The 57,671-nt window shown below is 64.3% G+C and carries 52 protein-coding genes, 2 tRNA genes and 1 pseudogene (1 of these 55 running past the window's edge); 6 read left to right on the top strand and 49 right to left on the bottom strand.

What is annotated here, in order from left to right; all coding sequences use genetic code 11:
- Window positions 1-127: 127 nt before the first annotated feature.
- The 4 genes from F7R02_RS10975 to grxD form a co-directional block, all read right to left on the bottom strand.
- Window positions 128-3,346 carry a TonB-dependent receptor gene (locus tag F7R02_RS10975; RefSeq protein WP_078590165.1) on the bottom strand — a complete coding sequence of 1,073 codons (3,219 nt, stop codon included), beginning with the start codon at window positions 3,344-3,346 and terminating at the stop codon, window positions 128-130.
- A gap of 626 nt (window positions 3,347-3,972) precedes the next feature.
- Entirely contained in the window at window positions 3,973-4,572 is a 600-nt protein-coding gene (locus tag F7R02_RS10985) for a YhgN family NAAT transporter (protein WP_003485603.1), read from the bottom strand.
- Window positions 4,569-5,312, bottom strand: a complete 744-nt coding sequence (locus F7R02_RS10990) for an SDR family NAD(P)-dependent oxidoreductase (protein WP_078590166.1) — start codon at window positions 5,310-5,312, stop codon at window positions 4,569-4,571. Before F7R02_RS10990 ends, F7R02_RS10985 begins: the two co-directional genes overlap by 4 nt.
- On the bottom strand, window positions 5,309-5,629 hold the full coding sequence (gene grxD / locus F7R02_RS10995) for a Grx4 family monothiol glutaredoxin (protein WP_078590167.1): 321 nt from the start codon (window positions 5,627-5,629) through the stop codon (window positions 5,309-5,311). The genes F7R02_RS10990 and grxD overlap by 4 nt, the downstream gene beginning before the upstream one ends.
- Window positions 5,630-5,750: 121 nt before the next feature.
- Here grxD and F7R02_RS11000 point away from each other — a divergent pair, with 121 nt between their 5' ends.
- A complete protein-coding gene (locus F7R02_RS11000; protein WP_003485595.1) occupies window positions 5,751-6,329 on the top strand; it encodes a superoxide dismutase in 579 nt (192 codons plus the stop codon).
- A gap of 140 nt (window positions 6,330-6,469) precedes the next feature.
- On the opposite strand, the gene F7R02_RS11005 is transcribed toward F7R02_RS11000, so the two are convergent.
- Together F7R02_RS11005 and purE are read right to left on the bottom strand one after the other, a co-directional pair.
- Entirely contained in the window at window positions 6,470-7,615 is a 1,146-nt protein-coding gene (locus tag F7R02_RS11005; RefSeq protein WP_078590168.1) for a 5-(carboxyamino)imidazole ribonucleotide synthase, read from the bottom strand.
- Window positions 7,612-8,115 carry a 5-(carboxyamino)imidazole ribonucleotide mutase gene (gene purE, locus F7R02_RS11010; protein ID WP_003485592.1) on the bottom strand — a complete coding sequence of 168 codons (504 nt, stop codon included), beginning with the start codon at window positions 8,113-8,115 and terminating at the stop codon, window positions 7,612-7,614. The genes F7R02_RS11005 and purE overlap by 4 nt, the downstream gene beginning before the upstream one ends.
- A gap of 58 nt (window positions 8,116-8,173) precedes the next feature.
- On the opposite strand from purE, the gene F7R02_RS11015 reads away from it, so the two are divergent.
- From F7R02_RS11015 to F7R02_RS11025, 3 genes are all read left to right on the top strand, one after another.
- A complete protein-coding gene (locus tag F7R02_RS11015) occupies window positions 8,174-8,443 on the top strand; it encodes a Trm112 family protein (protein ID WP_078590169.1) in 270 nt (89 codons plus the stop codon).
- A complete protein-coding gene (nadC, locus tag F7R02_RS11020; protein WP_078590170.1) occupies window positions 8,440-9,327 on the top strand; it encodes a carboxylating nicotinate-nucleotide diphosphorylase in 888 nt (295 codons plus the stop codon). Before F7R02_RS11015 ends, nadC begins: the two co-directional genes overlap by 4 nt.
- Before the next feature lie 62 nt (window positions 9,328-9,389).
- Window positions 9,390-10,442, top strand: coding sequence for a DUF2272 domain-containing protein (locus F7R02_RS11025; protein WP_078590171.1), 1,053 nt, complete (start codon window positions 9,390-9,392; stop codon window positions 10,440-10,442).
- 221 nt (window positions 10,443-10,663) lie between these two features.
- Here the strand turns inward: F7R02_RS11025 and pnp are convergent, their stop codons facing one another.
- The 25 genes from pnp to tpiA form a co-directional block, all read right to left on the bottom strand.
- Entirely contained in the window at window positions 10,664-12,778 is a 2,115-nt protein-coding gene (gene pnp / locus F7R02_RS11030) for a polyribonucleotide nucleotidyltransferase (protein ID WP_003485585.1), read from the bottom strand.
- A 168-nt stretch (window positions 12,779-12,946) separates the two neighbouring features.
- Entirely contained in the window at window positions 12,947-13,207 is a 261-nt protein-coding gene (gene rpsO / locus F7R02_RS11035) for a 30S ribosomal protein S15 (RefSeq protein WP_003485583.1), read from the bottom strand.
- Window positions 13,208-13,363: 156 nt separating this feature from the next.
- On the bottom strand, window positions 13,364-14,290 hold the full coding sequence (gene truB, locus F7R02_RS11040; RefSeq protein ID WP_078590172.1) for a tRNA pseudouridine(55) synthase TruB: 927 nt from the start codon (window positions 14,288-14,290) through the stop codon (window positions 13,364-13,366).
- A 79-nt stretch (window positions 14,291-14,369) separates the two neighbouring features.
- Complete coding sequence (rbfA, locus tag F7R02_RS11045) at window positions 14,370-14,762, bottom strand: 30S ribosome-binding factor RbfA (protein WP_005914265.1); 393 nt, start codon at window positions 14,760-14,762, stop codon at window positions 14,370-14,372.
- Between the two features lie 140 nt (window positions 14,763-14,902).
- Window positions 14,903-17,617, bottom strand: a complete 2,715-nt coding sequence (gene infB, locus F7R02_RS11050; RefSeq protein ID WP_003485576.1) for a translation initiation factor IF-2 — start codon at window positions 17,615-17,617, stop codon at window positions 14,903-14,905.
- 95 nt (window positions 17,618-17,712) lie between these two features.
- A complete protein-coding gene (gene nusA / locus F7R02_RS11055) occupies window positions 17,713-19,224 on the bottom strand; it encodes a transcription termination factor NusA (RefSeq protein WP_005914268.1) in 1,512 nt (503 codons plus the stop codon).
- A 4-nt stretch (window positions 19,225-19,228) separates the two neighbouring features.
- Window positions 19,229-19,819, bottom strand: coding sequence for a ribosome maturation factor RimP (gene rimP / locus F7R02_RS11060; protein ID WP_033484490.1), 591 nt, complete (start codon window positions 19,817-19,819; stop codon window positions 19,229-19,231).
- Between the two features lie 197 nt (window positions 19,820-20,016).
- Window positions 20,017-20,093: transfer RNA gene (locus F7R02_RS11065), tRNA-Met, on the bottom strand.
- A gap of 199 nt (window positions 20,094-20,292) precedes the next feature.
- Window positions 20,293-21,753: an NADH-quinone oxidoreductase subunit NuoN gene (gene nuoN / locus F7R02_RS11070; RefSeq protein ID WP_003485567.1), complete on the bottom strand. Its 1,461-nt coding sequence runs from the start codon at window positions 21,751-21,753 to the stop codon at window positions 20,293-20,295.
- Between the two features lie 36 nt (window positions 21,754-21,789).
- Window positions 21,790-23,292, bottom strand: a complete 1,503-nt coding sequence (locus tag F7R02_RS11075) for an NADH-quinone oxidoreductase subunit M (protein WP_078590173.1) — start codon at window positions 23,290-23,292, stop codon at window positions 21,790-21,792.
- 20 nt (window positions 23,293-23,312) lie between these two features.
- The gene (nuoL, locus tag F7R02_RS11080) at window positions 23,313-25,457 is read right to left on the bottom strand and encodes an NADH-quinone oxidoreductase subunit L (RefSeq protein ID WP_078590174.1); all 2,145 of its coding nucleotides are present in this window, start codon (window positions 25,455-25,457) and stop codon (window positions 23,313-23,315) included.
- 7 nt (window positions 25,458-25,464) lie between these two features.
- A complete protein-coding gene (nuoK, locus tag F7R02_RS11085) occupies window positions 25,465-25,770 on the bottom strand; it encodes an NADH-quinone oxidoreductase subunit NuoK (RefSeq protein WP_005914274.1) in 306 nt (101 codons plus the stop codon).
- Window positions 25,767-26,429, bottom strand: coding sequence for an NADH-quinone oxidoreductase subunit J (locus F7R02_RS11090; RefSeq protein ID WP_172397252.1), 663 nt, complete (start codon window positions 26,427-26,429; stop codon window positions 25,767-25,769). The genes nuoK and F7R02_RS11090 overlap by 4 nt, the downstream gene beginning before the upstream one ends.
- Before the next feature lie 4 nt (window positions 26,430-26,433).
- The gene (gene nuoI, locus F7R02_RS11095) at window positions 26,434-26,922 is read right to left on the bottom strand and encodes an NADH-quinone oxidoreductase subunit NuoI (protein WP_078590175.1); all 489 of its coding nucleotides are present in this window, start codon (window positions 26,920-26,922) and stop codon (window positions 26,434-26,436) included.
- Window positions 26,923-26,925: 3 nt separating this feature from the next.
- Window positions 26,926-28,017, bottom strand: coding sequence for an NADH-quinone oxidoreductase subunit NuoH (gene nuoH / locus F7R02_RS11100; RefSeq protein ID WP_003485555.1), 1,092 nt, complete (start codon window positions 28,015-28,017; stop codon window positions 26,926-26,928).
- Window positions 28,014-30,248, bottom strand: coding sequence for an NADH-quinone oxidoreductase subunit NuoG (gene nuoG, locus F7R02_RS11105; RefSeq protein ID WP_078517896.1), 2,235 nt, complete (start codon window positions 30,246-30,248; stop codon window positions 28,014-28,016). Before nuoG ends, nuoH begins: the two co-directional genes overlap by 4 nt.
- Window positions 30,245-31,579 (bottom strand): NADH-quinone oxidoreductase subunit NuoF, encoded by a 1,335-nt coding sequence (gene nuoF, locus F7R02_RS11110; RefSeq protein ID WP_078590176.1) that lies wholly within the window; start codon window positions 31,577-31,579, stop codon window positions 30,245-30,247. The genes nuoG and nuoF overlap by 4 nt, the downstream gene beginning before the upstream one ends.
- Before the next feature lie 3 nt (window positions 31,580-31,582).
- Complete coding sequence (gene nuoE, locus F7R02_RS11115) at window positions 31,583-32,110, bottom strand: NADH-quinone oxidoreductase subunit NuoE (RefSeq protein ID WP_003485548.1); 528 nt, start codon at window positions 32,108-32,110, stop codon at window positions 31,583-31,585.
- Window positions 32,107-33,414 (bottom strand): NADH-quinone oxidoreductase subunit D, encoded by a 1,308-nt coding sequence (locus tag F7R02_RS11120; protein ID WP_003485545.1) that lies wholly within the window; start codon window positions 33,412-33,414, stop codon window positions 32,107-32,109. Before F7R02_RS11120 ends, nuoE begins: the two co-directional genes overlap by 4 nt.
- Window positions 33,411-34,163 (bottom strand): NADH-quinone oxidoreductase subunit C, encoded by a 753-nt coding sequence (locus tag F7R02_RS11125; RefSeq protein ID WP_003485543.1) that lies wholly within the window; start codon window positions 34,161-34,163, stop codon window positions 33,411-33,413. Before F7R02_RS11125 ends, F7R02_RS11120 begins: the two co-directional genes overlap by 4 nt.
- A 36-nt stretch (window positions 34,164-34,199) precedes the next feature.
- A complete protein-coding gene (locus F7R02_RS11130) occupies window positions 34,200-34,754 on the bottom strand; it encodes a NuoB/complex I 20 kDa subunit family protein (RefSeq protein ID WP_005914280.1) in 555 nt (184 codons plus the stop codon).
- The gene (locus F7R02_RS11135) at window positions 34,745-35,101 is read right to left on the bottom strand and encodes an NADH-quinone oxidoreductase subunit A (RefSeq protein ID WP_003485539.1); all 357 of its coding nucleotides are present in this window, start codon (window positions 35,099-35,101) and stop codon (window positions 34,745-34,747) included. Before F7R02_RS11135 ends, F7R02_RS11130 begins: the two co-directional genes overlap by 10 nt.
- 102 nt (window positions 35,102-35,203) lie before the next feature.
- Window positions 35,204-35,288: transfer RNA gene (locus tag F7R02_RS11140), tRNA-Leu, on the bottom strand.
- Window positions 35,289-35,337: 49 nt separating this feature from the next.
- Window positions 35,338-35,811, bottom strand: coding sequence for a preprotein translocase subunit SecG (secG, locus tag F7R02_RS11145; protein WP_005914281.1), 474 nt, complete (start codon window positions 35,809-35,811; stop codon window positions 35,338-35,340).
- 33 nt (window positions 35,812-35,844) lie between these two features.
- A complete protein-coding gene (gene tpiA / locus F7R02_RS11150; RefSeq protein WP_078590177.1) occupies window positions 35,845-36,600 on the bottom strand; it encodes a triose-phosphate isomerase in 756 nt (251 codons plus the stop codon).
- Between the two features lie 112 nt (window positions 36,601-36,712).
- Between tpiA and F7R02_RS11155 the strand changes: the two genes are divergently transcribed.
- On the top strand, window positions 36,713-37,513 hold the full coding sequence (locus F7R02_RS11155) for an SDR family NAD(P)-dependent oxidoreductase (RefSeq protein ID WP_078590178.1): 801 nt from the start codon (window positions 36,713-36,715) through the stop codon (window positions 37,511-37,513).
- Between the two features lie 203 nt (window positions 37,514-37,716).
- Here F7R02_RS11155 and F7R02_RS11160 read toward each other — a convergent pair whose 3' ends face one another.
- The 10 genes and pseudogenes from F7R02_RS11160 to trpB all read right to left on the bottom strand — a co-directional run bounded on the left by F7R02_RS11160 (window position 37,717) and on the right by trpB (window position 48,323).
- On the bottom strand, window positions 37,717-38,145 hold the full coding sequence (locus tag F7R02_RS11160; RefSeq protein WP_005914286.1) for a group I truncated hemoglobin: 429 nt from the start codon (window positions 38,143-38,145) through the stop codon (window positions 37,717-37,719).
- Window positions 38,145-39,017, bottom strand: coding sequence for a DUF3034 family protein (locus tag F7R02_RS11165; protein ID WP_078590179.1), 873 nt, complete (start codon window positions 39,015-39,017; stop codon window positions 38,145-38,147). Before F7R02_RS11165 ends, F7R02_RS11160 begins: the two co-directional genes overlap by 1 nt.
- Window positions 39,014-41,380 (bottom strand): putative bifunctional diguanylate cyclase/phosphodiesterase, encoded by a 2,367-nt coding sequence (locus F7R02_RS11170; protein ID WP_078590180.1) that lies wholly within the window; start codon window positions 41,378-41,380, stop codon window positions 39,014-39,016. Before F7R02_RS11170 ends, F7R02_RS11165 begins: the two co-directional genes overlap by 4 nt.
- A complete protein-coding gene (locus tag F7R02_RS11175; protein ID WP_078590181.1) occupies window positions 41,377-42,060 on the bottom strand; it encodes a methylamine utilization protein in 684 nt (227 codons plus the stop codon). Before F7R02_RS11175 ends, F7R02_RS11170 begins: the two co-directional genes overlap by 4 nt.
- Window positions 42,061-42,269: 209 nt before the next feature.
- Window positions 42,270-43,208, bottom strand: coding sequence for an isopenicillin N synthase family dioxygenase (locus tag F7R02_RS11180; protein ID WP_016849575.1), 939 nt, complete (start codon window positions 43,206-43,208; stop codon window positions 42,270-42,272).
- A gap of 123 nt (window positions 43,209-43,331) precedes the next feature.
- Window positions 43,332-44,681 carry a phosphoglucosamine mutase gene (glmM, locus tag F7R02_RS11185; protein WP_003485522.1) on the bottom strand — a complete coding sequence of 450 codons (1,350 nt, stop codon included), beginning with the start codon at window positions 44,679-44,681 and terminating at the stop codon, window positions 43,332-43,334.
- Window positions 44,678-45,565 carry an acetyl-CoA carboxylase, carboxyltransferase subunit beta gene (gene accD, locus F7R02_RS11190; RefSeq protein ID WP_003485520.1) on the bottom strand — a complete coding sequence of 296 codons (888 nt, stop codon included), beginning with the start codon at window positions 45,563-45,565 and terminating at the stop codon, window positions 44,678-44,680. Before accD ends, glmM begins: the two co-directional genes overlap by 4 nt.
- 272 nt (window positions 45,566-45,837) lie before the next feature.
- Complete coding sequence (gene trpA / locus F7R02_RS11195) at window positions 45,838-46,644, bottom strand: tryptophan synthase subunit alpha (protein ID WP_005914293.1); 807 nt, start codon at window positions 46,642-46,644, stop codon at window positions 45,838-45,840.
- Window positions 46,645-46,687: 43 nt separating this feature from the next.
- Window positions 46,688-47,061: pseudogene (locus F7R02_RS11200) on the bottom strand (hypothetical protein).
- Between the two features lie 44 nt (window positions 47,062-47,105).
- The gene (gene trpB / locus F7R02_RS11205; RefSeq protein ID WP_005914297.1) at window positions 47,106-48,323 is read right to left on the bottom strand and encodes a tryptophan synthase subunit beta; all 1,218 of its coding nucleotides are present in this window, start codon (window positions 48,321-48,323) and stop codon (window positions 47,106-47,108) included.
- A gap of 105 nt (window positions 48,324-48,428) precedes the next feature.
- On the opposite strand from trpB, the gene F7R02_RS11210 reads away from it, so the two are divergent.
- Entirely contained in the window at window positions 48,429-49,355 is a 927-nt protein-coding gene (locus F7R02_RS11210; protein ID WP_078517891.1) for a LysR family transcriptional regulator, read from the top strand.
- Window positions 49,356-49,534: 179 nt separating this feature from the next.
- Here F7R02_RS11210 and F7R02_RS11215 read toward each other — a convergent pair whose 3' ends face one another.
- The 8 genes from F7R02_RS11215 to prmB all read right to left on the bottom strand — a co-directional run.
- Window positions 49,535-50,203, bottom strand: a complete 669-nt coding sequence (locus F7R02_RS11215; RefSeq protein ID WP_078590182.1) for a phosphoribosylanthranilate isomerase — start codon at window positions 50,201-50,203, stop codon at window positions 49,535-49,537.
- A complete protein-coding gene (gene truA / locus F7R02_RS11220; protein ID WP_078590183.1) occupies window positions 50,200-50,973 on the bottom strand; it encodes a tRNA pseudouridine(38-40) synthase TruA in 774 nt (257 codons plus the stop codon). The genes F7R02_RS11215 and truA overlap by 4 nt, the downstream gene beginning before the upstream one ends.
- A gap of 174 nt (window positions 50,974-51,147) precedes the next feature.
- Entirely contained in the window at window positions 51,148-51,555 is a 408-nt protein-coding gene (locus F7R02_RS11225; RefSeq protein ID WP_033484505.1) for a VOC family protein, read from the bottom strand.
- Window positions 51,552-53,510 carry a motility hub landmark protein FimV gene (locus F7R02_RS11230; protein WP_484606935.1) on the bottom strand — a complete coding sequence of 653 codons (1,959 nt, stop codon included), beginning with the start codon at window positions 53,508-53,510 and terminating at the stop codon, window positions 51,552-51,554. Before F7R02_RS11230 ends, F7R02_RS11225 begins: the two co-directional genes overlap by 4 nt.
- Before the next feature lie 544 nt (window positions 53,511-54,054).
- Window positions 54,055-55,080 (bottom strand): aspartate-semialdehyde dehydrogenase, encoded by a 1,026-nt coding sequence (locus F7R02_RS11235; protein WP_033484507.1) that lies wholly within the window; start codon window positions 55,078-55,080, stop codon window positions 54,055-54,057.
- 83 nt (window positions 55,081-55,163) lie between these two features.
- A complete protein-coding gene (locus F7R02_RS11240) occupies window positions 55,164-56,237 on the bottom strand; it encodes a 2-hydroxyacid dehydrogenase (RefSeq protein WP_078590185.1) in 1,074 nt (357 codons plus the stop codon).
- On the bottom strand, window positions 56,230-57,333 hold the full coding sequence (gene aroC / locus F7R02_RS11245; RefSeq protein ID WP_005914304.1) for a chorismate synthase: 1,104 nt from the start codon (window positions 57,331-57,333) through the stop codon (window positions 56,230-56,232). The genes F7R02_RS11240 and aroC overlap by 8 nt, the downstream gene beginning before the upstream one ends.
- 10 nt (window positions 57,334-57,343) lie before the next feature.
- Window positions 57,344-57,671 carry the 3' portion of a 50S ribosomal protein L3 N(5)-glutamine methyltransferase gene (gene prmB / locus F7R02_RS11250; RefSeq protein ID WP_078590186.1) on the bottom strand. The gene runs 599 nt beyond the window's last position, so the window shows 328 of its 927 coding nt (coding positions 600-927); the start codon falls outside the window, past its right edge; its stop codon occupies window positions 57,344-57,346.

Consider the following 57,671-nt stretch of genomic DNA (forward strand, 5'->3'; position numbering starts at 1 on the left):
ATCTCGCGCCGGGTCTGCTTGCGCTTGCCCAGGCCCTCAGCGTCACCGAACGTCAGCTGCATAGATGATCCTCTACATGATGAGGCGGGTAGTGTCGCGTATCTGTGGTGCGTTGTTCAGAGCTTCCCTAGAACTGGTAGCGGAAGCCCAGCTGCAGCGCCCAGCGGGAGATGCCCTTGTCGTCGTAGATGGTCGCGGCATCCGGCTGATTGAATCGGTAGACGTACTTGCCGGTGCTGGCGTCGATACCACCGTATTCGACAACGCCGCGCATGCCGGGAAACGCGTATTCCTCAACGCGACCCCATTTCTTGTTCAACAGGTTGCCGACGTTCATAACGTCCAGCCAGATCTGCGCCTTGTTGCCATCGACAAAGCCCGGAAGCTCCTGCTCGATGTGCAAGTCGAACTGATTGACCCAGGTATTGCGCGCTGCATTGCGCTGTGCAACCTGCCCCTTGTGGGTGGACAGATATTGATCGCTGTTTACGAAGTTCCAGAACGCTGCTTCTTCGGCAGCCGAACCGAAGCGCACATCGCCAGGCCCCTCTGGGATGTAGAGCAGATCGTTCAAGCGGCCGTCGCCGTTGGCGTCGTTGTCAAAGGTATAGCTGTAAGGCCGACCGCTACGCCCCTGGTAGACCAGACCAACTTTGGTCGCATAGTCGCCGAAGAAGTTGTGCTTCCACTGCAGGGTGCCGAGGAAGCTATTACGAACTTCGTACGCAGATGTCGCATTCACCTCTTCATTGGCCTGGAACACGGCGGTATTGCCCAGCTGAGAACTGGAAGTGGAGCTGGTCAGTCCGCTAACTTCGTCAGCGTTGGCAAAGGTATAGGCCAGGCTCCAGGACCAGTCGCTATCGTTGAATGGCTTGTTCAAGCCGACAGTTAGGCTCTGGCTGCCACCCTTGTTGGTCGGACGCGCGATGATGGCATCGTTATAGGAGCGATAGCGATTGCCGCGTGCATCCACCGAAACACCTGACGGCTGCGCACCGTTGACGTTCCAGTTGGCCGGATTTAAGCCAGCCTGATTCCAATAGATCAAACGGCCGTCCTGACCGATTGCCGACGGGCCACGTGCATCGGCCAAATTGAGTTGCTGGTAGTAAATCGCTCCCTTGACCTTGGTGACGACACCTTCGATAGACGCGACCACACCATACCAGGGCAGCTCTGTATCGAAAGCGAGATTGGCTTTCCACACGGAAGGCTGACCCAGGTCTTTGTCGACGAAATCCACCGATTGCGTGGCACCGCTGACGGTGCCGTTGCCGCGCGGCTGATTGTCGACGTCAGGCGTGAACCGGATGTTGTTTTGGTTAACCAGAGCCACGCTCGAGAAGTTGTAATCGGTATAAGCCAGACCGGTATTGGAGTATGGGTTGGAGAGCCAAACCGATGCTGCAGCGCCTTGGAATAGGCCTACACCGCCGCGCAGCTGCGTCGGGCGATCAGCATCGAAGGTGTAGTTAAAGCCGAAGCGCGGTTGCAGCAGGCCATTGCCATCGATGGTCTGATCGTTGCGCACGCCGAAGGTCGCCGACGCTGCCGCGTTGTACTGCGGGCTGTTCTTGACCAGGGGTTCGTCGTAGCGGACACCGAAAGTCAAGGTCAGATTGTTGTTGACCGACCAGGTATCCTGCAAGAACAGGCCGACGTTTTTCATGCCCCACTTCGCGGCGATATCGTCAATATTCCCGCTATTGGATTGCGAGTAACGATAGTTCGCCGGACGATTGTTGCGGTAGTCATCGATCGAATTGAAGGTGTAAGAACCAAATACACGCTGCGCAAACAGGTTGAAGATGTCGTTGTCTTCGTAGTCGGCGCCGAACTTCACTGTGTGATCGTTTAGATACAGATTGGCCGCGAAAAACGCGTTCCAGGTCTTGGTCTGCAGTTCGTTGGCCTGGGTGCTCTGTTCGGTACCCAGGTTTACGAAGTTGTTACCCACACGCACGCCAACTGCCGGCAACCGCGACGCCGCATCACGAACCGCAGAGTAGTCGCGGTAAGACACCTTGGCTTCAGTGGAAAACTTTTCGTTCCAGTCGCTGAACAGCTGCGCGGTGTAAGTCTCGAGATTGAAGTTGCGCACGTAGTGGTAGGAGTTCAGCGCCAACGAAGTGTTGCTGAAACCATTGAGGTTGGCAGTTTCCTGCTCAGACTTGCCATAACGGAACGATGCGCGATGCTTGTCGCTGATATTCCAGTCGATCTTGATGCCCTTCTCTTCCGACTCGGAGTCGAGCGCCGGCAGAGTCAACGTGCCCGGATCGAAGCCGTAGACGTTACGGGAGATGTTGATGATGTCATCAACCTGAGCCTGGGAAACATTGACGATGTTGCTGGCACCGGAACCTTGCGGACCGTAGCCGGAGGCACCGGTGAACACGCCTTTGCCGTCGTACTTTTCATAATTGGCGAAGAAGAATAGCTTGTCCTTGACGATAGGCCCCCCGAAGGTCAGACCGTAGGTCTTCTCGTTGTCGAACAGCTGCGGGCGGATGCCGTTTTGATTCTTGCCTGACCAATCGTTGTCACGATAGGTGCCGTAGACCGACCCGTGAAACTCGTTGGTGCCGGACTTGGTGACCGCATTGATCACGCCGCCGGTGCCACCGGTAATGGTGACGTCGTAGTTGGCCACGTCCACCGAGATTTCATCGATGACGTCCATCGAGAACGGCTGGCGCGGGGTCGGCAGGCTGTTGGATTCCAGGCCGAAGGCGTCGTTGGTGCTGATGCCGTCGACGCGGATCGCGTTGTAGCGCGGGTTCTGGCCGGCGATGGAGATTTCGTTGCGCGCCTTGTCGGTTTGCGCGACGCGCGGATCCAGGCGCACATAGTCCTGCAGGTTACGGTTGATCGACGGCAGCGACTCGATTTCTTCGCGGGTCACGTTGGTACCGGTGCCCATCTTGTTGGCGCTGAAAATGGCCGAGCCGTAGTTGCCGGCGATCGCCTGCACGGTGCCAAGCGTCGCCAGATCGCCACCCAGGGCGGCATCGACCTGGTTGACCTTGTCCAGATTCAGATACACACCTTCGCGGGTGGTGTTGCCAGCGCCCGAGGCGGTGATGGTGATGGTGTACGGCCCGCCCACACGCAAGCCGCGCGCGTTATAGCGTCCGCTGGCATCGGTGGTGGCGCGGCTGACCGTTCCGGACTCCACGTGCGTAATGGTGACTTCGGCGTTCGGGACGGGCTGGCCGCCGCTGCCGGTCACCAGGCCGGCGACGCCAGCCGAGGTGCTTTGCGCAAACACAGGAGCGGCGGCGAGCGCGGCGACAAGGCCAAGCGTCAGCTTGGACATGCGGAGATAACGGGGGTGGGTCATTTCGGTAGCCTCGATACAGGTTGGGCAGTGACAAAAAGGCGCAGTCAGCCCAACCGTTCCCGGGGGTGGGCTGCCGATGATCTGGGATCCCTTGCCGCGCAACTGGTTGCTGCCGCAACGGTTAACAACAGATTAACACGCTAAGGCCTGATTGTGACGACGGCGTGACAAACTTCGCGCGCTGCTACATGAATTGCGAAGGTAAGGCGGAGTCGCCAAATCGTGCAAGATCGCAACCGGAGCGAGACGCACGTTGCGCCTTTGGAGCTGCCGAGTCGGCAGATACGATCAACAGGCCCAAACGCCTGCCTTCGGCCAATGCATGCGTGCTGCACATGGGGTTGCCACATGGCCATGCACTCCGCCGACTATGACACTCCACTTGCCGTCTTGCTTCACTGACCGATCGACCTCAAGACAGTCGCCAGCGGCCAAGGGCGACCCGTCCCCATCGTCCAGAAACCATCACGTGGCACCGCGACTGTCTGGGCGCCACGTTGCGCTAGTCAGTCGCTGGAACCATGGGCCGCGAGCACGTAAACCACGCCAGTGCGGGTTGAGACCTAGCCCATCGGCGCACATTGCGGCCATACCCCGAGGTAATCGGCAAGCCGCCGAGAGCTGCGCTAGATCGACACCGGCAACTTGAAGTACGTGCCCAGGCCGTCCAGGAACATCTGTACCGAGATGGCGACCAGCAGCATGCCCATCAGGCGCTCGATGGCCGTCAGGGCGCGGTGGCCGAGCAGTTTGTACAACAGCGGCGCGGCGGCCAGGATCGACGAGGCGCCGATCCAGGCGATCATCAGCGCAAGGCTCCAGTCCCACAGCCGCGTGGGCTCGTTGCTGCCCATCAGCATCACCGCGGCCATGCCGGACGGGCCGGCCACCAGCGGGATGGCCAGCGGCACGATGAAGGGCTCGCCGTCGGGGATTTCGCCCATCAGGCCCTCGGGCCGCGGGAAGATCATGCGGATGCCGATCACAAACAGCACGATGCCGCCGGCAATGGCCACCGATTCCTGCCGCAGGTGCATCAGCTCCAGCGCGTACTTGCCGCCCCACAGGAACGCCATCAACACGCACAGCGCGATCAGCAGTTCACGCGCAAGCACGAAGCGCTGGCGCTTGGGCGGCAGCGGCTTGAGCACGCTGAGAAACACTGGAATGTTGCCCAGCGGGTCGAGAATCAGGAACAGCAGCAGCGCCGCGGAAAGAATGGTCATACCGGCGGACTCCAGATCGCACCGCGATGCGTCGCCCCCGCGGCTGACAGCACGCCGACGCACGCAGGGGCGTAACGTGCGGCATCGACCGCGTCGTTGTCTTCGTGATGGGTGAAAGCGCGTGCGCGCAATGCGGTGCGCATCGGGCCGGGCTGCAGGCCGCTGACGCGCACCGGGCCGGCGGCGGTTTCATGATGCAAGGTTGCGATCAAGCCGCGCTGCGCATGCTGGGCGGCGCCATACGCTCCCCAATAAGCCTGACCCACACGCGCGGGGTCGTCCACCACGAAGACGACTGCCGCATCGTCCTGCTGCCGCAACAGCGGCAGGCATGCCTGGGTCAGCCAGGCGCGCGCGGTCAGGTCGACGTGCAAGGTCCGTGCGAAATCTGCAGGTGAGACGAGTTCGGTTGGCGTCAGGCCGGAAAAGTCGGCGGCGCAGTGCAGCAGGCCATGCAGGCCACCAAGCTCGGTCTGCAACCGTTGCGCAAGCGTGGCGTAGTCGTCCGGCGTGGCGCCGGCCAGATCCAGCGGATATAGCAGCGGCTCGTCACCCAGCGCTGCAACCGCGTCGTAGATGCGCTCCAGCGGGCGCACCTTGCGACCAAGCAGGACCACCGTGGCGCCTGCCGCCGCGCATGCCTGCGCCGCAGCGGCGCCGAGGCCACCAGCGGCGCCGGTGATCAGCACGACACGTCCCGACAAGGCAGCCGACTGCGACTGGGCCTGCACCGAACTCACGGCTGGTACGCCTCGCTGACGATGCGCTTGAGCTCGCCGGCTTCGAACAGCTCCAGCGTGATGTCGCAGCCGCCGATCAGCTCGCCATGGATGAACAGCTGCGGAAACGTGGGCCAGTTGGAGTAGCGCGGCAGATTGGCGCGCACTTCGGGTTCTTCCAACACGTTGACCGTGCGCAGTTGGTCGGCACCGGCGGCGACCAGGGCCTGCACGGCGCGACTGGAAAACTCGCACATCGGAAATTGCGGGGTGCCTTTCATGAACAGCACGATCGGGTGTTTTTCGACTTCGGCCTGGATCCGTTCCATCACCGGCATTGGACTCTCCTGACTGGGAGCGGCAGGCCCGACCGCCGGGTCGGATAGACTTCCGCAAAGGCGCGCATTGTAAGCCTTCAGCGCGACCTATCGCCGCACTCCCTTCGCTGCCACTGACATCATGCCGATCGAACACGTTGCACTGCCCTACTCCCGCGCTGCCCTGGAACCGCATCTGTCGTCTGCGACACTGGAAGCGCATCACGGCGTCTGTCACCGCAGCGAGGTCGAACAGCTCAACGCGCGCCTGGAAGGCAGCGAATTGGCCGAGCTGACGCTGGAAGAAATCATCGCCCAGGCGCAGGGCACGTTGTTTCATCTTGCCGCGCAGGTGTGGAACCACAATTTCTATTGGCAGTGCCTGCGTCCGCGCGCTGGCGGGGAGCCGCTTGGGCGGCTGGGCGAGGGCATCGCCAAATCGTTCGGCGACTTCGTGCATTTCAAGCAGGAGTTCAATCGTGTGGCCTTGACCAGCTTCGGCTCGGGCTGGGTGTGGCTGGTGCAGCGCCCGGACGGCGCGTTGGCGGTGGTCGCCACACCCAATGCCTCCACCCCGCTCACCGGGCCGGACGTTCCGCTGCTCGCCTGCGACATCTGGGAGCATGCGTATTACCTTGACTACCAGCAGGATCGCGCGCGCTACCTGGAGGCTTTCTGGAAGCTGGTGAACTGGGATTTTGTCGCAAGCCGACTGGGCTGACCTGCCCGCTCAGCTTTCAGTCGCAGATGCAGACTGGCTCATCTGCTGAAACATTGCAGGACGGGTCCGCGTCCGACACCGACTTGCCTCGCAGACAGCGCGCGACGTCGCACGTCATGGCCACCGACATGCTGCGCGCATCACCCTTCGTTCAAACGCGCAACCACCGGCTGGGCTTGCGCATCGCGCTGCAGCGCCGCGCCGGCATCGCTCACTGCCAGCGCAAGCGCCTGCGCCGTCTCCGCGCGCAGCGTTGCGTGCCCCACCTTGCGTCCATCGCGCGCTTGCTTGCCATAGTCGTGCCAATGCCCACCGGGCACCGCCAGAAACGCCCTGGCGTCTGGCATCGCACCCAGCCAGTTGAGCATGCAGGCGTGGCCACGCATCGCAGTACTGCCCAGTGGCAAGCCAAGGACCGCCCGCACATGATTTTCGAATTGCGAGGTCTCGGCGCCTTCGATGGTCCAATGCCCTGAGTTATGCACGCGCGGCGCCATTTCGTTGGCAAGCAACTCACCGTCGCGCACGAATAGCTCCAGCGCAAATACGCCGACGTAGTCGAGCTTTTCCGCCACGGCACGCGCGTGCGATTCGGCCGAGGCTTGGAGTGCCGCCTCCACGCTGGCCGGTGCCAGGCTGGCCGACAGCACACCGTCCACATGCCAGTTTTCGGTCAATGGCCAGGCGCGGAATTCGCCATCGCGCCCACGCACTGCAACCACGCTGACCTCGCGCTGGAACGGCACGAACGCTTCCACGATCAATCCGACGTGCGCCGCCTGTGCGCCCAGCGCGTCCCACGCTGCATCGGCATCGGCGAGCGACTTGATACGGAACTGGCCCTTGCCGTCGTAGCCGAAGCGGCGCGTCTTCAGCACGCAGGGCGTGCCGATCCGTGCGAGCGCTGCATCCAGGCCGGCGCGGTCGTCGATCGCGGCAAACTCCGGCACCGGAATGCCGAGCTCGCGGAACAAGGTTTTTTCGCTGAGCCGGTCCTGCGCAACCGCAAGCGCAGCCGGACTGGGAAACACCGGCACCTGGGCGGCAAGTTGCTGCGCGCTGGTGGCCGGCACGTTTTCGAAATCGAAAGTGATCACATCCACCTGCTCGGCGAATGCGGCAAGGGTCGCCACGTCATCGAACGCGCCAACCTGCAGCGGTGCCACCTGGCCAGCGCAGGCATCGGCTGCCGGATCGAAGACCGCAAAGCGTATGCCGAGCGGCGCACCGGCAAGTACAAGCATGCGCGCCAGCTGGCCGCCACCCAGAATACCGAGCGTGCTCATTGGCGCGGGTCGTCGCTGGCCATGACATCGTCGGTCTGCTTGGCGCGGAACTGCGCCAGCGCCTGACCGATCTGCGTCTGCTCCGGCGCCAGCATGGCCGCCGCAAACAACGCCGCATTGGCCGCACCCGCATTGCCGATGGCGAAGGTGGCCACCGGAATACCGGCCGGCATCTGCACGATCGACAGCAGCGAATCCATGCCGTTAAGCGCCTTGGACTGCACCGGCACACCAAGCACCGGCACTGCAGTCTTGGCAGCCAGCATGCCCGGCAGATGCGCCGCGCCGCCGGCGCCGGCGATGATCGCGCGCAGTCCACGGGCGCCCGCCTGTTCGGCGTAGGCGAACAAGACGTCCGGGGTGCGGTGCGCCGAGACCACCTTGACTTCGTACGGCACGCCCAGCGCGTCGAGCTTCTGAGCTGCGTGTTGCATGGTCTCCCAATCCGAACGGGAACCCATCACGATGCCGACCAGCGGCGCGGAGTGGTTGGAGGTCATGGCCCTGCCCTGCGGTAAAGACGTATTCTAGCCAATCTTCACGCAAGACAAGACTTCGATGGATCGCAAATTGCTCGACCTGCTGTGCTCGCCCGACACCCGCCAGCCGCTTTCGCTGCTCGACAGCAAGGGCCTGGAAGCACTCAATGCCGCCATCGCAGGCGGAGCCCTTCAGCGCGCCGACGGCGCCGCACAAACCCAGCCGCTGCGTGAAGCGCTGATCACCCGCGACCGCAAGCAGATCTTCCGCGTCGACGACGGCATTCCGGTGCTGCTGGCCGAAGAAGCCATCGCCACTGCACAAATCGCCGACTTCCCCGAGAAGTGAGCCTGCCCGTGCGCACGAACGTGCCGGACGCGCCACCCGTCGAATCGATCGAAGCGGATGTGGCGCGCGCCCTGGCCGAAGACATGGGCAGCGGCGATGTCACCGCCGCGCTGCTGCCCGACCAGGCCGACAGTGCCTACCTGCTGTGCAAGCAGGATGCGGTCATCGCCGGCCGTCCCTGGTTCGATGCCACCCACCGCGCACTGGACCCGCAGGTACGCATCGACTGGCAGGTGCACGAAGGCCAGCACGTCGGGGCCGGCACGGTGCTTGCGCTGTTGCAGGGGCGCAGCCGTAGCCTGGTCAGTGCCGAACGCACCTCGCTCAATTTCATGCAGACGCTGTCTGCCACGGCGACCACCACCGCGGCGTATGTGGCTGCGGTGGCCGGAACGCAAGCGCGCATTCTGGACACACGCAAGACGCTGCCGGGCCTGCGCGCCGCGCAGAAATACGCTGTGCGCTGCGGTGGTGGCGACAATCACCGCATCGGCCTGTTCGACACGGTGATGCTGAAGGAAAATCACATTCGCGCCGCCGGTTCGTTGAGCGCGGCCGTGCATGCCGCACGCGCGCAGCAACCGCAGTTGCCGCTGGTGGTCGAAGTGGAAACGCTGGAGCAGCTACGCGAAGCATTGCAGGTTGGTTGCACGCGCATCCTGATCGACGACTTCGACCAGGCCATGCGCCGAGAAGCGGTGCGTATCGTTGGCGCATTACCGCCAGAACGGCGCATTCCGCTGGAAGTTTCCGGCAGCGTGGATCTGGCCGGCATTCGTACGATTGCCGAAGCCGGGGTGGACTGCATTTCCATCGGCGGGCTCACCAAGCATGTGCAGGCAGTGGATCTGTCGCTCAAACTCGGCCCGCCGCCAGCGCGCTGATTTCACGCGTGCGCCCAGCCGGCTCTGGCAGCCTGCTGCGATGTTTCCGTGCAGGACCTGCAATGACCGTCAAACCTTGGCCGTGGATCTGCCTCTTGCTGGCAGGTATCGGAAGTAGCGCTGCGGCTGCTGAGGTGTGCGATATCCCGCCACGGTTCGGAACGAGTCCCGCCGCGATCGCCATCGTGCGCAGCGCCTGCAATGAGCACCGGTTATGGCAACGTCCGTTTATCGACGCCAAGGGTCGCCTGGCCAGCCTGGGCGTCACCGAAGCCGAATCGGGCTATCTGGCCGATCACGGCGTGGTCGCCTGGCAACGCGTTGCAGGCTACTGGCGCGACAGCGGCACGCTTGCGTCGATGGGCGGCAGGCCTGGCGCATCGAGCTGCGCGGCATTGGATGGCACGCGCTACACCGCCAGCGACTGCCGTGCATTTCTGATCGACAACCCATGGTCGGCCGCTTTCATTTCCTGGGTGATGACGCAGTCGGGGCTGAGCGGTTTTCATCGCTCCGCGCGGCATCTGGATTACATCCGCAGCGCCTACAACGACGGCGCTACCGGGCCGTACCGGTTCACCGATCCGGCAGCCGAGAAGCCGGCGCCCGGCGATCTGCTGTGTCTGCTGCGCGGCCGCAGCACCGCGATGGGCTATGCCGGCCTGAAGGCCGCGTTGGGCGGCAGCACACCGATGCCATGGCAGTCGCATTGCGATGTGGTGGTGGCTGCCAATGTCGGCGGCGATCGCACGCTATACCTGATCGGCGGCAACGTGTTCAACACGGTGATGATGCGCAAGATGCCGTTGGATCGTGCCGGCCGCGTCGTGTTACCGACACCGCAGTCGGACAGCACCCAGGACCAGAACGAAGACAGCCTGGGCATCGCCAGCGAATGCACGCCGGCGCACGAAGAATTGTGCGACTTCAATCGCCGCGACTGGGCCGCACTGTTGAAACTGCGTCCCGATGCGGCAGTGGCTGCGCCGCCGCCGACGGCGCCGCTGCCGACACCCGACACCGCGCCTGCAGAACAAACGATGCCGCCGGGCTTCCCGCGGGTCGTACCGCCGCGCCCGGAAGCACAGCCTTCGCCGACACAACAACCTGAGTAAGGTGATAGCCCCTCTCCTGTGGGAGAGGGGTTGGGGTGAGGGTACGTGACGGAGGCTTCGTTCAGCTCACAGCACGAGGCTCCGCCCGTACCCTCATCCAGCGCTGCGCGCCACCTTCTCCCGATGGGAGAAGGAATTAATACCAATCCCACACAACAAAAAAGCGGGCCGAAGCCCGCTCTTTCGTCATGCATCACGCGTGATGCATCAGCACGCAGCGATTACTCGGCCGACGCCTGCACGCCTTCGCCTTCTTCCACTGCCTTGATCGACAGGCGGATGCGGCCCTGCTTGTCCACTTCCAGCACCTTGACGCGGACCAGATCGCCTTCCTTCAACTTGTCGCCGACCTTCTCCACGCGCTCGCTGGAAATCTGCGAGACGTGGACCAGGCCGTCCTTGCCGGGCAGGATGGTGACGAACGCACCGAAGTCCATGATCTTGGCGACCTTGCCTTCGTAGATGCGGCCCGGCTCCACGTCCGAGGTGATCTGTTCGATGCGCGACTTCGCAGCCTGCGCAGCGATGGCATTGACCGAGGCGATAATGATCGTGCCATCGTCCTGGATGTCGATCTGCGTGCCGGTTTCCTTGGTGATGGCCTGGATGGTCGAGCCACCCTTGCCGATCACTTCGCGGATCTTGTCCGGGTGGATCTTGATGGTGAGCAGGCGCGGCGCGTAGTCGCTCAGCTCCTGACGCGGGGTGGTCAGCGCATGCGCCATCTCGCCCAGGATGTGCAGACGGCCAGCCTTGGCCTGCTGCAATGCCTGCTTCATGATCTCTTCGGTGATGCCTTCGATCTTGATGTCCATCTGCAGGGCGGACACGCCTTCGGCAGTACCGGCCACCTTGAAGTCCATGTCGCCGAGGTGATCTTCGTCGCCCAGGATGTCGGAGAGCACGACGAAGTCGTTGCCTTCCTTGACCAGGCCCATTGCGATACCCGCGACCGGCGCCTTGATCGGCACGCCAGCATCCATCAGCGCCAGCGAGCTGCCGCAGACCGATGCCATCGAGGACGAACCGTTGGATTCGGTGATTTCCGAGACCACGCGGATGGTGTACGGGAATTCTTCCAGGGTCGGCATCACTGCCAGCACGCCGCGCTTGGCCAGGCGGCCGTGGCCGATTTCGCGACGCTTCGGCGCACCGAAACGACCGCACTCGCCCACCGAGTACGGAGGGAAGTTGTAATGGAACAGGAAATTTTCCTTGTACTCGCCCGACACCGCGTCGATGACCTGACCGTCGCGCGCGGTGCCCAGCGTGGTGATCACGATCGCCTGCGTCTCGCCGCGGGTGAACAGCGCCGAGCCATGGGTACGCGGCAACACACCGGCCGTGGCGCTGATCGGACGCACGGTATCCAGTGCACGACCGTCGATACGCACCTTAGTGCTCAACACCGAGCCACGCATGGTCTGGTATTCCAGCTCGCCGAATTCCTTGGCCAGATCACCGGCAGCCCAGCCTTCGATGGTGGCGCGCGGCGCCAGTGCGCCCAGCACGTCCTTCTTGATCGCGGAAATCGCATCGCGGCGCTGCAGCTTGTCGCGCACCTGGAACGCCGACGCCAGCTGGTCGCCCACCGCTTCCTTCAGGGCAGTGATCATGCCGTCGTTCTTCGCCGGGGCCACCCAGTCGGACGGCTTGGTGCCGGCCTCGACGGTCAGCTCGTTGATGACGTTGATGACCTTCTGCATCTCGCGATGGCCGAACGTCACTGCGCCCAGCATGACTTCTTCGGACAGCAACTCGGCTTCGGACTCGACCATCAGCACCGCGTTGGCGGTACCGGCCACGACCAGCTCCAGCTGCGAATCCTTCAGCTCGGTCACGGTCGGGTTGAGGATGTATTCGCCGTTCTTGTAGCCGACCTTGGCGGCGCCGATCGGGCCCTTGAAGGGAGTGCCGGCCAGCGACAGTGCAGCCGAGGCGCCGATCAGCGCGGCGATATCGCCGTCGATGTCCGGGTTCATCGACATCACGGTGGCGATGATCTGCACTTCGTTCTTGTAGTCCTCCGGGAACAGCGGACGGATCGGACGATCGATCAGGCGCGAGATCAACGTTTCCTTCTCGGTCGCGCGTCCTTCGCGCTTGAAGAAGCCGCCCGGGATGCGGCCGCCAGCGTAGAACTTCTCCTGATAATCGACCGTCAGAGGAAAGAAGTCCTGCCCTTCGCGCGCGCTCTTGGCGGCGACGGCGGTGACCAGCAGTACGGTGTCGTCGACCTTGACGATCACGGCGCCGCCTGCCTGGCGAGCGATTTCGCCCGTCTCAAGAGTGACGGTGTGCTTGCCGTACTGGAAGGTTTTGGTGATTTTTGCCACGGAGGTTTTTTCCCTTAGGTATTGCTGTCTGCGTTGGACCGTCGTCGACCCATGCCGAGAACGGGCGGCCGGGAGGCTCCGGCCCAAGAGTGCGTATTGCTTGAAACGTCGTGCGATTGAACAAAACAAAACCGCGGCGCATCGCTGCGCCGCGGCGGTAGGACTCGATTAGCGGCGCAGGCCGAGCTTCTCGATCAAGGACTTGTAACGCTCGTTGTCCTTCTTCTTCAGGTAATCGAGCAGGCTGCGGCGACGGTTGACCATCTGCAGCAGACCACGACGGCTGTGGTGATCCTTCTTGTGGGTCTTGAAGTGGCCGGTCAGCAGCTCGATGCGCGCGGTCAGCAGAGCCACCTGCACTTCCGGCGAACCGGTGTCCTGGGCACTGCGCTTGTTGTCTTCAATAACTTTCTGGGTGTCGACGGACATGATGTTTTCTCGATAGATGCGTGGTCGACAGGAACGTGCATGACGCACCGTCGGACTCGCCGTTTGCTTAGGATGAGCGCGCTTGGCGCTAAGGTGCCCCGATCGGGGCCGCGAAATTGTAACGTCGCCCGGCCCAGGGAACAAGTTGACAAAATCTTAACAGGCCGGAATTTCGTTCAGTCCATTGAATAATCGTTGTGGCGACAAGCGCCCGTCGGCGTCCACCAAGCCTAGTCCCGAGGGGGTTCCGTCAGGTCCGAATACGGCCACCTGCCCCGTTGGAAATGCGGCATCACGCAAGCGCTGGCCCATGCGAAAACGCGCCGCGCGGGTTTGATCGAGCACGATTCGCGCAAAATCGGCCAGGCCGGCCTCGATCGGCAGCAATAGTGTCTGCGCCTCGGCACCCGCTTCCAAAACTGCCGACAACGCCTCCAGCGTGATCATCTGCGGAGCGCGAAACGGCTCCACCCACAGCCGACGCAGCGAGGCGATGTGCGCTCCACATCCCAGCACCTCGCCCAGGTCACGCGCCAGGCTGCGGATATACGTGCCCGAACCGCAGGTCACGCGCAGGCGCAGACGTGGGGCGCCGTAGCCCAGCACCTCGATCGCCTGCACATCCACCTCGCGCACCGGCGCTTCGATACGTTCGCCGCGTCGCGCCTTGGCGTACAGCGGCTCGCCGCCCTGCTTGAGCGCGGAATAAATCGGCGCCTGTTGCTGGATACGGCCGATGAAAGGCGCCAGCGCCGCCTGGAGATCGGCCTCGCTCAGATCCGGCACCGCACGCTCGCGCAGCGGCTCGCCGTCGGCATCGTCGGTGTCGGTGGTGACGCCCAACACGATCTCGGCGTCGTACGCCTTGGCTGAACCGAGCAGCAGTCCGGCGATCTTGGTCGCTTCGCCAAAACAGAGCGGCAACAGGCCGGTGGCCAGCGGATCCAGGCTGCCGGTATGGCCGCCCTTCTCTGCACGCAATAACCGGCGTGCGGCCTGCAGTGCATTGTTGGAGCTCAGCCCCGACGGCTTGTCCAGCAGCAGGATGCCGTGCAACGGGCGATAGACGATGCGGGGTTTCAAAGGATCGGTGCTCGAATCAGGCGCAGTGCGCGCCCGCGGGAATCAGGGCCGCGGCAGAAGCGGCAAGCCGTGACAGCGCTCAGCGCTGTTCGGCATCTTCGTCGCTGGACGTGGCCTCGGGGCCAACGTCGTCAAGGTCACGCAGCAGATTGTCGATGCGTTCGCCGCGATCGACCGAATCGTCGTAATGGAAGTGCAGCTCGGGTACGTGGCGCAGCTTCATCGCGCGCGCCAACTGCGTACGCAGCTGGCCGGCGATTTCCTTGAGCCCCTTGACCGCTTCGGCCGAACGCTCCTGCTGCAGCGCGGTGACGAAGACCTTGGCGTGCGCCAGGTCGCGACTGATTTCGACGTCGGACACGCTGACCGACGGCAGGCCGTGGTCGCGCACGGCCGCGTGCACGATCGTGCCGAGGTCGCGACGCACCTGCGCAGATACGCGGTCGGTGCGATGGAATGATTTGGTTGGCATGGTCGTGGACCTGGTTGATTCGGAGGGCCAGTAGGCACCGAAGCCAAAAACAAACGCGGGCGGCCATGCCGCCCTCGCCTTGCAGAACCTGCATTGGACAACGCAGGGCGGAGTCCGGGGCCCGCGGGCCCCGGCAGCCGTTACAGCGTACGGGCCACTTCGATACGCTCGAAGCACTCGATCTGGTCGCCGGCCTTGACGTCGTTGTAGGCCTTCACGCCGATACCGCATTCGGTACCGTTGCGCACTTCGTCGACGTTTTCCTTGAAGCGACGCAGCGATTCCAGCTCGCCTTCGAACACCACGACGCTGTCGCGGAGCACGCGGATCGGCTTGCTGCGCTTGACCACGCCTTCGATGACCATGCAGCCTGCAACCGCGCCGAACTTCGAACTGCGGAACACATCGCGCACCTGTGCGATACCGATGATCTCTTCGCGGATTTCCACGCCGAGCAGACCGGAGGCCACCTGCTTCACCTGATCGATCACGTCATAGATGATCGAGAAGTAACGCAGGTCGATCCCGTTGGACTCGACGATCTTGCGCGCCGAGGCATCCGCACGCACGTTGAAGCCGATGATCGTCGCCTTGGAAGCAGCGGCCGAATTCGCGTCGGATTCGGTGATGCCGCCCACGCCAGAATGGATCACGTTGATGCGGATGTCCTCGTTGGACAACGCCACCAGCGACTGCTTGAGCGCTTCCACCGAGCCCTGCACGTCGGCCTTGATCACCAGGTTCAACACCTGCTGGCCTTCGCCCTTGCCCATCTGGGCCAGGATGTCTTCCATGCGGTTGGTCGCCGAGGCAACCAGGCGCGACTCGCGGCGCTTGGTTTCGCGCTGCTGCGCCACGTCCTTGGCCAGACGCTCGTCGTCGACGACCACGAAGTCGTCGCCAGCTTCCGGCACGCCGGACAAACCCAGGACCTGCACCGGAATCGACGGGCCCGCCGAGGCCGGCTGATGGCCGGTTTCGTCGAACAACGCACGCACGCGACCGTACTGGATGCCGCACACCAGATAGTCGCCACGCTTCAGCGCACCCTGCTGCACCAGCACCGTCGCCACCGGGCCGCGGCCCTTGTCCAGCGAGGATTCGATGACGGTACCGCTGGCGCGGCCCTCGGCCACGGCCTTGAGTTCCAGCACTTCGGCCTGCAGCGAAATCGCGTCCAGCAGCGTGTCCACGCCGGTACCGAGCTTGGCCGACACTTCGATGAACTGGGTGTCGCCACCGAACTCTTCGGCCACCACGTTTTCGGCCAGCAGCTCGTTCTTGACCCGCAGCGGATCCGCGCCGGTCTTGTCGATCTTGTTGACCGCCACGATCAGCGGCACGCCTGCCGCCTTGGCATGCGCAACCGCTTCCTTGGTCTGCGGCATCACGCCATCGTCGGCGGCAACCACCAGCACCACGATGTCGGTGATCTTGGCGCCACGGGCACGCATCGAGGTAAACGCGGCATGGCCGGGCGTATCCAGGAAGCTGATGACGCCACGACCGGTTTCGACGTGGTATGCACCGATGTGCTGAGTGATGCCGCCGGCTTCGCCGGAGGCGATCTTGGTACGGCGGATGTAATCCAGCAGCGAGGTCTTGCCGTGATCGACGTGACCCATGATGGTGACCACCGGCGGACGCGACGTGGCCTCGCCCTGCGCATCCTCGGCATGCGCCAGCAGCGCGTCCTCGAAGTCGGCATTGTCGGCACGCACGGCTTTATGGCCGAGCTCTTCGGTCACCAGTGCCGCGGTGTCGTGATCGATGCTCTGGGTGATGGTCGCCATGACGCCCATCTTGAACAACGCCTTGACCACGTCGCCGCCCTTGAGCGCGAGTTTCTGCGCCAGGTCTGCAACGGTGATGGTCTCGCCGATCGCCACTTCACGCACCACCGGTGCGGTGGGGCGCTCGAAGCCGTGCGGGCCGCTGTTGGCCTGGCTGCCGCCACGGCCGCTGTCGTTACCGCGGCGCGAGGACGACGAACCCGGGCGACCGGTCGGCTTGCCGCGCACATTGGAACGCCGTGCGCGATCGGCAGCGGACAGATGCAACTGCCCGGCGAAGCGCTTGGTCGCATCGTCGTCCTCGACCCCGGCCACCATGACGTGCGAACCGCGCGTCTTGTGCTTGGCGGCATTGCTGCGGTCGTCCGCACGTGCCGGCGCTGCCGGACGCGAGGCCGGAGATGCACCCGCCGGGCGAGCCGCACGCGGTGCGGAGGACGGCGAAGAAGGCGAACGCGCAGCCGGCGCCGCGGCAGACGGCGTCGGCGCATCAGCAACCGGGGCCGGCGCACTGGCAGCCGCAGCGGCTTCCTCGGCAGCCTTGCGCTCGGCTTCTGCACGGTCCTTGGCGGCCTGCTCTTCCTCGCGCTTGCGCTGAATTGCTTCGTCGCGCACGCGGTCGCTTTCGGCCAGGCGCTGCTGCTCTTCGAGGTTGCGCTGACGCGATTCCTCGAGCTTACGCAGGATATCGGCGCGTTCTTCGTCCGGCGTCATCGGCGCGGCGCGGCCGCCACCTTCGTTCTCGGACTTCACGTAAGTGCGCTTCTGCCGCACTTCCACGTTGACCGTGGTTTTGGTGCGGCCGGCGTTGACAGTGACTTCCTGCAGCTTGCGCCGGTTGAGCGTGATTTTCTTGGCTGCTTCGCTCGCCGCTTCGGCAGACGTTTCGGCCTTGCCGTGCGTGCGACGCAGGAAGCCAAGCAGTTTCATCTTCTCGGTGCTGGTCACGACCTGGTCGGGACCGCTGAACTTCATTCCGGCCTCGGCCAGTTGAACCAGCAGTTTATCGACCGGCGTATTGACCAGTTCGGCAAGCTTGCGGATGGTGGTTTGCTGCGACATTCGGATCCTATGATCTGGTTGGCGCCCCCTCGCCCAGAGCAAGGGATACGCTGATTCTAAGCCCTGATGGGGTCAGGGCGCGGTTCATTGCCGGCTCATTCGCCGCGCTCCAAACGGGCGATCTCCTCGGCGCGGGCCGCCAGGATCAGCGCCGCAGCGCGCTCCTGGGTCATGCCCTCGATGCCGAAGTCGACGATCTCGTCCGCTGCCAGGTCGGACAAGTCCTCGCTGGTGCGCACGCCGTGCTCGGCCAGCGCAAAGGCCGTTTCCTCGTCCATCCCCTCCAGCGCCAGCAGGTCCTCGGTGGGCTGAGTTCCTTCCAGGCCCTCCTCCTCGGCCAGCGCGGCGTTCAGCAGCGCATCGCGGGCACGGGCGCGCAGTTCTTCAACGATGTCTTCGTCGAAGCCCTCCACCGCCAGCAACTCGCCGACCGGCACGTAGGCGATTTCTTCGACCGTGTTGAAACCTTCGGAGACCAGGATCGCGGAGATTTCCTCGTCCACTTCCAGGCGGTCCATGAACAGCTGGCGTGCCGCGGCCTGCTCGGCCTCGGACTTGGCGGCCACCTGGTCGGCGGTCATCACGTTGAGCTGCCAACCGGTCAGGCGGCTGGCCAGACGCACGTTCTGGCCACCCTTGCCGATCGCCTGCGCAAGGCGGTCTTCCGCCACGGCCAGGTCCATCGAGTGCTTGTCTTCATCGACGATGATCGACTGCACTTCGGCAGGCGCCATTGCGTTGATGACGAAGTTGGCCGGGTTCTCGTTCCACAACACGATGTCCACGCGCTCGCCATTGAGTTCGTTGGACACCGCCTGCACGCGCGAACCGCGCATGCCGATGCATGCGCCGATGGGATCGGTGCGGGCGTCGTGCGCGATCACGGCAATCTTGGCGCGGTCGCCCGGATCGCGTGCGCAAGCCTTGATCTCGACCAGGCCCTGGCCGACCTCCGGTACTTCGAGCTTGAACAGTTCGATCATGAATTCCGGTGCGGCACGGCTGATGAACAGCTGCGGGCCACGTGGCTCGGAGCGCACTTCGGCCAGATAACCGCGCACGCGGTCGCCGGGACGCAGCACGTCGCGCGGAATGCCCTTGTCCTTCGGAATGAAGGCTTCGGCGTTGCCGCCAAGATCGACAAAAATATTGCCGCGCTCTGCGCGCTTGACCACGCCGGTGATCAACTCACCCACACGATCCTTCCACGCATCCACCACCTGCTGACGCTCGGCCTCGCGCACACGCTGCACGATCACCTGCTTGGCGGCCTGCGCGGCGATACGGCCGAAGTCGGGATTCTCGATCTGTTCTTCGATGTAATCGCCCACTTCCACGCCATCGGCTTCGTCGATGGCATCCATCAGACGCACCTGGCGGTCAGGGGATTCCATCACCACATCATCGGCAACCACTTCCCAGCGACGGTAGGTTTCGTAAGTACCGTCCTTGTGATCGATGGTGACGCGGGCCAGCACGTCCTGGTCGGGATAGCGCTTCTTCGCTGCGGAAGCCAGCGCGGCCTCGATCGCTTCGAAGATCACCTCGCGCGGCACGCCCTTCTCGTTGGCGACCGCATCCACTACCAGCAAAAGTTCCTTGCTCATTTCGTCACTCCGCGCGCGGCTTGCCAGCCGCCGACTCGTTGGATGGTTTCTTCTTTTCGTGCCCGGGTTTTTTCGGGCCGGGCTTGTTCGGTTTCTGCGGTGCCAGACCCAGCGCAACCCAATCCGGCACGATGCGCGCTTTGTCGATATTGTCGTAGACGATCTGCACGTCCTTGCCATCGACGGCGAACACCACCGCAGCTGCCTCGGCATCGATGCGCAGGATCTCGCCCTGGAAGCGGCGCCGACCATCCTGCGCCAGCTTCAAGACGATCTTTGCCGACTCACCGGTGTGGCGCGCGAACTGTTCAAGCGTGAACAGCGGACGATCCACACCCGGAGATGACACTTCAAGCGTGTAGTTGCCGCTGATCGGGTCTTCGACGTCGAGCTGAGCGGAGACTTCACGGCTCACGCGCTCGCAGTCGTCGACATTGATGACACGCTCGGGCTGTTCGGCCAGCGGCACATCGATATATAGGCGCAAAGTGGCGCCGCCTGGAGCGGGAAGATATTCCACGCCCAGCAGTTCCAAGCCCAGGGACTCAACCGTTGGACTCAGCAGATTCGCGATTTCGGTCGCTTTTTCGCTCACAGACTGCCCTGATCAGATGATTGCCAGTAGAACCCCGGCAACCGGCAGCAAACTTTCCGGTTCCGGAAAAAACAAGGGGCCCGATGGGCCCCTTGCGTGAAAAAAGCCCGACCTCTCAGGGTCGGCGTAAAGACGGGAACATGCGTCCTTACGATCCAAGAAGCTGAATCACTGCGATGAAGCAACAATTCGAAACTTGGTAGCGGGGGCAGGATTTGAACCTGCGACCTTCGGGTTATGAGCCCGACGAGCTGCCAGACTGCTCCACCCCGCAGCAGAAGCGGAATTATGAAGAACTTGAGCGGCAATTGCAAGCCCTAGTTTTTTCATCTGTTGGACAGCGTGGCGGCTGTTCAACGTCGCGACGAATAATACCCGCAATGCAACAAAAACGAAACAGTAAACACGGTTTATTTCAGTGCGATGCCAACCACACGATGCGGCACTGCGAGACCCAGCGTTGCGTAGAGGCCTTACGCGAGGCCGGCGAACGCGCGCTGGCACCACACCATGATCGGACTCCAGGCCAGGCCAAGTGCAAGCAGGGCCAGCGCATTGACGCCGAGCACGGTACCCAGCACACGATCGTTATTGGCCGGCAACGGCTCGCCTACCGGCTCGTCGAAGTACATGACCTTGATGACGCGCAGGTAGTAGTACGCGCCGATCACTGCGCAGATCACGCCGACCAACGCCAGCCACAGCATGTCGCCCTTCACTGCCGCGCCCAGCACCGCCAGCTTGGTCCAGAAACCGAGGAACGGCGGGATACCTGCAAGCGATGCCATGATGCACAGCACCAGGCCAGCCATCCACGGATTGCGCGCGTTAAGTCCCTTGAAGTCGTCGATGTTTTCCGCTTCGAACCCATTGCGCGACAGCGCGATGATGGCGCCGAAGGACGCAGTGGACATGATCGTGTAGCTGACCGCGTAGAACATCGCGGCCGCGTAGCCTTCTTCCCCGCCGCCAGCCACGCCCATCAGCAGGAAGCCGATATGCGAGACCGTCGAGTACGCGAGCATGCGCTTGAGGTTGCTCTGCGCAATGGCCATCAGGTTACCGACCACCAGCGACACCGCCGACAAGCCGCCGATCAGCAGATGCCACTGCGGCGACAACGGACCCATGCCGACTTCCAGCAGGCGATAGGCCATACCGAACGCTGCAAGCTTGGGCGCCGAGCTGATGAACAACGCGATCGGTGCAGGCGCACCCTGATACACGTCGGGCAGCCACATGTGGAAGGGCGCAGCACCGAGCTTGAAGGCGACGCCGGCGATCATGAAGATGGTGCCGGTCAGCAGCAACGTGCGCTCGTTGGAGCCTTCGATCGCATCATGGATGCCGGCCAGGCTGAGCGTACCGGTGGCGCCGTAGACCAGCGACATGCCGTACAGCAGCAGACCCGACGCGAGGGAGCCCAGGACGAAATACTTCATCGCCGCTTCGGTGGCCAGGCCATTGTCGCGGTTGGAGGCGACCAGTGCGTAGGAGCACAGCGCCAGCAGCTCCAGACCCAGATACACCATCAGCAGGCTACCGGCCGATGCCAGCAACATCATGCCGGCGGTGGCGAACAGTACCAATACCGGGATTTCGCCCTGGTAGAGATTGCGCTCGCGCAGGTAGGTCCAGCCGTAGACCAGGCTCAGCCCGCTGACCAGCACGATCACGGTCTTCATGACATCGGCCGCGGTATCGCGGACGAACATGCCGTTGAAGATATCGCCCTGCCCGCCCGTGCCGGTCGCAAGCAACACGAGCACCACGGCAAGCACGGCAACGGAGAACAGGTGGGTCCAGACCTTGTTCCGCTGGCTCACGAACAGGTCGAGCATCAGCAGTGCGAAGGCGCCGCCGATCAGCACCAGCTCCGGTACGAGCGGAGCCAGGTCAGCGGTGGTCAACGGCGCGAGCGTTGGCGTGGTCATCATTAAATCCTGGAAATCAAAACGTACGGCAAGCGGTCAGAGCTTGGTCGCGGCAATCTGGGTTGCCAGCTTGGCGATCGAGGGTTCCATCAGATCGGTCAGCGGCTTCGGATACAGGCCCAGGGCGAGCACGCCGGCGGCGAACACCCCCAGCACGAACGCTTCGCGGCCATTGATGTCCTTCAGCTCGGCCACGTGTGCATTGGCCACTTCGCCGAAGAACACGCGCTTGTAGAGCCACAGTGTGTACGCCGCGGTGATCACCAGCGTGGTGGCTGCAGCGAAGGCAACCAGCGGATGCTTCTGGAAGCTGGCCAGGATGACCATGAACTCGCCGACAAAACCACTCGTTCCAGGCAAGCCGGCATTGGCCATGAAGAACAACATGGAGAACGTGGCGAACCACGGCATCACGTTGACCACGCCGCCGTAGTCGGCGATGCGACGGGTATGCATGCGGTCGTAGAGCACGCCGATGCATGAGAACATCGCACCGGATACGAAACCGTGCGAAATCATCTGCACCATCGCGCCCTGCAGGCCCAGACGGGCAGCATCGGTGCTGCCATACTCGCGCACCAAAGTGAAGGCGATAAAGGTACCGAGCGTGACGAAACCCATGTGCGCGATGGACGAATACGCCACCAGCTTCTTCATGTCGTCCTGTACCAACGCCACCAGGCCGACATAGATCACCGCAATCAGCGACAGCGTGATGACCAGCCAGGCGAACTCATGACTCGCATCCGGCACGATCGGCAGGTTGAAGCGCAGGAAGCCGTAGCCGCCGATCTTCAACGCAATCGCCGCCAGGATCACCGAACCGGCCGTCGGCGCCTCGACGTGCGCGTCCGGCAACCAGGTGTGCACCGGGAACATCGGCACCTTGACCGCAAAGGCGATCAGAAACGCAAAGAAGATCCAGGTCTGTTCCTTGGCGGTCAGCTGCAGCGCGTAGAGATCGGCGAGCTGGAAGCTGCCGCCCTTCAAATACAGATACACCAGGCCCACCAGCATCAGCACCGAGCCAAGGAAGGTATACAGGAAGAACTTCATCGCCGCGTAGATGCGCCGCGGGCCGCCCCAGACACCGATGATCAGGAACATCGGGATCAGCATGGCTTCGAAGAACACGTAGAACAACATCGCGTCGGTGGCGGCGAAGATGCCAACGGTGACACCTTCCAGGATCAGGAAGGCAGCGACGTACTGATTGACGCGCTTGTCGATCGAGCGCCAGGCACCGATCAAGGCCAGCACCGTCACCAGCGTGGTCAGCACGATCAACGCGACCGCGATGCCATCCACGCCCAGGTTATAGCCGATGTTATAAGCCGGGATCCAGGCATGCAGTTCGATGAACTGCATGGCGCCATTGGCCGTGTCGTAGCCCAGCAGCGGCAGACTCAGCGCAAAGGTCGCCACCGCTACCGCCAAAGACGCCCAGCGGGCAGTCTCGGCGTTGCGCAACGCAAGGATCAGGGCGCCACCGATAATCGGCAGCCAGATCAAGATAGACAGTAAAGGCCAGTTCGACACGTTTTCTTATTCCGTACAGGTCAACGCCAGAAATGCATCAGTACCGCCAACAAGGCGATCAAACCGATGATCATTGCGAAGGCGTAGTGATAGAGGAAACCGGATTGCGTGCGACGCAGCAGATTTGCAGCCAGGTCGATCAGTCGGGCAGAACCGTTGACGACAGCGCCGTCGACCACATGGGTATCGACTGCACGTGACGCCTTGCCAAGCACAACGCCACCACCGGCGAAGCCATTGATCCAGAGCTTGTCGAAGCCGTACTTGTTTTCCAGCAACCACACGATCGGCGCGAATGTCTTGCGCGACTTGGTGGCCAGTTCCGGCTTCCACAGGTAGAACAGCGCTGCCAGCAACAGCCCGGCTACCGTCAGGAAGAACGGAGCGGCCAGCATGCCATGCAGTGCGAATGCGACCGGACCATGGAACTCTTCGGCCAACGCACCAACGGTATCGCGTGCCGGATCGTAGAAATCGACGATACCAGTGAAGAACGAAACTGCCTGGCCCTTCATGGCGTGCGCTGCATGGTGGCCCTGCCAGTCGGTCCCGAACAACATCGGACCGATCGTGAAGAAGCCGATCGCGATCGAGGGGATTGCTAACAAGACCAGCGGCAGCGTTACCACCCACTTGGACTCATGCGGCTCGTGGGCGCCATGGTGACCATGTCTGTGATCGTCGTGGGCATGCGCATCGTGCGAGTGAACCTGCGCTTCGGCATCGGTATGCGCGCTGTCGTGATGCGAATGCGCGTCGTGCGCATGGGCGTCGCGGAACCGCTCCTTGCCGTGGAAGGTCAGGAACAGCAGACGGAAGCTGTAGAAACTGGTCACCAGTACGCCGCCAAGCACGGCCCAGTAGCCATAGGTTGCGACCCAGTTATGCGACTCATGCGCATGATGCGCGGCCGCTTCGATGATGGTGTCCTTCGAGTAGAAGCCAGAGAAGAACGGCGTACCGACCAGTGCCAGCGTACCGATCACGCTGGTCCAGTAGGTCACCTTCATGTACTTGCGCAGGCCACCCATCTTGCGCATGTCCTGCTCGTGGTGCATGCCGATGATCACAGAGCCGGCAGCCAGGAACAGCAGTGCCTTGAAAAAGGCGTGGGTCATCAGGTGGAACACGGCTGCCGAATACGCCGACACGCCCAATGCCACCGTCATGTAACCCAGCTGCGACAGCGTGGAGTAAGCGACCACGCGCTTGATGTCGTTCTGCACGATACCGATCAGGCCGGTGAAAAACGCCGTGGTCGCACCGATGAACAGGATGAAGTTCAACGCCGTTTCCGACAGTTCGAACAGCGGCGACATGCGCGCCACCATGAAGATGCCGGCGGTCACCATCGTTGCTGCGTGGATCAGCGCCGAGATCGGCGTGGGGCCTTCCATCGAGTCCGGCAGCCACACATGCAACGGCACCTGGGCCGACTTGCCCATCGCACCGATGAAAAGGCAGATGCAGATCAGCGTCATCACGCTCCATTCGTAGCCCGCGAACAGCTGCACCTTGGCACCGGCCATGGTGGTCGCATTGGCGAACACGGTGGAGTAATCCAGCGAGCCGAACCACAACAGCACACCGGCGATACCGAGGATGAAGCCGAAGTCGCCGACGCGATTGACCAGGAACGCCTTCATGTTGGCGAACACGGCCGTCGGACGCTTGAACCAGAAACCGATCAACAGGTACGACACCAGACCCACCGCTTCCCAGCCGAAGAACAGCTGCAGGAAGTTGTTGCTCATCACCAGCGTGAGCATGGAGAAGGTGAACAACGAGATGTAGCTGAAGAAGCGCTGGTAGCCCGGATCTTCTTCCATGTAGCCGATGGTGTAGATGTGCACCAGCAGCGACACGAAGGTCACCACCACCATCATCATTGCAGTCAGGCGGTCGACCATGAAGCCGACATGCGCAGAGTAATTGCCGACATCAAAGAACATGTAGAGGTTCTGGTTGAACGGGCTGGCGCCCTGCTCGACCAGCTGATACAGCGTCACGCACGACAGCACGCAGCTCACCGCAACACCGAGGATGGTGACGTACTGCGCGCCCTTGCGCCCGACCTGGCGCCCGAACAGGCCGGCGATGATGCTGCCGACCAGCGGTGCAAGCACCACTGCGATCAACAGACTCTTGGAGAGAGTGATTTCCATCTACAGGTCAGCCCTTCAACGTATCGACTTCGGCCACATTGATCGTGCGGCGCGTGCGGAACAGAGTCACCAGGATCGCAAGGCCGATCGCAGCCTCCGCAGCGGCAACCGTCAGAATGAAGAACACGAACAACTGACCGGCGGTATCGCCAAGCTCGCGCGAGAACGCAATAAAGTTGACGTTGACCGACAGCAGCATCAACTCGATCGACATCAGCAGCACGATGACGTTCTTGCGGTTGAGGAAGATGCCGGCCAGCGAGATGCAGAACAGCACCGCGCCCAGTCCAAGCAGGTGGCCCAAGGTAATCAAGACTTCGCCTCCTGTCCGTCGGCCGCGTCGATCTGCGGCGCAACCTGTACCGGCTTTTCAACCGCCATTTTGACCATGCGCAGACGGTCGCCCGCCTTCACCCGCGACTGCTCGCCGGCATTCTGCAACTTGATGCCAGTGCGCTTGCGCAGGGTCAGCATCACTGCAGCCACCACCGCCACCGTCAGGATCACCGCCGCAAATTCGAACGGCAGCAGAAATTCGGTGTACAGGCTCTTGGCCAACCAGGTCAGGTTGGAACTGTCTGCAGCTTGCGCAGCTGCGTTGTCTGCAGGGAACGGCGTGGCGCTACGCGCCTTGACACCGATCAGCGTGACCATCTGCGCGAGCATGGCAACCGCCACGATGACGCCGAGCGGCATGTACTTGACCCAACCCTCGCGCAAGCGGCTGGTATCGATGTCCAGCATCATCACCACGAACAGAAACAGCACCATCACCGCGCCGACGTAGACCAGCACGAGGGTCACGCCGAGGAATTCGGCCCCGATCAACAACCAGATGCATGCCATCGAGAAGAACGTGAGGATCAGGCACAACACGGCGTACACCGGGTTGCGCACGCTGATCACCGCACCGGCGGACACGACCGCGACGGCGGAGAAGGCGTAGAAAGCAATAGAGACCCAGTCCATCATGACCTCAACGGAAGGCGGCATCGGCAGCGCGACGCTCGGCGATCTCGGTTTCTAACCGGTCTCCGATCGCCAGCAGCTGCGGCTTGTTGACAATATTTTCGCCACGCTTCTCGAAGTGGTACTCGAGGATGTGCGTTTCGACGATCGAGTCCACCGGGCAGCTTTCCTCGCAGAAGCCGCAGAAGATGCACTTGAACAGGTCGATGTCGTAGCGCGTGGTGCGGCGGGTGCCGTCTTCGTGCTTGGCCGAGTCGATGGTGATCGCCAGCGCCGGACACACCGCTTCGCACAGCTTGCAAGCGATGCAACGCTCTTCGCCGTTGGGATAGCGGCGCAGCGCGTGCAGGCCACGAAAGCGCGGCGACTGCGGGAATTTCTCCATCGGGTACAGCACGGTGTACTTGGGCTTGAACGTGTATTTCAACGTCAGCCACAAACCGCCGAGCAATTCGAGCAGCAGCAGGCTCTTGAAGTAATGGGTGATCTTGTTCATCGATTACACGCCCTTCTGGATCACGCCGTAAAACACCATCAACGCCGTCACTGCGATCCACACGATCGTGAGCGGAATGAAGACCTTCCAGCCCAGACGCATGATCTGGTCGTAGCGGTAACGCGGGAAGCTGGCGCGGAACCAGATATAGGCGCTGGCGAAGAAGAACACCTTCATCAGCAGCCACGGCCAGCCGCCCTTCCACAACCAGTCGATCCACGGCGAAATGTCCGCATTGACCCAGCCCTGGATCGGGCTCAACCAACCGCCGAGGAAGAAGATCGAGATCAGGAAGCTGACCAGGATCATGTTGGCGTATTCGGCCAGGAAGAACAGTGCGAACGCACCGCCCGAATATTCCACCATGTGACCGGCGACGATTTCCGATTCGCCTTCCACCACGTCGAACGGCGCGCGGTTGGTTTCGGCGACGCCAGAAACCCAGTACACGATGAACAACGGGAACAGCGGAATCAGGAACCAGTCGAAGAAGCCGGAATTGCCGGCCTGAGCGAACACGATCTGGCTCAGGTTGACGCTGCCGGAGGCAATCATCACACCGACCAGCGCAAAGCCCATCGCAATTTCGTAGCTGACCACCTGCGCGGCCGAACGCATCGCGCCCAGGAAGGCGTACTTCGAGTTCGACGCCCAGCCGGCCAGGATGATGCCGTACACGCCCAGCGAGGTCATCGCCAGCAGATACAGCAGGCCGACGTTGGCATTGGACAACACCAGCTTCGCATCGAACGGCACCACCGACCACGCGGCGAAGGCCGGCGCCAGTGTCAGCAGCGGTGCGATGACGAACATCGCCTTGTGCGAGCTGGCCGGTTGCACGATCTCCTTGAACAGGAGTTTGAACACGTCGGCGAAGGCCTGGAAGATGCCCATACCCACGTACATGGGCCCGTGGCGCACGTGCATCCAGCCGATCAGCTTGCGCTCCCAGACCACGTAGAAGGCCACCGTCACGATCACCGGCACGGCGATCAGCAGGATCTTCAATACCGACCAGAGCACTACGCCGCCATCGCCCAGCCCCAGGAACCACTGGTGCAACGGGTCGACCAGGTTCAACAGCAATTCGTTCATGCAGCCACCACCGTTACACGACCGGCACCGAGCGGCGCGGTTGCACCATGGCCGGATTCGATCCACACCGTGCCCGGTGCGACGCGCTTGTCCAGCACCACCGGCAACGTTGCCTTACCGGCATCGGTACCGACCTTGACCATCTGACCAGCCTGGACCTGCAACTGCGTCGCCTGCTCCGGATGCATCGCCACGCACGGCGCAATATTGAGCGGATGCGACTGCAGCGCGGCAGCCCGACGCACCACCGCATCGGTGCGGTAGATCGCCGCAGTTGCAGCGACTTCCAGCCCGTCGCTGGCGGCCGCTGGCTGCGCCGACGTCGTCGGCGTCACGCTGCGGTTCTGCATGCCGGCGCGCAGACCGACCAGGTCGATGAATTCGAAACCGGCCAGACCCAGTTCACCGCCAAGTGCACGCAGCACGCGCCATCCCTCGCGCGCTTCCACCGGCAAGCGGCCGGCAGCGCGTGCAGTCTGCACACGACCATCGAGATTGGTCAGCGATGCATCGATTTCCGGCAACGCACCGATCGGCAGAATTACATCGGCCACATCGCGCGTCGACGCACAGGCAAACTGACTGAAGGCAACCACCTTGGCACCTGCCAGCGCGCTGCGTGCAGCGGCGGCGTCGGCAAAATCCAGGCCCGGCTCGATGCCATACAGCACGTAGGCCTGACGCGGCTGGGCCAGCATGCCGGCGACACCGCGCGCGGTGGGCAGCACGCCCTGCGAGACCAGACCGACGGCATTGGCGCCCTGCGGGATGCGGCACAGCGACGCGCCGGTTGCGGCAGCAAAATCGCGTGCGGCCGCGCGCAACGCGGCAGCCTGCGGATGATTTTCGGCCAGCGCGCCGACCACGATCACGGCGCGGCTTGCAGCCTTGACCGTATCGCGCAGCCCCGCATCGCTCAGTGCATCCGCCAACTGCGAGGGCGCCACCACGGTGCGGCTTGCCTGGACGAAGGCGAAATCGAAGTCGACCGGGTTGACCGAATGAATCTGCGTACGGTTCTGGATTTGCGCCTTGCGCAGACGTGCGTGCAGCAACGGCAGTTCGTGTCGCACATTGGTGCCGAACAACACCACCACATCGGCCTGCTCGATCTCGGCCAGCGGCGTGGCGAAGGCTTCGGCCACCGCAGCGTCGGAGAAATCACGGTTGAGCAGACGATGGTCCAGATTGCCGCTGCCCAGACCCTCGGCCAGACGTGCGAGCAATGCGCCTTCTTCGTTGGACGTGGACGGATGCACGAGGACGCCAAGCGAATCGCCGGCGTTTTCGCGCAGGATTTGCGTGGCGGCGGCCAGGCCTTCGGCCCAGCTCACTTCAGTCCACTGCCCGTTCACCTTCTTCAGCGGCTTGACCGCACGGTCTTCGGCATACAGGCCCTGGTGCGAATAACGATCGCGGTCGGACAGCCAGCATTCGTTGACCGCTTCGTTCTCGCGCGGCACGGTCCGCAGCACTTCGCCACGACGCACGTGCAGGAACAAGTTCGAGCCCATTGCATCGTGATAGCCCAGCGATTCGCGCGCCATCAGTTCCCACGGACGTGCGCGGAACTGGAATACCTTGTTGGTCAACGCGCCCACCGGGCAGACGTCGATGACGTTGCCGGAAATTTCGGTGGTCAGCGGCTTGCCGTCGTAGGTACCGATCTGCAGATTCTCACCACGATACATGCCACCCAGCTCATAGGTGCCGGCAATGTCTGCGGTGAAACGCACGCAACGGGTGCACTGGATGCAGCGAGTCATCTCGGTGGCGACCAGCGGACCGATGTCCTCGTCCGGCACCACGCGCTTGCGCTCGTTGAACCGGCTCACCGAACGGCCATAGCCGAGCGAGACGTCCTGCAGCTCGCACTCGCCGCCCTGATCGCAGATCGGGCAGTCCAGCGGGTGGTTGATCAGCAGGAACTCCATCACGCTGCGCTGGTACTTCAGCGCCTTCTCGCTACGCGTGGTGACCTTCATGCCGTCCATCACCGGCGTGGCGCAGGCAGGCGACGGCTTGGGCGACTTTTCGACATCGACCAGGCACATGCGGCAGTTGGCCGCGATCGGCAGCTTCTCGTGATAGCAGAAGCGCGGGATCGGGATGCCGGCCTTGTCGGCCGCCTGGATGATCATCGAGCCCTTCGGCACCACCAGGGACTGCCCGTCGATCTCGACGGTGACATGGTCCGGTGGCACGTTCGGGTTCACTGGTTGGGCGCTCATGCAGCCACTCCGACTTGCGTATCGACGATCGAACGACCGTTGACGATGTAGTACTCGAACTCGTCCCAGAACTGGCGCAGGAAGCCCTGAATCGGCCATGCCGCCGCTTCGCCGAACGCACAGATGGTGTGGCCTTCGATCTGGCCGGCGACGGTGCGCAGCTGATGCAGGTCTTCCATCGTTGCCTTGCCGGCGACGATGCGCTCCAGCACGCGGTGCATCCAGCCGGTGCCCTCGCGGCACGGGGTGCACTGGCCGCAGGATTCCTTGTGGAAGAACTGCGAGATGCGGCAGGCAAAGCGGACGCAGCAGACGCTGTCGTCCAGCACCACGATGGCACCCGAACCCAGACCGGTGCCGAGCGCGCGCAAGGTGTCGTAGTCCATCTGCAGGCCCGCGACCTGGTCGGCCTTCAGCACCGGCATCGACACGCCGCCGGGCACCACACCCTTGAGCTTGCGACCCGGGCGCAGCCCGCCGGCCATTTCCAGCAGTTCGTCGAAGGTGGTGCCGAGCGGCACCTCGAAATTGCCGCCCTTCTGCACGCAACCGGACACCGAGAAGATCTTCGGGCCGCCGTTCTTGGTCTTGCTCAGCCCGAGGAACCACTCCGGGCCGTTGCGAATGATCGCCGGCACCGACGCGTAGGTCTCGGTGTTGTTGATGGTGGTCGGCTTGCCGTACAGGCCGAAATTCGCCGGGAACGGCGGCTTGTAGCGCGGCTGGCCTTTCTTGCCTTCCAGCGATTCCATCAATGCGGTTTCTTCGCCGCAGATGTAGGCGCCAGCACCCAGCGCACCGTAGATGTCGATATCCACGCCGCTGCCGAGAATGTTCTTGCCCAACCAACCGTTGGCGTACGCGTCGGCCAGCGCCAGCTCGAAGTTTTCGAACGGCTCGTGGTGGAATTCGCCACGCAGGTAGTTGTAGCCCACCGTCGAGCCGGTGGCGTAGCAGGCGATCGCCATACCCTCCACCACCGAATGCGGGTTGTAACGCAGGATGTCACGGTCCTTGCAGGTGCCCGGCTCGGATTCGTCCGAGTTGCACAGGATGTACTTCTGCATGTTGCCCTTGGGCATGAACGACCACTTCAACCCGGTCGGGAAGCCTGCGCCACCGCGGCCGCGCAGGTTGGACGCCTTGACCATCTCGATGACATCGGCGGGCGGGATCTTCTCTTCGAGGATCTTGCGCAGCGCGGCGTAGCCACCGGTTTTCAGATAGCTCTCATACGACCACGGAGTGTCGTAGTGCAAGGTCGTGTAGACGACCTGATGCGGCTGCGGCGCCGGACCGACCGGGCCTGAGGGTGCGTGATGATGTGCCATGTCTTACTCCAGCCCGTCCAGCAGCGCGTCGACCTTTTCTTTCGTCAGGTGCTCGTGATAGTGGCCGTTGATGACCATCATCGGCGCTGCGGAGCAGGCAGCCAGGCACTCTTCTTCGCGCTTGAGGTAGACGCGGCCATCGGCCGTCGACTGCCCCAGTTTGCAACCCAGCTTCTTCTCGGCGTGCGCCAGAAGATCTTCGGCGCCGTTGAGCCAGCAGCTGATATTGGTGCAGAACGCCACGTTGTGGCGGCCGACGCGTTCGGTCTCGAACATCGAATAGAAGCTGGCGACCTCATAAGCCCATACCGGTGGCAGCTCCAGGTACTTGGCCACGCCCACGATCAATTCGTCGGTCAGCCAGCCCTGGTTCTGTTCCTGCGCAGCATGCAGACCCTGCAGCACCGCCGAACGCTTGCGGTCCGGCGGGAACTTGGTCAGCCAGTGATCGATGTGCGCGCGCGTCTTGTCGCTCAGCACCACCTGCGGATCGACGTCGCGCGCCGCTTCGAAATTACCCGTCGCCTTCATCGGTCAACCTCACCGAAAACCAAATCGTAAGTACCGATCATCGCCACGACGTCGGCCAGCAAATAGCCTCGCACCACTGCGTCCATCGACGACAGATGCGCAAAGCCCGGCGCGCGCAGGTGCACGCGGAACGGCTTGTTGGCGCCGTCTGACATCAGGTAGCAACCGAACTCGCCCTTGGGCGCTTCGACCGCACTATAGGTTTCGCCGGCCGGTACGCAGTAGCCTTCACTGAACAGCTTGAAGTGATGGATCAGCGCTTCCATGTCGTCCTTCATGCCTTCGCGGCTGGGCGGGGCGACCTTGAAATTCGTGACCATGACCGGGCCAGGGTTGGCCTTCAGCCACTTCACGCACTGCTTGATGATGCGGTTGGATTCGCGCATCTCGGCCACGCGCACCAGGTAGCGGTCATAGCAGTCGCCATTGGTGCCGACCGGGATATCGAAATCCACCGCGTCGTACTTGGCGTAGGGCTGCTTCTTGCGCAGATCCCACTCGATACCCGAACCACGCAGCATCGGACCGGTCATGCCCCAGGCGCGTGCCAGATCCGGGCTGATGATGCCGACGTCGACGGTACGCTGCTTCCAGATGCGGTTATCGGTCAGCAGGGTTTCGTATTCGTCCACGCGTGCCGGGAAGGTATTGGTGAACTCCTCCAGGAAGTCCAGCATGGTGCCTTCGCGACCGGCATTGCGCTTCTTCAGCGCCCCGCCCTTGTGCCAACGCGACTCCTTGTACTGCGGCATGCGATCGGGCAGATCGCGGTAGACGCCGCCGGGACGGTAGTAGGCAGCGTGCATGCGCGCGCCACTGACCGCCTCGTAGACGTCCATCAGTTCTTCGCGCTCGCGGAATGCATACAGCATCACCGCCATCGCCCCCAGATCGAGCGCATTGGAACCGACCCACATCAAGTGGTTCTTGATGCGGGTGATCTCGTCGAACATGGTGCGGATGTACTGCGCACGCTCGGGCGCTTGGATCCCCATCAGGGATTCGATCGCGCGCACGTAGGCGTGCTCGTTGCACATCATCGAGACGTAATCCAGACGGTCCATGTACGGAACCGACTGGTTGAACGGCTTGGACTCGGCCAGCTTCTCGGTGCCACGGTGCAGCAGACCGATATGCGGATCGGCACGCACCACGGTCTCGCCGTCCATTTCCAGGATCAAACGCAACACGCCGTGCGCCGCAGGATGCTGCGGGCCGAAGTTCATCGTGTAATTGCGGATTTCCTGCTTGCTTTCGACAGGATTGCTCGCGAAGGCATCGGTTGCCTGGCGGAACTCACTCACTTGGCAGTCTCCGACTTGCCCACTTCACCAGCGGCAGTCTCATAACGGGCATCGTCGCGAATGACGCGCGGCACGCCGACGCGCGGCTCGACCGAGGTCACCGGCTCGTACACTACGCGCTTGCGCTCCTCGTCGTAACGCACTTCGACGTTGCCGATCAGCGGGAAGTCCTTGCGGAACGGGTGGCCGACGAATCCGTAGTCGGTCAGGATGCGGCGCAGGTCCGGGTGCCCGTCAAACACGATGCCGAACAGGTCGAACGCCTCGCGCTCGAACCAGTTCACGCCCGGCCAGATATCGGTCACCGACGCCACCACCGGCACCTGCTCGTCCGGTGCGTAGCAGCGCACGCGCAGACGCTGGTTGTGCTGGTAGGAAATCAGCTGCGCGACCACCGCAAAGCGCTGCTTGGGCAGCTGCTGCGGCTGCGCGCCAGCGGAGCTTTCCTGGCTGGGGAATTCGCCCCAGGCGAAACGGCCGACCGCCTTGCCTTCGACGCCGCGACTGAAGCCCTGCGACGACACGTCGGCGGTATCCCACTCGTCGCTGCCGTAGCCGAGGTAATCGACGCCGCACAGGTCGCTGAGCTGCTCGAAACCGAGCTCGTCACGCAGTGCAAGACAGGTGGCGTGCCAATCGGCGGCAGCGACTTCCAGCGTCACTTCGCCGCGCGGCAATGCCACGGCAATCTGCGCACCGGCGAAACGTGCCGCAAGTCGGTCAGTGAAGGAGGATGCTTGCTCTGCCATGGGGGCTTGGCTGCTCTCGGTAGAAGAAGACGGGTGTCAGCGCGCGATCGTCTGGGTACGCCAGATCTTCTTCTGCAGCTGCAGGATGCCGTAGACCAGCGCCTCGGCGGTCGGCGGGCAGCCCGGGACGTAAATGTCCACCGGCACGATGCGGTCGCAACCGCGCACCACCGAATACGAATAGTGATAGTAGCCGCCGCCGTTGGCGCAGCTGCCCATCGAGATGACCCACTTCGGATCCGGCATCTGGTCATAGACCTTGCGCAGCGCCGGGGCCATCTTGTTGACCAGAGTGCCGGCCACGATCATCACGTCGGACTGGCGCGGCGACGGGCGGAACACCACGCCGTAGCGGTCCAGATCCAGGCGCGAGGCGCCCGCATGCATCATCTCGACGGCGCAGCACGCCAGGCCGAAGGTCATCGGCCACATCGAGCCGGTGCGTGCCCAGTTCAGCAGCGCATCGACGCTGGTGGTCACGTAACCCTTCTCGAGCAACGGGTTTTCGCCTTCCGGGCGCAGGATGTCTTCCACCCGGCCTTCCGGCATCGGGTTGGTCATCAGACTATCCAGGGTCTGAATCACTCCCATTCCAGCGCTCCCTTCTTCCACACGTAGATAAAGCCGAGGAACAACATACCGACGAACAGCCCCATGGTGACCAGCGAACGTGCGCCGATCTCCATGAACACCTGCGTCCACGGCACGATGAAGATGATTTCCAGATCGAACACGATGAACTGGATCGCGATCAGGTAGTAGCGCACATCGAACTTCATGCGCGCGTCTTCGAAGGCCTCGAAGCCGCACTCGTAAGGCGAGAGCTTGCGCGGGTCCGGGCTACGCGGACCGAGGAATCGACCGACCAACATCAGCACGATGCCGATACCGGTGGCGACGATCAGAAACAGCAGACTCGGCAAATATTCGGCCAGCACAGCGATTCTCTCTTGCCTCTGCCCGCACGCGCCGCGTGCCGGCATGGGGTATAGGCAGACCCCGCGCGCGACAAGCGATGCGCAGGAACTGCAGCCAAACAATGGTGCCCAAGAGGGGACTCGAACCCCTACGACCTAAGTCGCTACCACCTCAAGGTAGTGCGTCTACCAATTCCGCCACCTGGGCATACGTTGCGCCGCTGGGCATCCCAGTGCGCAGCGTATTGTAACCGGCTTCAGCGTTTTTGTGCTGGTTCTGAAGCGTTTTCTTCGCTTGCTGCAGGCGCTGGCTGCGCCGGTGCGGACTGTGCAGGCGCGACTGGCGGAGCGGCGGCCGGAGCCGGCTGCGACGGAGCAGTCGGCACGGCACCTGCGGCCGGAGCCTGCGGCAACGGCTGGGTGAGCTCGCCGGCGGCGGCAGGAGCCGGGGTTGCCGACTGCGACATCACACCCAGGTTCTGATCCGTGGGACGTGCGCCGTGCGTGGCGTACCACGCCATGAACAGGCTGATGCTGAAGAACACCACCGCCAGCCACTTGGTCGACTTGGACAGGAAGTTCGACGCACCCTGCGAACCAAACACGGTGCCCGACGCCCCGGCGCCGAAGCCGGAACCAGCCGCAGCGCCTGCGCCACGCTGCATCAGGATCAGCGCAATCATCGCCAGGGCGACCAGCACGTAGACCACATTGAGGATCAACATCAGCATTTCGAAATCCGTCCCCGGACAAAACTTAATGGGTTAGCACGCGGCCGCCGCGCGTGCGATGGCCAGGAAATCTTCGGCGACCAGTGATGCGCCTCCGACCAGCCCGCCATCGACGTCAGGCTGTGCGAACAGCTCGCCGGCGTTGTCGGGCTTGACACTGCCCCCGTACAGGATGGGCAACGAATCGGCGATTCTAGCATCCGCCTTCGCGACTTCGCCACGCAGGAAAGCGTGCACCGCCTGGGCCTGCTCCGGGGTGGCGGTGCGGCCGGTGCCAATGGCCCAGATCGGTTCGTAGGCCAGCACCGCGTCCGCAAAACCGGTACTGCCCACCAGCGCCAGGACCGGGTCGAGCTGGGCACGTAGGATTGCCTCAGTCTGACCGGCTTCACGCTGTTCCAGCGATTCGCCCACGCACAGCACCGGAATCAGCCCGGCATGGAGGGCGGCGGCGAACTTGCGCGCTACCAGTTCGCTACTCTCCTGATGGTATTGGCGGCGCTCGGAGTGGCCGACCAACCCGTAACCAGCACCGACATCGACCAGCATCGAGGCCGATACCTCGCCGGTGTAGGCGCCCTTCTCGTTACTGCTGACGTCCTGGGCTCCGAACGACAGGTGATGGGCCTCGAAATCCTCGATCAGGTCGCCGAGGTAAGGCAGTGGCGGCAGGATAACGACTTCGACACCCTCCAGGGGCATGTGCGCGGCCAGCTTGGCCACCAGTTCGGTGGCGAAGGCGCGGCTGCCATGCAGCTTCCAATTTCCGGCAACGATCTTTCGACGCATCAGGCGCAGGTTCCTGAGTTGAAGACAGGCGACAGAATAGCCCAAGGCCTGTCGGCAACCGGCACACTTCTGTCCGCCAGATTTCCTCCCGCTTCCCTTACAGGAACCTGCCATGTCCGTTTCGCCTGTCTTCGCCCTGATCACCGGCGCCTCCAGCGGCATCGGCCGCGAGATTGCGCGCGCATACGCCAGGCGCGGCATGCCGTTGATCCTGACCGCACGACGGGTAGACCGGCTGCTGGCATTGGCCGAGGAATTGCGCAGCACGGTTCGGGTGGAAGTGCTGCCGGCCGATCTGGCCGACCCTGCCGCGGCCGAAGCGCTGGCAACGCAGATCCAGCGCAACGGCTGGACCGTGGGCACACTGGTCAACAACGCCGGTTACGGCGTGCCGGGCCGCTATCTGCACAACGACTGGGCCACGCATGCGCGCTTCCTGCAGGTGATGGTAGGCGCGGTGTGCGAGCTGACCTGGCGACTGCTGCCAATGATCCGTGCCAGCGGCCAGGGCCGCATTCTCAACGTGGCCTCGTTCGCCGCACTGACGCCCAGCGCCGATGGGCAGACCCTCTATGCGGCCAGCAAGAGTTTCATGCTGCGCTTCAGCGAATCGCTGGCGCTGGAAAACGCCGATTGCGCGCTCAAGGTGTGCGCGCTGTGCCCGGGCTTTGCCTGGTCCGAATTCCACGACGTGACCGGCACCCGCGAGGCGATGTCCACCCTGCCCGCCTGGGCCTGGCTGCAGGCCGATGCAGTGGCCGAATATGGAATCGCCGCACTGGAGCGCGGCCAGGTGCTGGCGGTGCCGGGCTGGCGCTATCGGCTGGTCAACGCAGCACTGCGGCTGTTGCCGCATGCGCTCGCCCTACGCCTGATGGCGCGCGGCTCGCATCGGGTGCGGCCGCTGGATTGACGCGCCGGCAGACTGCGTATGCAGGAGCGATCGCCCGTGCTCGGCAGCGCTTCGTGCGTGACTTCAACCTGGGCGACCGCAGGGCTTGCGATGACCACGCAAGCGCACGTATCGAGCGTCGGTGATTTGGATGCAGCGCATGCCCGTCCAAATCGGCATCAGCTCACGCGCCCTACCGCCAGCGCTAACGCCACCCGCTGGCTTCAGTGATTGACGATCTCGCCGTGCATGGCCGCCAGGCGCGCCAGCAGGCGGTTTTGCGTGCGGCGCGGAATCTTGCGCTGATCCATGGCCCAGTTCAGATCCTCGACCAGGGCATTGAAGTCGCCTTCGCGGATGGCCAGGTGCGCGTGCGCCTGCTGCATCGACTTGGCCGTATCAGGGCATGGGCCGTCGGCGACATGGCAGAACTTCTGCACCAGGCGCTCGTTGAGCATGACGATATTGACGCGCGCGAATTTATCGACGATGCGTGGGTCGTCGGCGATGCGCGAGAGCATGGTTTCCACCAGTGCTTCGATGCCGGCCTGCCCGCCAAGTTCGTCGTACAGCGTCTGCCGCGACTGCGTGCTGGCGCAGGCGCTCGTCAGGCCCAGCATGCAGAGCAACGACCAGCGCAGCCATCGGTTCATCAGAACGCCACCTGCAACGAGAGATAAGGGCCGCGCTGATCGGCAAGCGTGGCGATATCGCCAAGATCGGCCCAGGCGGCGGTCAACGAAACATGCTTATTGGGGAACCAGGCGACGAATGCATCCGCCCACGCTTGCTCGCGCGCGAAACCGAGGTTATTGGGTTTGTCGCGATATTCCACACCCACCGCCCAGGACGGCGACAGCACCACTGCAGCACTGACCTCGGGCACCAGACGATAGCTGTTGCGGCGATCGCCGCCAAAGCCGAGCAAACCGGCCTGGTTGGCGCGGGTAGCGCGCAAGGTGCCGTTGAGCAGCAGCTGATATCCCGCGGCGCCCTTCAGCAACAAGCGGCTCGCGCTGAGGTAGATGTCGGTGCCGTGGTCGTCGCGCGCACCGATCGCCAATGGCAAGGTGCCGTTGCGCAGGCGTTTGTATTGCACGCCCAAGCTGACTTGCGGCGCATGTGCGTACACAAGATCGCCGGCCAAGCGCACCTTGGCGCCGAACACGTCCTGGCCAAGCGCATTCCACGGCAAGCCGAGCCGGTCCTGCAGAGTGCCCAGATCCAGACGCTGGCGGGCAAGCGACAGCTCCAGCCGGTTGCCAACCGTGAGCGCGGCGCCCTGCACGTCGAGACGGTAATCGCCGCTGTCGACGTGGGTTGCGAACGCGACGGTGCCAAGCTCGTCGCGCGTGCCGTACCCAGACAAGGTGGCCCACGGCACGATGCCGCCGCCACTACTGCCTTCGATCATCGATACGCCGCCGGTGGCGAGCAGGCGCCCGTCGCCGGCCAGGGCATGCAGCGGCGCGAACACCCCGGCTACCGCAACAGCAAGCAGCGCGACACGCAGATGCCCGCTCATCGCTGCACACCTGCATGTGCTGGCGTGGTCATGCCGAGTTGGCGCATGCACCAGGCCACCAGCGGCGCTTCTTCCAGCGGTGGCGAATACAGATAGCCCTGCACCATGTCGCAGCCGTAGCCGCGCAGCAGCGCGAGGGCGGCGGTGTTTTCGACGCCTTCGGCAATGACGCTCAGCCCCAGGTTATGCCCCAGATCGATCGTGCTGCGGACGATGAAGGCATCGTCGGTGCCGTCGGCCAACTGCATGACGAAACTCTTGTCGATCTTCAATTCGTCCACCGGCATGCGCTTGAGTTGTGCCAACGAGGAATAGCCGGTGCCGAAATCGTCGATGGACAGGCGCACTCCGACACTGCGCAACTGATGCAGCATGTGCAGCGCGAATTCGACATCGCGCATCAAGGCGCTTTCGGTCAATTCCAGTGTGACCGACTGCGCTGGCACGGCGTGATGCTCCAGGCAGCCGCGCACGAAGTCGGGCAAACCGGGATCGGACAGATCCAGTGCTGACAGATTGATGGCCATGCCCAGCTGCAGCCCCTGCTTGCGCCATTGCGCCTGGCAGCGCAGCGCTTGGTCCAGCACGAAGCGGGTGAGCGGATGGATCACGCCGGAGTGTTCGGCAAGCGGGATGAATTCGTCCGGACCGATCGGCCCGAGCACCGGATGATGCCAGCGCACCAGCACTTCGACCTGTTCGACATGATCGGTGCGCAAACAGATCTTGGGCTGGAAGCGCAAGGTGAGTTCATTGGCGCCGATGGCCTGACGCAGATCGCCGGTGAGGCGCAAACGCCGCAGATGCTGTTCGTCCTGGCCCATGCGGTAGACGCTGGCGCCGAAGGTGGCTGTCGTACCGACCTGCCGCCGTGCGATGTCGGCCCGGCGCAACAAGGTGTCCGGATCGGCGCCGTGCTCGGGAATCAAGGCGATGCCGATGCTGGCTTCGAGCTGGATGCGCGCCTGCGGCAACACCAGCGGGCGGCGCAACTGCAGCAGCAGGCGCTGCGCATCCTGCTGCACGCTGGCCGCATCCGCTTGCGCCACCACCACCATGAATTCATCGCTCCCCAGCCGGCCCACCAGATTGGGCTCTTGCACGACATCGACGAGCCGGCGCCCGGCTTCCACCAGCACCTGGTCGGCGAAGTCGTGGCCCAGGCTGTCGTTGAGTTCCTTGAAGCGTTCCAGATCCAGGATCAGCACCGCGGCGGTGCCACCGGATGCGACGGTCTGATCCACCACGTCCTTCAGGCGCTCCAGCAACCAGATGCGGTTAGGCAACCCGGTCAAGGCGTCGTGGCGGGCCTGATGCAGGATGTGCTGTTCGCGGCTGGCGATCTGGTGCTGCATGCGCCCGAAACTGTCGGCCAGTTCGGCGAGTTCGCGGCCCGGCGGCACCTGCACGGCGGTGCGGTAATCGCCGCGCTGAATGCGCCGTGCGGCCTGGACCAGTTGGGCAACCGGCTTGCTCACGCTGCGCGCAAGAACAATCGCCACGCCCAATGCCGCGACCGTGGCCAAGCCTGCCAGCAGCAGGATACGCAGCTTGAGGCTGCGGTACGGCGCCATGGCACGATCCAGCGATGCCTGCAACGCCACCCGCACCTGGCTGTCGCCCTGGATCGATTGCAGCCTGACCAGATAGCGCGACTGGTCCAGCGTCAGCGGGATCGATGCAGCCTGCACCTTCGCTGCCAGGGGCAGTTGCTGCGCGAATTGGGCGCGCGCCGAGGGCTCCAGGGTGGAGGCCAGCACGCGCACCGGTGGGCCATCGGTGAAGAAGGTCGCATCCAGCCCGGTGGTGGTGCGGAAATCCTGCGCCAGGCCATCGCCGGATTCGTTGCCGATCCCAATCCAGCCGACCCGGTTCGGTGCCAGCACCTGCACCACTGCCAACCGCACGATGTGCTGATTCAGCGCCACCACACCGACCGCGCGTCCATCGCGCTGCGCTTGTTGCAGCAAGGCCTGCACCGCACGCAATTGTTCGGCCTGCGGTACGTCGGCCAGGCCGGTCAGGAATTCGCCATCGGGCGACAGCAACAGCGCGGTTTGCGCCGACATGCGCGCGGCGTGATTGCGCAGGGCCGATTGCATGGTCGGCACGTCGCCACTGGCCACGGCCGCACGAAACCCGAAATCGTCGGCCAGCACCGACGCCGACTGCAGCAGCTGTTCGTCGCGGCGCATGTTGATGCGTTGCCAGACGCGCTGCCCGATCTCCAGCTCTTCGCCAAGCTGCGCCTTGACGCTGCGCTCGGTCGCCACCTGCACGGCAAGGAATGTCAGCGCCTGCGTGGCAAGCACGACCAGCACGAGCAAGGCCGCGATGCGGGTATGCAGACGCATCGACCTCATGGGCGCGGCTTCTTCGGGTCGGCGTTACGGAACTTGTCCTGCAGCGCGCGCACGCGCGCATCCGGTGGCGCCGCGGCCGGCGCGGCGCCGGTGGTCTGCAGGGTCACGCGGCGCTGCACTGGCTCGCGCGCGATCACCAACGGCTCGCTGCTGGCAGCGCCCTTGATGCGCGGGTGCCAGACCCGCAGCGTGTAACTGCCCGCAGGCGCCTCAAGCTGGGCGCGACCATCGCTGCCGGTCTTGCCGAAATACGGGGTCTCCAGCACCACGATGTACCCCAGCATCCAATCGTGGATATTGCAGCCGATGGTGACCACGCCCGCCTGATCGAAACGCACCGGCGTCGCAGTGGTACCTTGAAACAGCGGCAGTTCGAAGCGCTTGGCCGGAGAGAACGAATACACCTGATGGCGAATCTGATCGTTATTCGGAAAGCGCACCAGGGTACCGGTGCGCACTGCCAGCACGGCAGGCACGAACTGCGAATTGACCTGATCCATTTCCGCGGTCCTGGTCGCGGTCGGCGGAGCGGGCCGCGCCGGCTCCAGGCTCACGACCGCATCGACCAGCACGCCACCTGCATCGGCGACGGTCACGCTGACCGCTGTCGCCGACACCGATCCTGCGGCGGCACAGGCCGCCAGCACCGACACGATACCCAGCCATTTGATCCATCGCATGCGCACGCCCCCACCAGCCCTGTGCAATCGGCAGCGGGCGCCAGGCGAGTCCGACGTCGCGCTAGCGATTAGCCTCGGTTATCGGCCCGAGTGAACGCAAGCTTTAACCAGGCGCGTGCGGAATTTTCTGAACAAAATTGCGGCGCCGGTCACCGGTCGTGTTGCGGGCGCGGCTATTGGCGCCGCGCAATGCGTCCCGACGCGCCGGATTACTTCAGCTTGATCTCGCGCAGACGCTCTTCCAGGAAGCCATGCGCCGTGATCGGCTCCGGATAACGGCTGGGATTGTCCGCGCTGATGCACGAGGGCAGCACGTCGATGAGGAAATCCGGATTGGGGTGCAGGAAGAACGGCACCGAATAGCGCGGTTGGCGCGCCTGCTCTCCCGGTGGATTGACCACGCGGTGGATGGTGGACGGATACACATGGTTGGTCAGGCGCTGCAGCATGTCGCCGATGTTGACCACGATGGTGTCGGCGTCGGCCGTGAACGGCACCCACTCGCCCTCGTGGGAACGCACTTCCAGGCCGGCGGCACTGGCACCCACCAGCAAGGTGATGAAATTGATGTCGCCATGCGCGCCGGCACGCACGTTGGGGATGTCGTCGCTGGTGATCGGCGGGTAATGGATCGGCCGCAGGATCGAATTGCCGTTGTTGGTCTTGTCGACGAAGTAGTCCTGCGGCAGGCCGATATGCAGCGCCAGCGCCGACAGCACGCGCGAACCCAATTGATCCAGTTGCTGGTACAGCTGGTAGCCGCGCTCGCGGAAACCAGCCACTTCGCTGGGCCACAGGTTCGGCGGCATCACTGCGCGGTACGGCGAATCGTCCGGAATCTCGCGGCCGATGTGCCAGAACTCCTTCAGGTCGAAGTGCTTGGAATCCTTGGCGGTTTCCACGCCGAACGCGGTGTAGCCGCGCGCGCCGCCGCTGCCTTCCACGTGATAACGGCGCTTGGTCGCTTCCGGCAGCGCGAAGAACGCCTTGAACACTTCGTAGGCGGCGTCGATATCGGCCTGTGCGATGCCGTGATTGCGGATGCCGGCAAAGCCCCACTGCCGATAAGCCGCTCCGAGCTCGGCGACGAAGGCGTCGCGATCGGTGTCGAAACGGGTGATGTCCAGCGTGGGGATGCGCGCGCTCATACGGATGTCTGCAGTCAAGGTCGAAAGGGTCGAGATAAACCTGCGGGTCAGATCAGCAGGCGATACAACAGGTAAAACGTCGCGGCCTTGGCGATGACCACGCAGATGCCAATGACGATCGACTCACGCCGCGTCACGCACTGCACCCGAGAGCCGGTCGAGCGTGTCCTGCATCAGGCCGGCGTCGTCGGCTTCCACGGTCACCCGCACCACCGGCTCGGTGCCCGACGGGCGCAGGAACGCGCGGCCACGGCCTCGTACGGCGGCCTGCGCCTGTTGCAACGCCTGTTGCACGTTGGCCGCTTCCACAATGGCCTTGGCGGCGCCACCATCCAGGCGCACGTTGACGGTCTTCTGCGGCACCTTGCTTAGGCTCGTCAGCGCGTCGCGCAGGCTCTGCCCATCGCGACCCAGCGCTTCGAGCACCTGCAGCGCACTGACGATGCCATCGCCGGTGCTGGCACGGTCCAGGCACAGCAGATGGCCGGACGTTTCGCCGCCCAACGTGCCGCCGCCTTCGACCAGGGCCTGATGCACGTAGCGGTCCCCGACCTTGGCGCGCTGGAACGGGATGTGCAGCGCGGCCAATGCCTGTTCCAGACCGTAATTGGTCATCAAGGTGCCGACCACGGTACCCGTCAGCCGGCCGCTGGCCTGCCACGAGCGCGCGAGCACGTACAGCAGATCGTCGCCATCGACCGGGTTGCCCTGGTCATCGGCCATCAGCACGCGGTCGCCGTCGCCGTCGAAGGCGATACCCAGGTGCGCACCGCACTCGCGCACCTTGGCGGCGAGATTATCGATATGGGTCGAGCCCACGCCGGCATTGATGTTGAGCCCATCCGGCGCGGCGCCGATGACCACCACCTCGGCACCCAGCTCGCGGAACAGCATGGGTGCGATGTGATAGGTGGCGCCATGCGCGCAATCCAGCACCATCTTCAGCCCGTGCAGGGTGAAACCACGCGCCACGCTTGCCTTGCAGAATTCGATATAGCGGCCGATGGCGTCACGCGTGCGGATGGCCTTGCCCAACCGCTCCGATTCCACCGTGTGGAATGGCTCGTCCAACGCCGCTTCGATCGCCGCTTCGGTGGCGTCGTCGAGCTTCTCGCCTTCGGCGGAGAAGAACTTGATGCCGTTGTCGTAATGCGGATTGTGCGAGGCGCTGATCACCACTCCCGCGTCTGCGCGCAGCGTGCTGGTCAAAAAGGCGATGGCCGGGGTCGGCATCGGCCCGATCAGCTGCACGTCGGCACCGGCGGCAACCAAGCCAGCTTCCAGCGCCGCTTCGAACATGTAGCCGGAAATGCGGGTGTCCTTGCCGATCAGCACCAGCGGCCGCTTGCTGCGGCCCTGGGTCAGTACACGGCCGAGCGCATTGCCCAGGCGCAGCACGAAGTCGGCCGAGATCACGCCCTGCCCGACCCGACCGCGGATGCCGTCGGTGCCGAAATACTTGCGTGCGCTCATGCGGCGTCGGCGTCTTGCGGATGCGGCTGACGCATCATCATCGCGGTGAGCTCGGCGATGCGGTCGCGCATCTGGCGGCGGTCGCAGATCTGGTCGATGGCGCCGTGGTCGAGCAGGAACTCCGAGCGCTGGAACCCTTCGGGCAGCGTTTCGCGCACGGTCTGTTCGATCACGCGTGGGCCGGCAAAGCCGATCAGCGCATGCGGCTCGGCGATGTTGATATCGCCGAGCATCGCGAACGAGGCCGACACGCCACCGGTGGTGGGATGGGTCAGCACCGAGATATACGGCAGGCCGGCTTCGCGCAGGCGCCCGAGCGCGGCCGAGGTCTTGGCCATCTGCATCAGCGAGAACAGGCCTTCCTGCATGCGTGCGCCGCCACTGGCGGAAAAACACACGAACGGGCAGCCGACTTCCAGCGCCACTTCGGCCGCACGCGCAAAGCGCTCGCCCACCACCGACCCCATCGAGCCGCCCATGAAGGCGAAATCGAACGCAGCGGCGACCAGCGGATTGCCCTTGAGGGTGCCGCGCATGGCGATCAGCGCGTCGTATTCGCCGCTGGCCTTCTGGCTGGCCTTGATGCGCTCGCCGTAGCGCTTCTGGTCCTTGAACTTGAGCGCGTCGACCGGCCCGAGCTGAGCGGCGATTTCAGTGGTCGCGGTATCCGGGTCGAACAGCGAATTCAGGCGCGCGCGGGCGCGGATCGCCATGTGGTGATCGCATTTCGGGCACACCTCGAGGTTTTCTTCGAGTTCCGGGCCGTACAGCGCACTCCCGCAATTGCTGCACTTTTCCCACAGGCCCTCGGGGACGCTGCGCTTCTTGGCCGGGGTGTTTTCGGTGCGGATGCCGGAGGGCATCAATTTGCTGAGCCAGCTCATGCGTGTATGACAATCCATGCAGGGCGGCCTGGCGGGCCGCAGAGGGGCGACAGTCTAACGCGCCGTGGGAATGCCAAGGTAGCCGGCGTCATGAATGCGGGGTCTGGCGCAGAGACTTCCGGGCTTGGGCGGCGGTATGTCCCTGCAAGCGATGGCCGTAGCCGCGAATGGATCGCGGCGGCTGCCGTGGCGCGATGCGGCGCAGGCACTGGCTACGCCTGCGCCCGCCCCTTCGCCCCAATCCCTCTAGCGCTGGGAGAGACGCTCGGTTCTCATCCCTGGTCGAGCGCCTGGCGCAACGGGGCCAGGAACGCTTCGGCGCGTTCACGGGCGCTACGCACGTCGCTCACTTCCGCCAAAGCAGCGACCAGGGCACTGCCCACCACCACGCCGTCGGCATCCACGGCCATGGCAGCGGCGCTGGCCGCATCCTTGATGCCGAAGCCGGCCACCACGGGCGCGCCGGCACGCCGACGCAGCTGGCGCAGGCGGTCGCTGGCGGCGTGGGTGTCGAGCAGATTGGAGGCGCCGGTGACGCCGGCAAAGCTGACGTAGTACAGATAGCCCTGCGCGGTGCTGCACAACATATCCAGGCGCTGCTCGCTGGTGGTGGGCGAGGCCAGTGCGATCAGCGCCAAGCCGACCTCGGTGAAGATGGTGCGCGTCTCGCCGGCTTCTTCCGGCGGCAGGTCGACCAGCAGCACGCCATCCACGCCCGCGGCGACCGCGGCCTCGGCGAAGCGTCGCGTGCCATGGATCTCGATCGGGTTGAGGTAGCCCATCAACACCACCGGGGTGGTGGCATCTTCGCGGCGGAACTCGTGCACCGCTTCCAGCACATACGCCAGGCCAGCGCCACGAGCCAGCGCGCGCTCGGAGCTGCGCTGGATGGTGGGGCCGTCGGCCATCGGGTCGGAGAACGGCACACCCAGCTCGATCACATCGGCACCGGCGCGCACCAGCGCGTGCATCACCGGCACGGTGGCTTCCAACGATGGGTCGCCGGCGGTGATGAAAGGGATCAGTGCCTTGCGCCCATTGGCACGCAGCTCGGCGAAGCAGGAATCGATACGACGCATGAAATCACTCGAACAAGGGAGGAAAGCCGGCCGCCATCTGACCTCAGGCGGCAAAGAAATACCGCATCAGCGCAAAGCACAGCGCAAACAGGTAGCCGTAGGAAAATCGATCGATGCGGAACACCGGGTCGCCACGGCGCGCACGCCACGCACCAAGCGCGGCCATCAGGCCACCAGCGACGCGATCACTAGCGCTGCCAGTCGCGCGCCAAAGGTCGCAGTGAGGTGCTGCGGCAGCAGCCAGAGACTGACACCGCCAAGTAACGCACCCAGGATGGCGTAGCCGACTGCCGCCAGCCCTGTCGAGGTCCTGCGCTCGAACGACTCGGCGACAGAGTGCAGGCCAAGTTCGATCAGCAGCTCGGCCAAGGCCTGCAACAGCACCTCGGCCACCAACTGGAGCATTCCTTCGATCATCGCCGCATCCCTGCATCCGGGTAGAGAAGTCGCCGCCGCCACTCCTAAAGAGCGATCCCCTCGCGCGCCGCGATGGTGTGCACATCCTTATCGCCACGCCCCGACAGATTGCATAGCACCAAGGCATCCCTGGGCAGCTCGCGCGCAAGCTTGATCGACTGCGCCACCGCATGGCTGGACTCGAGCGCGGCAAGAATGCCTTCGGTATGCGCCAGCAGATGGAAGGCGGCCATCGCCTCGTCGTCGGTGATGCCCTGATACACCGCGCGACCGCTGTCCGAGAGAAACGAATGCTCCGGGCCTACACCGGGGTAATCCAGGCCAGCGGAAATCGAATGGGTCTCGGTGATCTGGCCGTCGTCGTCGCAGATCACATAGGTGCGATTGCCGTGCAGCACGCCCGGGCGCCCGGCGGCGATGGAGGCGGCGTGGCGGCCGGTGGCGATGCCATCGCCGGCCGCTTCGGCGCCATAGATCTTGACGCCCGGATCATTGAGGAAGGCATGGAACAAACCGATCGCGTTGCTGCCGCCGCCCACGCAGGCACTGATCGCATCCGGCAGCCGGCCATAGTCCTGCAACATCTGTTCGCGCGCCTCGCGGCCGACAATGGCGTTGAAGTCGCGCACCATGCGCGGGTATGGGTCCGGGCCAGCCACGGTGCCGATGATGTAGAAGGTGTCGCGCACGTTGGTCACCCAGTCGCGCATGGCTTCGTTGAGCGCGTCCTTGAGCGTGGCCGAGCCGGAGGTCACCGGGATCACCGTGGCGCCGAGCAACTTCATGCGGTAGACGTTGATCTTCTGCCGCTCGATGTCGGTGGCGCCCATGTAGACCACGCATTCCAAGCCCAGGCGTGCCGCCACGGTGGCACTGGCGACGCCGTGCTGGCCGGCGCCGGTCTCGGCGATGATGCGGGTCTTGCCCATGCGGCTGGCCAGCAGGGCCTGGCCGATGGTGTTGTTGATCTTGTGCGCGCCGGTATGGTTGAGGTCTTCGCGCTTGAGCAGGATCTGCGCCCCACCCACTTCACGGCTGAGCCGTTCGGCGTGGTAGATCGGGCTGGGCCGGCCGACGTAATGCTTGAGGTCCTTGTCGTATTCGGCGATGAAACTCGGATCTTGCCGCGCCTGATCGTAGGCGGCGGACAGTTCCTGCAGCGGGCCGATCAAGGTTTCGGCGACGAAACGGCCACCGAACTTGCCGAAGTGGCCGGCAGCATCCGGATAGGCGTAAAAGTCACTGATGGGCTGGGCCGACATGGAAATCCTCTGCAGCAATGCGTCATACGAGAGGCATCACTCTAGCGCAGTCGCAGCATGGGATAAATCGATAAGATTGCTGCAACCTGTGACCTGGAATCACATATGAATGCTTCGCTTCCCCCGTTGGCGGCGCTGCGCGCGTTCGAAGCTGCCGCGCGCTTGCAGAGCGTCAGCCGTGCTGCCCAGGAACTGAACGTCACCCATGGCGCCGTTAGCCGGCATGTGCGTTCGCTGGAACAGGCATTGGGCACCGCGCTGTTTGCGCGCCAGGGCCGCGGCCTGATGCTGACCGCTGCAGGGGTTCGGCTTCGCGATGCCACCGGCGAAGGCTTTGGCGTGATTGGTCAGGCCTGGGCGGCATTACAACGTCCGGCCGCCGGAGCGCCGCTGGTGCTGGGATGTTCGGGCAGCTTGTTGGCGCGCTGGGTGATTCCGCGCCTGGGACTGCTGCAGCAAGAGCTGCCGGACGTGCGCCTGCATCTGTCGGCCAGCGAACAGCCGCCTGGACCGGACCTGGACGGTCTGGATGCCGCCCTGCTGCTGGACACCCCACCCTGGCCGGGCGAATGGCAGGTGCACGCGCTGGGCGTGGAGTGGATTGGGCCGGTGCTGAGTCCGCAGCTGGCATCGACCTTGCAAATCGAGGGGAGCGACCCGGCCGTGCTCGGCGATCACGCGCTGCTGCACACCCGCTCGCGCCCGCAGGCCTGGCCGGAATGGGCACAGGCGCACGGGCTGGCACCTGAGGCGCTGCGCTTCGGTACCGAATTCGAGCACCTGGTGTATCTGCTGGAAGCCGCTGCCGCTGGCCTGGGGATCGCGATTGCGCCGCAGCCGTTGGTCGCCGCGGACCTGGCAGCCGGGCGCCTGCTGGCGCCGTGGGGATTCGCCGCCACGCATGGCCGCTGGGTATTGTGCGCCGCCAAGCGCAACCCCGATCCACGCATCGAACGGTTGGCCGGCTGGCTGGATAGAACGCTGGCGACAGACCAGCACACCTCTTCGACCATGAATGTGGCGAAGAACTAAGCCACCATCGCGCGCGATCGCCACATGACCACATCACCAATAGCAGGGGCATTGCGAACACACGCAGGGAGGAAGCGACTGCCCAGTGGACCCAGACGCAGCGGCGCTGCGCGCAACAAGCAGCGCTCAGACGCCTTGGCGTAGCCGCTGCTGCGAATCCCGAATCCCCACTCCCACCTTCACGACATCTCGTGACAATCCGCCCGCCGTACTTCCTCGACGAACTTGCGCATCTTGTGGCCGTCCTTGATGCCAGGCGCCAACTCCACGCCACTGGAAACATCCACGCCCCAGGGCAACGTGGCCACGATGGCGTCGAACACGTTGTCGGCGTTGATGCCACCGGCCAACAGGAACGGACGATGCAAGCCGGTGGGCAAGCGCGACCAGTCGAAGGTCTTGCCGGTGCCGCCGCCAGCGCCGGGCGCATGGCTGTCGAACAGAAAACCCGCAGTATTGGGATAGGACAGTTGCAGCGTGCGCGCGTTGGCGTCTTCGCCATTCACGCCGCTGCTGCCCATCGGCACCGCCTTGAGATACGGCAGGTTGAAGCTACGGCAGAACGCGTCGTCTTCCTCGCCATGGAACTGCAACAGGGTCGGGCGCACGGTGCGCACCACTTCGCGCACTTCTTCTTTCGAATTGTTGCGAAACAATGCCACCACATCGACCATCGGCGCGGTAGCCTGGCGCATCGCGCGCGCCTCGGCCGGCGCCACGCGCCGCAGGCTGCCATGCGCAAAGATGAAACCTACCGCGTCCACACCCAGTTCGCCGGCCAGCCGGATATCGCCGGCGCGGGTCATGCCACAAAACTTGATACGGGTGCGGTACAGCGATCGATTCATTGGGTCACCTCAGCAGGCAGATGCCACTCTGCAGGATACAGAGGTCCGATAAATACCAGACCTTGTGGCGGCGCTGTCGGGCCGGCCACAGTGCGGTCGCGTCCGGCGAGCAACGTCGCGATCCAGTCGGCCGGCTGTTCGCCGGTACCGACCAAAATCAGCGAACCCACAATATTCCGCACCATGTGATGAAGGAATGCATTGGCCTGGACCTGCACCTCCACCACCTCGCCAGTGCGCTGCACGTGGATGGCCTGCAGATTGCGGCGCGCATGCAAGGCCTGGCACTGCACGCTGCGGAATGCGCTGAAGTCGTTCTCGCCGAGCAAGGCCTGCGCTGCCGCATGCATGGCATCGGCATCGAGCGGGCGACGTTCCCAGCTCAGGGTCTGCCGATACAGGGCCGGGCGAATCTGCCGATTGAGCAGGCGATAGCGGTAACGACGCGCGCGCGCGGAAAAGCGCGCGTGGAAGTCATCGGCGGCCGGTACGCACCAGCGCACGGCGATCGACGGCGGCAGGCGCGCAGTGGTGCCCAGCATCCAGCCACGCGGCTCGCGGCGCGCATCGCTGTCGAAATGCACCACCTGGCATTCGCCGTGCACGCCGGCATCGGTGCGGCCTGCGCACACCACCTGCACCGGCGCATCGGCGACCGACGACAAAGCTGCCTGCAGGCTGGCCTGCACGCTCGGCCCGCCATGCTCGCCCAACTGCTGCCAGCCCTGGAACTCGCTGCCGTCGTATTCCACGCCCAGCGCGTAACGCATCGGTACCTGCCCTATGAGTGAATCGATGAAATCTGTGTCCGGTCATGCTGCCGCCATCGCCGGCGATTGCCAGCACAGCCCCGCCGCTGCAAAGAAGGTGAATTGTACGAGCCGCATTGCCTGGTGTGTGCCGAGCCGCTGCGACGCGCGCGCGGCCGGCACGCAAGCGCGTGGTCAGTCGCCGGACGCGACGCTGCGCTCGGACCACACGGCCAACGTGGTGCCGCCGGGCTCGCGGAAATGAAACCGGCTGCCGCCCGGAAAGCCGAAGACCGGCTTGACGATCACCCCGCCTGCGCCACGCACGCGCTCGATCACCGGGGCCAACGCGTCGGCATACAGCACAACCAATGGTCCACCCTCGTCCGGCGCTGGCGCGGCTGCACGGTAGAAGCCGCCGTCCAGGCGGCCATCGTTGAAGGCCAGATAGTCCGGGCCGTAGGCCTGGAATTGCCAACCGAACACCGCTTCGAAGAACGCACGGCTGGCGTCCGGATCGATGGAGGCGAACTCCACATAGTCGATCCGGCGCTCGCGTGCGTCACTGTCCTGCGCCGGGAGGCGATCGATCGCCGGGCTCATGCCAGGCGTTCCAGCAGTTCGGCGGCTTCAGCGCGGGTGGCGTCGTCGCCGGTGGCGGCAACTTCCAGCAGCAGGCCGCGCGCGGTGTCCTTGTCGCCCAGGTCCAGGTAGGCCGCTGCCAGTTCCAGGCGATCGCGCCCGGCCGAGGCGACGTCCCGGCTGCTGGCCGACGGGCTGGGCGCGGCACCCGGTGTCGCAGGCGAACGCTCGAAATCCAGGCTGTCTTGCGTGGCCACCGCGACAGGGGACACCGCAGACGGGACATCGCGGATCGTAGGCGCGACGTCTGCGTGGCTCGTCTCCACGGCCTCGGACGCCAGGTGCGGCGGAGCCTGCGCCTCGTCGACGGGCGTGGTGTGCGGCGCCGGCGTTGCCGCCACCGGCGGCGTGGCACGCAGCGCACGCCAATCGTCGCTATTGACCGCCGTGGGCGCAGCAGCCGGTTCGGACGGCAGCGGCTCGCGACGCAGCACGTCCGATAACGGTTGGTGCGCGTCCTGGGCGCGCTCTTCGTCGCGCAGATCGGCCTGCTCGAATTCGGTCTCGTGCACCACATCGCACTCGCTGGGCTCGGCGGTTTGCGTCGCCTCTTGCGGTTCGGCGGCCTGCACCGGCGCGCCAGGCAGGACGAAGTCGAACTGCCGACGCGGCAACGGCGGCAGCGGTGAGGGCTTGCGACGACGCGCGGCCAGCCACGCCACCACGGCAGCGACGATCAACACCAGCCCGCCGATCAACCACAGCGGAAAACCGCCCCCCTGTTGCGCGGCCGCAGGGGTTTCCGACAGGCGCTTCTGTGCAGCCGCCAGATCGCTGTCCTTCATGGCGATCAGCGCTTGCTGTTGCTGCTTGAGCTTTTCCAGATCCGCCACGCGGCTCCGCAGGTCCTGCAACTCCGCATCGCGGGTGGCGATGTCTTCCTTGGCCTGCTGCAACTGTTGATTGGCCGCCATCTCGCCCTCGCCTTCGGCACCGGTGCCGGACGTAACGCCGGCCTTGTTGGTCTGACTCGCCACTGCAGGGGCGATTTCGAGCCGCGCGCCGTTGCCGGCCGCTGCGGCAGGCGTGGCGGGCGGCGGCGTTGCGGCGGCGGCAGTGCCGGCTTCGGCAGGCTGCGGCACCGCCGATCGCGCCTGCCGCCACTGGGCGGCCTGCTCACGCACCATGACCGCCGCTTCGGCTGCACCGACCTGGGCAAGCGCATCTTCCTGCGGCGTGCGCAGCACCGCGCCCTGCTTCAGGCGGTTGATGTTGCCGTTGATGAAGGCGTCCGGGTTGGTGCGCAGCAACGCCAGCATGGTCTGGTCCAGCGATTGCCCGCTGGAACGCGCCACCCCCGCGGCGATCTCCGACAAGGTCTGGCCCGCGCGCACGGCCGGCAACGCATCGCCGGCCTGCGTGGCAGCCGCAGCAGATGCACTGGCAGTTGCACGCGCGGCGGGTTCGGTCCTGGCGTTGTCTTGCGCGGCGCGGTCGGCGACCGGCGCCGGCTCGCGTGCAATCGCATTGCTGGAACCGGCACGCGGCGCTTCGATGGCCGGCTCGGCAATCGCGGCCGCGGTGTTGGGCGCATCGACCAAGGCGGAATATTCGCGCACCAGCCGGCCCTGGCCCCACTCCACTTCGATCAGGAAGTTGATCGCCGGCTGGTCCACCGCCTGGCTGCTGGTCACGCGGATCACCGCACGCCCGCGCGCGTCCTGCGCGAACTGGAACTGCAGATTGCTGACCAGCCCTTGCGGGCGCTCCAGGCCGACCCGCGCGAAGGTAGTGGCCGATGCCAGTGCCACACGCGCGCTGTCGAGTTCGCCCGGCTCGTTGGAGATGACCGGAATCTCGGCCACCAGCGGTTGCCCGGGCCTGGACAGCACCCGGATATCGCCCAGTCCCAACGCCATTGCAGCGCCGCTGCAGGCCATCAGCAGCAACGCACCTATGCCTTGTATCGGACGCATCGCGCCCCCGCCCCTATGTTTCATGGGCATCAATATAGCCGCTGGATGAGCGAAAAAGTCGGTGCCGTGACGCAGAGCGCTGCGACGGCGACACTGCCGCAGTGCGGCATGCATGCGTGGCCAATGCAAACCGGCACGCGCTGATGGGCGATGACACTGCGCGAGGCATCAAGCGTGCAACGGCTTGTCGGCAGCTTGCGTGGTGCGAGGCGACACGCGCACGTGCGTATGTCTGCAGGCGCGCGATGGGCAGCGCGCCTGCAGGTTGAACTTTGGTTGAGAATCGAGCCGACCTTCCACGCGCCGACCTGCACCCTGGTCGACCTGCACCCTGCCGGAGCGCTTGCGCGCGGTGAGCCTCTTTGGAAAGCATCGTCGCGCGCCGGAACGCTCCAGCACGTGCACGGCGGTCCAGAACGCCAACAACACGTCTCGACCGGTCGTCATGCGGGTGCGGACCGCGCGCTCGGCACCGCTGTGGCCGGGTGATGCCTGCACCGGCCACGCCCGCACAGCGGCTGCGCGGTCGCTTTTATCGCGACCCTCAGCCTTCCTGTGCGACCAGTTCGGCCAACTGCACGGCGTTGAGCGCGGCGCCCTTGCGGATGTTGTCGGAGACGATCCACAGGTTCAGGCCACGCGGGTGCGAAAAGTCTTCGCGGATGCGACCGACGAACACCGCGTCCTTGCCCGAGGCGTGCGTGACCGGCGTCGGGTAGCCGCCGGGGGCGCGCTCGTCCACCACTTCCACGCCCGGCGATGCTGCCAGCAGCGCGCGCGCCGCTTCCACGGTGATCTTGTCGCGGGTTTCGATCGCCACGGCTTCGGAGTGGCCATAAAACACCGGCACGCGCACCGCGGTGGGGTTCACCTGGATGCTGTCGTCGCCGAGGATCTTGCGGGTTTCCCAGACCAGCTTCATCTCTTCCTTGGTGTAGCCGTTGTCCTGGAAGTCGTCGATGTGCGGAATCAGGTTGAAGGCGATCTGCACCGGGAACCGCTGCGGGTCGATGTCCTGGAAGCTCAGCAGCTCGCTGGTCTGCTTGCCCAGTTCTTCCATCGCCGAGCGCCCGCCGCCGGAGACCGACTGGTAGGTCGCCACATTGATGCGCTCGATGCCATAGGTGCGGTGGATCGGGCCCAGTGCCACCAGCATCTGCATGGTCGAGCAATTGGGATTGGCGACGATGCCGCGCGGGCGCTGCTTGAGCGCTTCAGGGTTGACCTCGGAGACCACCAGCGGCACGTCGTCGTCGTAGCGGAACGCCGACGAGTTATCGATCACCACCGCGCCGGCAGCGGCGAACTTGGGGCCGTATTCCTTGGACACGCTGCCGCCTGCGGAGAACAGCGCGATGTCCACGCCGGTCGGATCGAAGTCGGCCAGGTCCTGCACATCGACCTTGCCGCCATTGAACTCGACCTGCCCGCCCGCCGAGCGCGACGACGCCAGCGCGTACAGGGTGGCGACCGGGAAGTTGCGCTCGGCCAGGATGCTCAGCATGGTCTCGCCGACAGCGCCGGTGGCGCCCACGACCGCGACGTTGAAACGACGGTTTTCGTTGCTCATGAGTTTGTCTTTATCGAAAGGAGAAATGAGGAAGCACTGCGCGCTGGGTTCGGGGAACCTCCAACGCTGGCCGCGGAGGTTCCCTATCGTTTGGTCGAAATGCCGCCGGTGACGCCGGTTTTTTTCGCGTCCACGCCGGTGCCGCCACGTTTGGCAGCGGCAACTGCATCGGTATTGAGCGCGCTCGGCGGATTGCCGGCATGCGGGCCCTTGCCCAGCGCAGCGACCAGGTTGTCGACCGCCAGTTGCACCATGGCGCGGCGCGTGGCCAGGCTGGCGCTGCCGATATGCGGGGTGAGCACCACGTTATTGAGCGCCAGCAGCTCCGGCCGCACGCGCGGCTCGCCCTCGTAGACATCCAGGCCGGCGCCAGCCAAACGCCCGTTGGCCAGCGCATCGGCCAGCGCCAGCTCATCGACGATGCCGCCGCGCGCGATGTTCACCAGTGTGGCGGTGGCGCGCATCTTGCCCAGCGCCGCCGCGTCGACGATGTGGTGCGAGTCCTTGGTGTATGGCAACACCAGCACCAGATGATCGGACTGCGCCAGTAGGGTGTCGAAATCCACGTACCGTGCGCCCAGCGCCTGTTCGGTAGCGGCCGGCAACTGGCTGCGGTTGTGATACAGCACGCGCATGCCGAAGCCGTGCGCGCCGCGCCGTGCGATGCCCTGCCCGATCCGGCCCATGCCCAGGATGCCGAGCGTGCTGCCATGGATATCGGCACCGAGCATGGTCTTGAACGACCATTGCCCCCATTGCCCGTCGCGCAGCCAGCGCTCGGATTCGGTGATGCGGCGCGCGGTGGCCATCAGCAACGCAAAGCCGAGATCGGCCGTGGTTTCGGTGAGCACGTCGGGCGTGTTGCTGGCCAGGATGCCGGCCGCGCTCAGCGCATCCAGATCCAGATTGTTGTAACCCACGCCGACATTGGCGATGGCGCGCAGCTGCGGCGCCGCTGCGATTTCGGTTGCGCCGATGCGCTCGTTGAGGGTGACCAGGGCGCCGTCCAGCGGTGCCAGCTGCGCGGCCAGTTCGGCCGGCGAATACGCGCTGACGCGCTGCGTGGTGGTCAGCTCGAAATGCTCGCCCAGCTGCGCGACGACATCGTCGAACAACGGCTGGCTGACCCACACCCTGGCGCGACGGCCGTCAGACATCGACCTGACCGGGAATGCGCGGCGACACCTCACCTACATCGCCGCACTGCGCACGGTGGCGCAGCGCCTGGTCCATCAGCACCAGCGCCATCATCGCCTCGGCGATCGGGGTGGCGCGGATGCCCACGCACGGGTCGTGCCGGCCGGTGGTGATCACATCGACCACGCTGCCATCGGCATCCACCGTGGCGCCGGGCAGGCGCAGGCTGGAGGTGGGCTTGAGCACCATCGAGGCGGTGACCGCCTGGCCAGTGGAGATCCCGCCCAGGATGCCGCCGGCATGGTTACTGAGAAAGCCTTCCGGGGTGATCAGGTCGCGGTGTTCGGTGCCCTTCTGCGCGGCGCTGGCGAAGCCGTCGCCGATCTCCACGCCCTTGACCGCATTGATGCTCATCAACGCAGCGGCAAGTTCGGCATCGAGCTTGCCGTAGATCGGCTCGCCCCAGCCTGCGGGCACGCCGCCGGCCACCACGTCCACGCGCGCACCGACCGAATCGCCGGATTTACGCAGCGCGTCCATATAGGTTTCCAGCTCCGGCACCTGCGCGGCATGCGGCCAGAAAAACGGGTTGTCTTCCACCGCATCCCAGTCGAAACCAGCGGGACGGATCTCGCCCAGCTGCGACAGGAACCCACGCACCAGCACGCCATACCGTTGCTTGAGCCACTTCTTGGCGATCACGCCCGCGGCGACGCGCATGGTGGTTTCGCGCGCCGACGAGCGCCCGCCGCCGCGCGGATCGCGAATGCCGTACTTCTGCCAGTAGGTGTAATCCGCATGGCCCGGACGGAACTGCTGGGCGATGTTGCTGTAATCCTTGCTGCGCTGATCGGTATTGCGGATCAGCAAGCCGATCGGCGTGCCGGTGGTACGGCCTTCGTACACGCCGGACAGGATCTCGATCTCATCGGCCTCGCGGCGCGCCGAGGTGTGCCGGCTCTTGCCGCTGGCACGGCGCTGCAGATCGTGGGTGAACTCTTCCGGCGCAATCTCCAGGCCGGGAGGGCAGCCGTCGACGACGCAGCCGATCGCCGGCCCGTGCGATTCGCCAAAGGTGGTGACAGTGAACAGCTTGCCGAACGAATTGGCACTCATGCGCGCAGGCTCATCGCTGCGCGGCCAGCTCGGCGATGCGGGCGCCGTGGGCGATCAATTCGCGGCATTCCACCGCGAAGATGCCCATCTGCCCGACCTTGAACTCGACCCAGGCCAGATCCACTTCCGGCAACAGCCTGACCAGGTGCTGCTCGGATTCGCCCACTTCGCAGATCAGCAAGCCGTCTTCGCTCAGGTGCTGCGGCGCATCGCGCAGGATTTTCAGCACCAGGTCCAGGCCATCGTCGCCGGCACGCAGGCCGAGTTCGGGCTCGTAGGAATACTCCTGCGGCAGCGCGTCGGTTTCCTCGTTGGTCACGTAGGGCGGGTTGGTGACG

Origin of the sequence: Xanthomonas cissicola, assembly GCF_008801575.1 — a bacterium.
GTDB lineage: Bacteria > Pseudomonadota > Gammaproteobacteria > Xanthomonadales > Xanthomonadaceae > Xanthomonas > Xanthomonas cissicola.

Bases quoted from the DNA above. Each gene is read 5' to 3' on its own strand.
- nuoH (WP_003485555.1), bottom strand. From the start codon at position 28,017: ATGAACGAATTGCTGTTGAACCTGGTCGACCCGTTGCACCAGTGGTTC.
- nuoL (WP_078590174.1), bottom strand. From the start codon at position 25,457: ATGGAAATCACTCTCTCCAAGAGTCTGTTGATCGCAGTGGTGCTTGCA.
- accD (WP_003485520.1), bottom strand. From the start codon at position 45,565: ATGAGCTGGCTCAGCAAATTGATGCCCTCCGGCATCCGCACCGAAAAC.
- F7R02_RS10975 (WP_078590165.1), bottom strand. From the start codon at position 3,346: ATGACCCACCCCCGTTATCTCCGCATGTCCAAGCTGACGCTTGGCCTT.
- F7R02_RS11175 (WP_078590181.1), bottom strand. From the start codon at position 42,060: ATGCGATGGATCAAATGGCTGGGTATCGTGTCGGTGCTGGCGGCCTGT.
- nuoF (WP_078590176.1), bottom strand. From the start codon at position 31,579: ATGGCACATCATCACGCACCCTCAGGCCCGGTCGGTCCGGCGCCGCAG.
- F7R02_RS11165 (WP_078590179.1), bottom strand. From the start codon at position 39,017: ATGAGCGGGCATCTGCGTGTCGCGCTGCTTGCTGTTGCGGTAGCCGGG.
- F7R02_RS11160 (WP_005914286.1), bottom strand. From the start codon at position 38,145: ATGAACCGATGGCTGCGCTGGTCGTTGCTCTGCATGCTGGGCCTGACG.
- F7R02_RS11005 (WP_078590168.1), bottom strand. From the start codon at position 7,615: ATGAGCACGCTCGGTATTCTGGGTGGCGGCCAGCTGGCGCGCATGCTT.
- F7R02_RS11230 (WP_484606935.1), bottom strand. From the start codon at position 53,510: ATGCGTCCGATACAAGGCATAGGTGCGTTGCTGCTGATGGCCTGCAGC.
- trpA (WP_005914293.1), bottom strand. From the start codon at position 46,644: ATGCGTCGTATCGATTCCTGCTTCGCCGAGCTGCGTGCCAATGGGCGC.
- infB (WP_003485576.1), bottom strand. From the start codon at position 17,617: ATGTCGCAGCAAACCACCATCCGCAAGCTTGCCGAACTGGTCAATACG.
- F7R02_RS11090 (WP_172397252.1), bottom strand. From the start codon at position 26,429: ATGATGGACTGGGTCTCTATTGCTTTCTACGCCTTCTCCGCCGTCGCG.
- F7R02_RS11225 (WP_033484505.1), bottom strand. From the start codon at position 51,555: ATGAGCCCGGCGATCGATCGCCTCCCGGCGCAGGACAGTGACGCACGC.
- F7R02_RS11235 (WP_033484507.1), bottom strand. From the start codon at position 55,080: ATGAGCAACGAAAACCGTCGTTTCAACGTCGCGGTCGTGGGCGCCACC.
- F7R02_RS11240 (WP_078590185.1), bottom strand. From the start codon at position 56,237: ATGTCTGACGGCCGTCGCGCCAGGGTGTGGGTCAGCCAGCCGTTGTTC.
- rpsO (WP_003485583.1), bottom strand. From the start codon at position 13,207: ATGTCCGTCGACACCCAGAAAGTTATTGAAGACAACAAGCGCAGTGCC.
- grxD (WP_078590167.1), bottom strand. From the start codon at position 5,629: ATGCCGGTGATGGAACGGATCCAGGCCGAAGTCGAAAAACACCCGATC.
- nusA (WP_005914268.1), bottom strand. From the start codon at position 19,224: ATGAGCAAGGAACTTTTGCTGGTAGTGGATGCGGTCGCCAACGAGAAG.
- F7R02_RS11025 (WP_078590171.1), top strand. From the start codon at position 9,390: ATGACCGTCAAACCTTGGCCGTGGATCTGCCTCTTGCTGGCAGGTATC.
- F7R02_RS11130 (WP_005914280.1), bottom strand. From the start codon at position 34,754: ATGGGAGTGATTCAGACCCTGGATAGTCTGATGACCAACCCGATGCCG.
- secG (WP_005914281.1), bottom strand. From the start codon at position 35,811: ATGCTGATGTTGATCCTCAATGTGGTCTACGTGCTGGTCGCCCTGGCG.
- glmM (WP_003485522.1), bottom strand. From the start codon at position 44,681: ATGAGCGCACGCAAGTATTTCGGCACCGACGGCATCCGCGGTCGGGTC.
- F7R02_RS11000 (WP_003485595.1), top strand. From the start codon at position 5,751: ATGCCGATCGAACACGTTGCACTGCCCTACTCCCGCGCTGCCCTGGAA.
- nuoI (WP_078590175.1), bottom strand. From the start codon at position 26,922: ATGAACAAGATCACCCATTACTTCAAGAGCCTGCTGCTGCTCGAATTG.
- F7R02_RS11015 (WP_078590169.1), top strand. From the start codon at position 8,174: ATGGATCGCAAATTGCTCGACCTGCTGTGCTCGCCCGACACCCGCCAG.
- F7R02_RS11210 (WP_078517891.1), top strand. From the start codon at position 48,429: ATGAATGCTTCGCTTCCCCCGTTGGCGGCGCTGCGCGCGTTCGAAGCT.
- F7R02_RS11180 (WP_016849575.1), bottom strand. From the start codon at position 43,208: ATGAGCGCGCGCATCCCCACGCTGGACATCACCCGTTTCGACACCGAT.
- nuoE (WP_003485548.1), bottom strand. From the start codon at position 32,110: ATGAAGGCGACGGGTAATTTCGAAGCGGCGCGCGACGTCGATCCGCAG.
- rbfA (WP_005914265.1), bottom strand. From the start codon at position 14,762: ATGCCAACCAAATCATTCCATCGCACCGACCGCGTATCTGCGCAGGTG.
- purE (WP_003485592.1), bottom strand. From the start codon at position 8,115: ATGACCTCCAACCACTCCGCGCCGCTGGTCGGCATCGTGATGGGTTCC.
- nuoG (WP_078517896.1), bottom strand. From the start codon at position 30,248: ATGAGCGCCCAACCAGTGAACCCGAACGTGCCACCGGACCATGTCACC.
- F7R02_RS11215 (WP_078590182.1), bottom strand. From the start codon at position 50,203: ATGAATCGATCGCTGTACCGCACCCGTATCAAGTTTTGTGGCATGACC.
- truA (WP_078590183.1), bottom strand. From the start codon at position 50,973: ATGCGTTACGCGCTGGGCGTGGAATACGACGGCAGCGAGTTCCAGGGC.
- aroC (WP_005914304.1), bottom strand. From the start codon at position 57,333: ATGAGTGCCAATTCGTTCGGCAAGCTGTTCACTGTCACCACCTTTGGC.
- F7R02_RS11170 (WP_078590180.1), bottom strand. From the start codon at position 41,380: ATGAGGTCGATGCGTCTGCATACCCGCATCGCGGCCTTGCTCGTGCTG.
- F7R02_RS11125 (WP_003485543.1), bottom strand. From the start codon at position 34,163: ATGGCAGAGCAAGCATCCTCCTTCACTGACCGACTTGCGGCACGTTTC.
- nuoN (WP_003485567.1), bottom strand. From the start codon at position 21,753: ATGACCACGCCAACGCTCGCGCCGTTGACCACCGCTGACCTGGCTCCG.
- F7R02_RS11155 (WP_078590178.1), top strand. From the start codon at position 36,713: ATGTCCGTTTCGCCTGTCTTCGCCCTGATCACCGGCGCCTCCAGCGGC.
- F7R02_RS10985 (WP_003485603.1), bottom strand. From the start codon at position 4,572: ATGACCATTCTTTCCGCGGCGCTGCTGCTGTTCCTGATTCTCGACCCG.
- trpB (WP_005914297.1), bottom strand. From the start codon at position 48,323: ATGTCGGCCCAGCCCATCAGTGACTTTTACGCCTATCCGGATGCTGCC.
- tpiA (WP_078590177.1), bottom strand. From the start codon at position 36,600: ATGCGTCGAAAGATCGTTGCCGGAAATTGGAAGCTGCATGGCAGCCGC.